The sequence below is a fragment of the Saccharopolyspora sp. NPDC045839 genome (genome assembly GCF_056431645.1).
This window is the reverse complement of the sequence record NZ_JBWKKH010000005.1, coordinates 1-57,671: the sequence shown is the minus strand read 5'-3', so window position 1 is coordinate 57,671 and position 57,671 is coordinate 1. Positions and strand designations below refer to the sequence as shown.

Genomic DNA, 57,671 nt, shown 5'->3' with positions numbered 1-57,671 from the left:
AAGTGCCGCGTCCGGGACAACCGGAACCCGATCGTCTCGTGCATCGGCGAGCCGTTCAGCGGGCACGAGAGTGGGCGCGAGTGCGAAACCGGGCTGGAGGCCGGTTTCGCACTCACGACCCGGCGGGAGGTGCTGGTCGTCGGCGGCGGCCCGGCCGGTCTGGAAGCCGCGCGGGTGCTGGCCGAGGGCGGGCACGAGGTCGAGATCGTCGAGAAGGACGACCGGCTCGGCGGCGCCGCGCTGTGGGCCGCCGAGGTCGGCGGGCGCGGTCGGCTGCGCCGGATCGTCGACTGGCTGGAGGCAGAGGTGCGACGGCTCGGCGTGCGCGTCACGCTCGGCACCGAGGTCACCGAGGCGGACCTGATCGGCACCAGGCGGGACGTGCTGGTGGCGATCGGCTCGGTCCCGGGGCCGCGCGCGTACGAGACCCGCGGCGGCCTGGTCATCGACGTCGCCGACCTGCTCGAACACCACGCCGTGCCGGACGGGCCGGTGGTGGTGTCCGACCCGGTCGGGGACGCCGTCGGCGTCGGGGTCGCCGAGCTGCTGGCCGGGCAGGGGCGGGACGCGGTGATCGTCACGCAGGACCAGGTCGTGGGCACGCAGCTGGCCCTCACCGGCGACCTGGCGGACGCCAACGGCCGGCTGCAGCGCGCCGGGGTGCGGCTGGAGAAGCGTTCGCTGCTGCGGGAAGTGCACCCCGGCCACGTGGTCCTGGAGGACACCTTCACCGCCCAGCGCCGGACCCTGCCCTGCGCCTCTGTCGTCCACTGTGGACACAGGCTGCCCAATCCCGACCTGGCCGGATGGCCGCGGGCGGGCGACTGCGTGGCACCCAGGACGATCCACGAAGCGATCCTCGAAGGCCGCCGCGCGGCGCGCGAGATCACCGCGCTGGTCGGGGGAGGCGCGCGATGACCCGCTACCTGTTCTCCCCGCTGCGGATCGGCCCGGTGACCGTGCGCAACCGCATCGTGTTCTCCGCGCACCTGACGAACTACGCCGAGAACGGCCTGCCCAGCGAGCAGCACGCCGCCTACTACGCCGCCCGGGCCGCCGGCGGCGCGGGCCTGGTGATCACCGAAGAACATTCGACGCACCCGACGGACTGGCCGTACGAGAAGCTGATCCACGGCTTCCACCGGTCGGTCGTGCCCGGGTACCGGCGGATCACCGAGGCGGTCCACGCCCACGGCGTGCCGATCTTCGCCCAGCTCAACCACAACGGCGGGCAGGCGTCGTCGATGTACTCCCGCCTGCCGGTGTGGGCGCCGTCCGCGGTGCCGGACCCGATGTTCCGGGAGGTGCCCAAGGCGATCGACACCCGCGAGATCGCCGAGGTCGTGGCCGGCTACGGCACCGTCGCCGGGCACTGCGCCGAGGGCGGGTTCGACGGCGTCGAGCTGCAGTGCTCGCACTCGTCCATCGTGCGCGGTTTCCTTTCCCCCGCCACGAACAAGCGCACCGACTCCTACGGCGGATCGCTGGCCGGGCGGGCCCGCATCCTGCTGGAGATCATCGACGCGGTGCGCGAGGCGCTCGGCCCGGAGCGGGCGCTGGGCGTGCGGCTGTGCGGCGACGAGCTGATCGAGGGCGGCACCACCATCGACGAGGCGGTCGAGGTCGCGCGGATGGTGGAGGCCACCGGCAAGGTCGACTACATCAACACCTCCATCGGCGTGGCGACCTCGACGCTCTACATGATCGAGGCGTCGATGGCGATCCCGCCGGGCTACGCGCTGTTCATCTCCAACGCGATCCGCCGGGCCGTGCGCCTGCCGGTGGTCGGCGTCGGGCGGATCAAGGACCCGCTGCAGGCCGAACGGGCGCTGGAGGAGGGCCACTGCGACCTCGTCGGCGTCGTGCGCGGCCAGATCGCCGACCCGGACTTCGCGGCCAAGGCCCGCTCCGGGCACGGCGGCGACATCCGGACCTGCCTGTCCTGCAACCAGGAATGCGTCGGCCGGATGGGCCTGAACCGCTGGCTGGGCTGCATCGAGAACCCGCGGACCGGCCGCGAGGCGGTGGCGCTGCCGCTGCCCCGGGCCCGCAAGCGGGTGCTGATCGTCGGCGGCGGCCCGGCGGGCCTGCAAGCGGCGTCGACCGCGGCGGAACGCGGCCACCACGTGACCCTGTTCGAGCGGGAGCAGGCGACCGGCGGGCAGGTCGCGGTCGCCGCCACGGTGCCCAGCCGCGCGGAATTCCTCGACGTGGTCCGGAATCTGCGCGCGGAATGCGAACGCCACGGCGTCGACGTCAAGACCGGCGTCGCGGCGACCGCCGAGATGCTGCGCGACGAGCACCCGGACGTGGTCGTGCTCGCGACCGGAGCCCGGCCCCAGCCGGTGCACTGGGCCGGCGGCCTCGACCGGGTCGTCGACGTCCGCGACGTGCTGGAGGGCCGCGCGGCACCGGAAGGCGACGTGCTGGTCGTCGACGAGCTCGGCTTCCACCAGGCGTCCTCGATCGCCGAACTCCTGGCCGACCGGGGCTGCCGGGTGCGCATCTCCACGCCGGGCATGGTGGTCTGCCAAGACCTCGGCGTGACGCTGGACATGGAGACCTTCAACGTCCGGGCGCACGCGAAGGGCATCGAGCAGGCCACCGACGAGGTCGTGATGTCGGCAGCGGCCGAACCGGACGGCGTCGTGCTGCAGATCCTCAAGCACACCACCGGGGAAATGGCCGAAGCCCGCTTCGACTGGGTCGTGTGCGCGACGCACCAGGCTCCGGAAGACGCGTTGTGGCACGAGCTCAGGGAATCCCCGTTCGCGGTGCACCGGGTCGGCGACTGCATCGCGCCGCGCCGCGCGCACGCCGCGGTCGTCGAAGGACATCGAGTGGCGGTGGGCCTGTGAACGGACGTCCGGAGATGCTCGCGGTCGTCATCGCCCGCGGCGGTGTGCTGCCCGGCGGCGCCGACGAGGCCGCGGCCGAATGCGGCGGCGCGGTCCTCGTCGTGGGCACCGGCACGCGGGAAGCGGCTCGCGCCTTCACCGCGGCCCGGCGCATCTGGGCGGCGGAAGTCCCGGTGATCGCGCCGGGCGCGCTGGCCGCGGTGCTGGCGCCGCTGATCGCCGAGGTCCCCGTCGTGGTGCTACCGGCCTCGCCGGACGGGCGCGACATCGCCGCTCGCCTGGCCTTCCAGAGCGAACGGCCCCTGTTCGCCGGTGCCACCCGGTGCACGCCGGAGCACGCCGATCTGTCCAGGTTGGACGATTCGCTGGAGGTCCGGGTCGCGCTCGGCGAACCGGCCGTGGTCACCTTGATCCCGGGCGTGCGCGGCACGCCGCAGCCGGTGCCCGCACCGGAGCCGGTCGAGCTGACCGTCATCCTGCCCGCGGTGCTCGACGCCGAGGTCGTCGAGATCCTGGAACCGGAACCCGAAACGGTCGAACTCGCCGAAGCCAAGCGGATCCTCGGCGGCGGGGCCGGGCTGGTGCGCCCCGGCGAGGACGGCTCGGCGGTGATGCGGACCCTGACCGGCGTGGCCGCTGCCCTGGGTGCCTCCGCCGGTGCCACCCGGGTGATCACCGACGCCGGCTGGGCGGGTCACGACCGCCAGATCGGCACCACGGGCGTCGTCGTCGACCCCGACCTCTACGTCGCCTTCGGCGTCTCCGGCGCGACGCAGCACGTCGGCGGCCTGGGCCGCCCGGCGCACGTGATCAGCGTGAACACCGACCCGTCCTGCCCGATGACCGCGCTGGCCGACCTGGGCATCGTCGCCGACGCGCCCGAGGTCCTGCGCGAACTGGCGCGCCGACTGAACGGAGCCGCCGATGCCTGAACACTCCGAAGTGGATGCCGTGGTGGTCGGGGCGGGCCCGGCCGGCGCGTCCGCGGCGCTGGAGCTGGCGCGGGCCGGGCGCAGCGTGATCCTCCTGGAGCGGGGGCCGTTCCCCGGCGCGAAGAACGTCTACGGCGGCGTCGTCTACGGCCGGGTGCTCGACGAAGTCCTGCCCCGGTGGTGGGAAGAGGCCCCGGTGCAGCGCTGGGTCACCCGCCGCAGCACCATGATGATGACCCCGACCCAGGCCCTCACCGTCGACTTCCGCACCGAGGACTGGGGGAGCGCGCCGTACAACGGCATGACCACCTACCGCGCGGACTTCGACGCGTGGCTCGCGGGCAAGGCGGTGGCGGCCGGTGCGCAGCTGGTGACCTCCACGGTCGCGACCGAGCTGCTGCGCGACGCCGCCGGGCGCGTGATCGGCGTCCGCACGGACCGGCCCGACGGCGACATCCGGGCGCAACTCGTGATCGCCTGCGACGGCGTCAACTCGTTCCTCGCGAAGCAGGCGGGCCTGCTGCCCCGGACGGACCCCGAGCACCAGACCCTCGGCGTGAAGGAAACCCTCTCCCTGCCGCGCAGGGCGATCGAGGAGCGCTTCGGGCTCAGCGGCGACGAAGGCGCGGACTTCGAGATCCTCGGCTGCACCGGCGACATCCCCGGCGGCGGCTTCCTCTACACCAACCGCGACACGGTCAGCATCGGCGTGGTGCTGTCGCTGACCGGCCTGGCTGCTTCCGGACGGCGTCCCGAGGAGGTCCTCGCGGACCTCAAAGCGCACCCGGCGATCGCGCCCTACCTGCGGGGCGCGGAGCTGAAGGAGTACTCCGCGCACCTGATCCCGGAAGGCGGCTACCGCAGCATGCCGCCGCTGCAGGCCGACGGCCTGCTGGTCGCCGGCGACGCGGCCGCGATGTGCCTGGCGGCCGGGATCTGGCTGGAAGGAGTCAACTTCGCCATCGGCTCCGGCCTGGCGGCGGGCCGCACGGCCGCCGAAGCCATCGCAGCGGGCGACCCCACCCGGCTCGCCGGCTACCGCAAGCGGCTGGAGGGCAACTTCGTGCTGACCGACCACAAGAACCTGCAGGGCGCCCCGCACCTGGTCCTCTCCGACCGGGTCCAGCGCCAGTACCCGCGGCTGCTCTGCGACTTCGCGCAGGAGGTCTTCACCGTCCGCAACCCGGAACCGAAATCCGGCCTCGGCAAGCTGTTCCGGCGCACGGCCGCCAAGCACGGCGTCCGGCTGCGGCAACTCGCCGCGGACGCCTGGGCAGGCCTCCGCGTCTTCGGCTGAAGGAGAGGCGGCCTGGTGTGTGTTTCTTGTTCACTGTTGACTATCATTGGCAATGATGGTCGGGACGTACCCCACTGGCGAATTCGTGCGAACGGTAGGACGCTCGGCTGGCACTGCGCGCCTGCAGGAGCGAAAAGGACGCGTCACCGTTCGGTCTGGCCCTGCCGGACGTTGGTACTTCACCGATGCCGACATGTGGAACGTTCTGCAGCCGAGTTTCAACGAAACGGGACGCAAGACCGTCGGTTGCTACCGGAGGGTCTGGTGAAGGTCACCAGGATCGCATACTCGCAGGATCTCAACGCTGGCAAGTACGCGCAGCTCGCGGAGCAGGCTCTCCGGTTGGGGCGTGTCCGCGGCGAGACGTGGCAGCGCTACGGCTCGGTCAACGGCGCAGGATTGTCTGACCGCAAGATCCGTGACCAGTGGATGGTTGACGGTACGGCCGAGTTGTTCGGTGTGTTGGCGAATGCGTGGAAGGAAACGGTTCGGGACGCGGTCGCCGACATCACCGCGAACCGGGCTGCCGCGAAAGCAGCCGTCCGCAAAGCGATCCGTCGGCGAACCTCGGACCAGGCAGAACAGAAGCGGATGTACACCGCGCTTAAACGCGACGCGTGGGCTGAGGATTCGTTTCTGTCACGGCAGATGCGGAAACATTGGAAGCGTGGCCGCAACCGCACTCACAACCAGATCGTGGTGCGCAGCGACCAGTACCGCACGTTCACCTTGACCGAAGACGGCGATGTCTGGCTCGCTGTGCCGGGTTTGCAGCGCCGCCAGCTAGTGCGTATTCCGCTGAACACCACGGTGGCACCGTTCGGGACGCTGCGGCTGATCCTGCGCGGCGGCCGTGTCGAGGTGCATTACCAGATCGACTCGGACACGATGAAGTCCTCCGCACGCCCGCCCGGTGACCGTGAGATCGGCGTGGACAAGGGCTACACCGAAGTGCTCACTGATTCCGATGGACAGCACCACGGCACAGAGCTGGGTGTGCTCCTGGTGTCCGAGTCGGACCACCGGAAGACGAAGAACGCACGTCGAGCGAAGATCCGGTCAGTAGCGGAGAAGGCTCGCGAAGCAGGTGATCACACCAAAGCCGACCGGATTGTCCGCAACAACCTCGGCATCATCAAGCGGGACCGGCGTTCGTGCCGCTGGCAGCGGACAGTGCGCACCACCACGTTTCGTGCGGTGCATGCTGTTGTAGACAACGCCGTGTTGATCGCGGCTGAAGACCTCACCAAAACGTTCACCGGTCACGCTCGGCGTGGCCGGAATGTCAACCGGCGCTTGGCGGCGTGGACCAAGGGGGTCACCGCTGAGGCGCTCGCGAGCGTGTCGGAGCGCAGAGGTTCTGCGCTCACGCTGGTCAACGCGGCCTACACCTCACAAGTCGCTCCCTGCTGCGGCGTCCTCGGGCACCGTGCCGGGGATCGGCTTCACTGCACGCGGTGCGGGGTGGTGTGGCAGGCAGACCACGCGGCAGCGATCAACGTCCTGCACAGAGTGGGTGACCCCGACATCGCCCCGCACACCGCATATCAGCGGGTGAAGAGCATCGTGCAGCAACGGGCCGATCGCCGACCGGATCAGACTGCCGATCCCGGACTCCAGCCTGCGAGCGGAGAGCGAAGCATCCAACTGGTGATCAACTTTGATCAATAAGTAGGAAGCAGCGACAATGCGCCAGTACCCGGAAGTGTCCTTCGAGGACCGGATGGGCACCGTCGACTTCCAGGTCGGCGAGCGCCCGCACATCACCGTGGACACCGAGATCTGCCGGTCGTGCACCACCAAGGCGTGCGTGCACGCCTGCCCGGCGAAGCTGTTCGTGCCCACCGGCGACGGCGGCATCCTGTTCAACTACGAGCAGTGCTTCGAATGCGGCACCTGCTACCAGATCTGCAACTCCGCCGGCGCCATCACCTGGACCTACCCGGACGGCGGGCACGGCGTGGTCTTCCGGAAGGGCTGACATGGGACCGCAGATCGTCGTGGCGCTGAGCTGGTCCTGGCGGCGGGTCCGGGTGGATCCGCTCACCGGTGAGCTCGACGCCGGAGACCGGGGCGGCAACGCCGCCGAACACGCGGCGCTGGAGCACGGCCTCCGGCTCGCCGAAGAACTCGACGGCCGGGTCCTGGCGGTGACCGTCGGGCCCCCAGCGGCCGAGGAGGGCCTGCGCGCAGCGCTGGCGGCGGGCGCGCACGAGGCGATCCGCGTAGCGCGGGACGACCAGCTGGAGCCCGGCTACCTCGTCCACAATGGAGCGGACACGGCCAAGGCGATCGCGACGGCGGTCGCGGAACCGGATCTCGTGCTGTGCGGCGACAGATCGGACGACGGCGGAACCGGAACGACGCCCGCGTTCCTCGCCGCCCGGCGCGGTGCCGCGCAGGCGCTCGGCGTCGTCAAGCTCGAAACCGACGGCGAATCGCTGCTGGCGCACCGCAGGCTCGACGGCGGCAGCCGGGAGGTCCTGCGGCTGCCCACACCCGCGGTCGTCTCGGTCGAAGCCGCCGGTGTGCGCCTCCGCCGAGCGAGCCTGCCTGCCGTGCTGGCGGCCCAGAAGGCGACGATCCGCACGATCGCGGCCGAGCCGCAGCGGCCACGACGCGTGGTCTCGGCCCGCCCGCTCCGCCCACGAGCGCGGGAGTTGACCGCCCCGGCGGGAACGACGGCGCACGACCGGATGCTCGAACTGACCGGCGCGCTGCAGGACCGCACGCCACCGACGGTCATCGGCCCGCTGCCGGCCGCCGAAGCGGCCGGCGAACTGCTGGGTTACCTGAAGCGCCACGGATACATCACGGGAGAGACGCCATGAGCAGGGTCGCGGTGGTCACGGGCGCAGCACGTGGAATCGGCGCGGCGGTCGTGCGACGGCTCGCCGCGGACGGCTGGCGCGTGGTCGCCGCCGACATCTGCGCGGACATCCCCGGGACCGGATACCCGCTGGGCACCCGGGAACAGCTCCGGGCGCTGGCGGAGGAGTGGCCGGAGTCCGTGCGCGACGTCGTGGCCGACGTCCGCGACGAGGCCGCGGTGCGGCGAGCCGTCGCGGTGGCGGAAGCCGAGTTCGGCGGCCTGGACGCGGCGGTGGCGGCGGCCGCCGTCATGGCAGGCGGGCGGCCGCTGTGGGAGACCTCGAACGACGAGTGGGACGCCCTGTTCGACGTCGGCGTCCGCGGCGTGGCGAACCTGGCCCGCGCCGCGGTCCCGCTGCTGCTGCAACGACCCGAACCCCGATCCGGCCGGTTCGTCGCCCTGGCCTCCTCGGCGGCGCACCGCGGCCTCTACCACCTCGCCGGGTACAACGCGGCCAAGCACGCGGTGGTCGGCCTGATCCGCGGCCTCGCCACCGACCTCCGCGGCACCGGGATCACGGCGACGGCGGTCTCGCCGGGATCGACCCGCACGGACATGCTCACCGCCACCGCGGCCTACTACGACCTGCCGGACGTCGAGGAGTTCAGCCGGCACCAGCTGGTCGAACGCCTGCTGGAGCCGGACGAGGTGGCGGCGGCGGTGTGCTGGCTGTGCGGCGAAGGAGCCTCGGCCGTCACGGGAACCGTCGTGCACGCCGACGGAGGATTCACGGCATGACGCCCAGACTCGCGCCCGACCCCGGTCTGCGCCGCTGGGACAGCGGGCGAACGCTCGCCGGCGGATCGCCGTTCCGGGTGCTGCGGCTGACCGCCGCCGGCGCGGCGATGGTCGACGGCTGGATCGCGGGCGAGCCGGTGACCGCCGGAGCGGCCTTGGCGCAGCGGCTCGTCCGGGCGGGAATGATGTACCCGAGCTACGACCAGGCCCAGCACGGCCCGAGCGATGTGACCGTCGTGATCCCGGTGCGCGACGGCGACGTGTCCGGGCTGATCGCGGCGCTCGACGCGCCCGCCATCGTCGTCGATGACGGCTCCCGGCAGCCGATCCCGGGAGCCGCGATCCGCCACGAAACCGCCCGGGGCCCAGCGGCGGCCCGCAACGCCGGGTGGCGGCTGGCCCGCACGCCGCTCGTGGCGTTCCTGGACGCCGATACGATCCCCGAACCGGGCTGGCTCGAACCGCTGCTCCGCCACTTCGAAGACCCGGCGGTCGCGGCCGTGGCACCGAGAATCCGCAGCACACCGGGAAAAACGGCGCTGGCCCGCTACGAGAGCACCCAGTCGCCGCTCGACCTCGGCGACCAACCTGGCCTGGTCCAACCAGGCAGCAGGATCAGCTACGTCCCCACGGCGGCCCTGGTGGTCCGCACGTCGGCGCTGCACGAGCTCGACGGCTTCGACGAGGAAATGCGCTTCGGCGAGGACGTCGACCTGATCTGGCGCCTGATCGCCGCGGAACACCTGGTCCGCTACGAACCGGCAGCCGTCGTCGAACACGCGCCGCGCCCGCGGTGGACGGCCCTGCTGCGGCAGCGATTCGACTACGGAACCTCGGCGGGCCCCCTGGCGCAGCGGCACGGTGATGCGGTCGCCCCGGTGCGGGCATCGCTGTGGAGCGCGGTGGCCTGGGCGTTGATCCTCGCGGGCAGATCGGGAGCAGGGCTGGCCGTGGTAGGCGCCGCGGCGGCCCTGCTGACCCGAAAGCTCGGCAAGCTGGGAATCCCGACCCACGAGGCAATTCGCCTGGCAGCACGGGGAAATCTCGGCGCCGGCCGAGTCTTCGCCGACGCGATCGGACGAGCCTGGGCGCCGGTGGCGATCCCGCTGCTGCTGCTCAGCCGTCGCGGCCGGGCGGTGCTGGCGCTGGTGCTGCTCAGGAACCTGCTCGACTGGGCGCGCAAGAGGCCCCCGCTCGACCCGATCCGCTGGTGCCTGGCGCGTACGGCGGACGACCTGGCGTACGGCTGCGGTGTCGCGCGCGGCGCCCTGCGCACCCGCAGCCCCGCATCGCTGCTGCCATTCCTGACGGATCGCGGCGGCCGCAGCAGCGTCCAGGTGTCGCGATGACTGCCCTGATGGACCTGACCTGGCCGGAGGTCGCCTCGATCGCCGCGCGGAGCATCCTCGCGGTCCCGGTCGGCGCGACGGAACAACACGGCCCGCACCTGCCGTTCACCGTCGACACCGAGATCGCGGAGGCGCTCTGCGCCCGGCTGGCGGAGCAGAGCCAGGTCGTGGTGGCACCGGCGGTGACCTACGGCTCCAGCGGCGAGCACGCGGGCTTCCCGGGCACGCTGTCGATCGGTCAGGAAGCGGTCGAGCACCTGCTGGTGGAACTGGTCCGTTCAGCGGACGCGTTCGCGGGAGTGGTGCTGGTGTCGGCCCACGGCGGCAATGCCGAACCGGTCCGCAGAGCGGTGGGGACGCTGCGAGCGGAAGGCCGCCGGGTGCTCGCCTGGGCGCCGACGGGAAGGCCGGACGACACCCACGCGGGCCGAACCGAGACCTCGGTGATGCTGGCGCTGCGCCCGCAGGCGGTGCACCTGGCCAGAGCGGAGCGGGGCAACACGACGCCGCTACCGAACCTGATCGACACGCTCCGTGCCGGAGGGCTCCGGGCGGCCACGACCAACGGAGTCCTGGGCGACCCGGCAGGGGCGACGGGGGAGGAGGGAGCCCGGATCCTGGCGGCCTGGACGACGTCGCTCACGGCGGCGGTGACGGCCTGGCGAAGCCCTGAACAGCAAAAACGGCAACCGGAGGGCCCCGATGATCGCCCATCCGGAGGTGCGGTAAGCTAACGACGCACCCCGAGAGGGGCAAAAACAGAAGAACGGGCTGTAGCGCAGCTTGGTAGCGCACTTGACTGGGGGTCAAGGGGTCGCAGGTTCAAATCCTGTCAGCCCGACCGTGAAGAGAGCCCGCTGATCGGCACATAAGTGCAGGTCAGCGGGTCTTTTTGTATTGTGGCGTGGATCTTTTGTTGATCGTCCATTGTGGCTGGTGAACTGGTTTTTGGGAGGATTTTGGGAGTCGCGATGTTGTGCGGGGTGGGAGGGGGTCGCGCCCCGGCGGGCTCAAGTTGACCGGGTGTGAGATCCGTCTTTTGTGGTTTGTGGATCACGAGTTTGCTGTTATCGCAGGTCAGTTCGGGTGTCGCTGGTTGCGGCTGGGTTGGTTGCGCTCGGGTGGGGGCGGGGTTGTGTGACGGCGTTGCCGGCGCTGGTGGTGGTGGGTTTTTACCGCTGGTCAAGGGGTCGCGGTAGGGCGTGCTGATAGCTGGTCGCGCGGTGTTTTCCGGCGTGTTGTGGGGTAAGTGGGGTGGGGGTGTTCGGTGGTGTTGCTGAGGTCTCCCAGCGGTGTTGGAGGGCGTTGAGGAGTTGTGTCTCGATTTCGGGCGCGACGTGGGAGTAGACGTCTCTGACCTTGTCGGCGAGGCGGTGGCCCAGGCGCCGTGCTTGTGCGACTTCGGGTATCCCGTCGGTGATGAGCCTGTGGGGTTCCAGAAATCAGCTCCCTATGCCTGACCTGCGACGTTAAGCTATGCGCTCGTACTCGTTGATCAAACCGCCAAGCACCGGTCGACGTTTGATCCGCTCACTGTCGAGGTCTGCAACTGGGTAACTCGGCCGTGGTGGCCGAAGCTCGCGGGCACGGTGCGGCCGGCGCCCGTTGTAGTGTCGGATGTACTCCGTAAGCACTGCACGCAGGTGCCGTTCACCAAAGATCAACAGGCGGTCGGTGAGTTCGGGTCGGACAGTGCGCACGAACCGTTCAGCAAAACGGTTCGCCCGCGGGCAGCGTGGGGGAGTCTTGACGACGCGGATACCTACATCAGCAAGGACCGCATCGAACGACGTGGTGAACTGGCCGGCTCGGTCCCGGACGAGGAATCGGACGTCGGTGATGTCATCGCCGAGGTCCATCAGCAGGTTGCGGACCTGCTGAGTGGTCCACGCCCCGTCTGGGTTTGTGGTCGTGCCCAGCAGGTGCACACACGGCTGCCGACCTCCATCACGAAGAACACGTAGACCCGTTTGAGGGTGACCGCGCAGTCCACGTGAAAGAAGTCGCTCGTCGGCATGGTCGAGGCCTGCATGCGCAGGAACTGCCGCCAGGTCGTATCAGTGTGTCGGAGTGGCGCTGGAGGGATGCGCAATCGGTTGAGAACGCGGTGGATCGTCGAGGCGCTCACTCGATAGCCGAGCTTGAGTAGCTCACCCTGGATCCTCTGGTATCCCCAGGTGTGATTCTCCTTGGCCATGCGCTCGATCAACACGGCGACATCGTCATCGACGGGCGGGCGGCCGATGCGGTGTGGATATTCCACTTCCTGGCAAGCAGGCGACGATGCCGGCGCAGGACCGTGCCTGGCGTGACCAACGGGTTCGCCCGCAGCACCTTCGGCAATAGCCGTATTGGCGCGGCGAAGACCGTCCGGTCGGCCCAGTCCATCCGGGGTTTCGGGTTGGTTCTGCGCAGCACGGCCACCTCGTGACGCAGCACCAGCAGTTCGACGCCGACGAGCGGCCGAGCAACACCAGCCAGCCCACAAGCCGTATGAAGATCAGATAAACCAGACGCAGGGACACGGTTCGCGATCACGCCCTGCCCGGCGAGCGCAGCGATAGCCGCAGGTCGGACCCGCGTGCCAACTTCTGGAACCCCACAGGTGGCACGGCGCCGTAGCGCCGACGACCTCGACGCGCTGGAGAGGGCATTGGAGGCGATGGCGAACGCGGGGGTGGACGCGGAGGCATCGGCGCACGCCGATCTCGACTTCCACCGCGCTGCTCGCCGCCATCGGCAACGAGATGTTCGTGCGGATCCAGATGTTGATGGAACCCCGGGATGGTCGAGCGCGATCTGCTGGTGCACCGGTACCGCCGGGACGACCCGGTACCGAGCCACCGCGCGGTGTTTCGCGCAGTGGCCGGTCAAGACCCGGAGGCCGCGACACTCGCCATGCAGGAGCTCCTGGCCAAGGCCGAGCGCGATCTCAGGGCAATTCGCGGTAGGGAAAGGTGACCGAGCACGAGTGAAGACCGCAGCCAGCCGCCGGACGCTCGACCGGCGTCGCTCCGCGCGGTTCAGGTCCGCAACCCGCTCAAGGGTCGCGTCGGCCGGCTGCGGGCCGCGGCGTCGAACCGCTCGCAATGGTTGCTTTTGTTGACGTCCACGTTAGACTGCCCCAGGCGGGTGAAGATCAACTGCTCGACTGGGGAGTCGCCGGATGAACGAGGAATCGACACCGGAGGCGGGCAGCGCGGAATCGTCCAGAGGGGATGCATGGTCCGGTCTGCGACCGCGGCTGCGGCAAGATGTCATCTTCGCCGAATCCGACGATGGGATCTACCTGCAACGACCGGGTGACCAGTTCGTCCTCAAGGGCCGCTCGGTGTATCGCTGGATGGCGTTGCTGGCGCCGCGGTTGACCGGTGAGCACACGGTTGAGCAACTGTCGTCCGATCTTCCCGACCGTCACCGGACGACGCTCGTCAACCTGATCAAGGTGCTCGCCGAGCGCGGTTACGTGCACGATGAGCGGGCCGCGGATGCCGCGCAGATATCTCCCGAGGTGCGGGCGGCGTTCGGGCGGCAGATCGACTACGTGGCGCATTTCGCGCACCCGGGGGAAGCGAATTTCAACGCCTTTCGCGAGTCCCGGATCCTCCTCATCGGTGCCGCGGGCCTCGTATCCGCAACGGGTGTGGGCCTGCTGCGCAACGGCGCGGCGCACGTCGACATCGGCCCTTGCGGGCCCAGCACCGGTGCGCTGGGCGAGCTCACCGCAGAGGCCGAGCAGCTGCGAGAGAGCGGATGTTCCTGTGCCGTGCGGGAAAGGTCGCAGGACGAACTCGATCCCGACGAGCTCGCTGAGTACGATCTGATCATCGGTGCCGGGGCTGACGTCCGGGAGCTCCTGCGCATCAACGAGATCGCGCTCGGTGGCGGTCCGATGCTGCTGCCGCTGCTGGTCCTCGGCACTCGAGCCGTGGCCGGTCCCTGGGTGAGGCCAGGCGCGGAGCCGTGTTGGCGGTGCGCGCTCCTGCGGCAGTCCAGTGCACGATCGCCCGCGGACAGTGTTGAGCTATGGCGCGCAGCAGCGCTCGGCGGGCGATGCGGTGCGGAGAGCTGCCCACCCCACCTCGCCCGGATGTTGGGTTCGATGCTGGCCTTCGACGTTTTCCGGCTCCGCACCGGTGTCTTCCGGCCGGAGACCGAGCGCGCGATCACCGTCCAGAACCTGGACACTGCGGAATCCGAGCGCGAAGTCCTGCTGCCGCACCCGCTCTGCCGATCCTGCGATCCGGGACGGGAGGGCAAGGAATCCGTCGAATCGACGGACCCGAACATCGACGCGCTGTTCGGTGAGCACGGCGGAATCCTGAGTTGCTACCGGGACGCGGCGCTGGCGCAGTCGCCCGTGCGGACCGGACGTGTCGTGCTCACGTCCGTGGACGGCCCCAACACTGGGCACCGGGAGATCACGGCGTTCGACCTCGACACGCTGGAAAGCGCACGTGATCGGGCCATCCGGATAGCCGTGAGCTGTTACGCCGAAGAAGTTGCGGGCCGGGGGAGAACGGACTTCGTCCCTTCGGCGGAACAATTCGAATGCATCTCCGCACGCCAATTATCCATCTACAGTGGATTCTCGTCGGAAGGCGACGGCCGACGGGTGCCGGGGCAGTCGATGGTGGACGGCAGATCGTGCTGGCTGCCGGTCGCGGCGGCGTATCCGCTGAGCCGGCGCAATCACGCGATGTCGGTCGAGCGGACATCGGCGGGTGCTGCCTGCGGTGCCTCGTTCGACGAAGCGGCGGCGGCGGGCCTCTTGTCAGCCCTGGGTTTCGCCGGCCTGCGTGCTGCCCTTCGCGGCGAGCAGCCCGCCGGGGAAGTCGAGCTCAGCGGCGACGATGACGACCTGGGTTTCCTGGTGCGCGTTGCTCGCCAGTTCCCGCGTACGATCCGCGTGCTCGACCTGCCGGGTTCCGCCCCAGCCTTCGCATGCGTCGTGGTGGCCGACGACGAGAACGATCGTCCGATGTGGACACTTGACGTCGGGTACTCGCGAATAGACGCCGTCGTTGCGGGGTTGCGCGACGTCGTAGGAACCCTCGGCGAGAAATCCGGCCCGCCTGTCGACCGAGGGAATCCGGTGTTGCCAGATCTCGACATTCGCGACCTGGCCGTCGCTTCGCAAGCCGCTCCGGCCCGCGATTCGACAACGCAGCCGGAGATCCTGGACCGGCTCCGCGTGCAGGGGCTCGACGCCATCGCCGTAGACACCACGCCGCCCGACATCCGGGATGTCGGGTTGGTGACCGTCCGAGTCCTGCTGGGCGATCAAGAGCGCCGATGCTGACCGGACAGGCGCACGATCCCGAACGAGATCGAGCATGGCTGGAGACAGCGTTGCTGGAGGTGCTGTCGTCGAGCGCGGTTCGCCCGCATGTCCGGCTCCTCGGCTATTCCGGTGCGATCCAGGTGATGGTGAAGCCGCCGGACGAAGAGGGAGGCTACACAGCGGTTTCGCTGACACCGGCAGAGGTGTTCGTCGGCCCGGTGGTCCGTCCGCGCGGAACGGGCGGGCCGTGCGGGCAGTGCTTCGCGCTCCGGTGGCAGAGACTCCGCAGCGCCGAGTTCCGCGACGTTCTGGAGGCCGATCGCGAGGTGCACGCCGTCGGACCGAACCCGTACCTCACGCCGTTCCTGGTGGAAACGATCTCCGCAATGTGCGAGCAGCTCGCGCGGTCCGTTGCGAAGAGCCTGCAGATGTCGGAGGTCTACGAGATCAAGGCCGACACGCTCGAGGTCCGGCGGCACGAGCTGCTGGCCGACCCGTCGTGCCCCCGGTGTTCCGCTGCGCCGAAGCCGGGTCCATCGGTTATCGAGCTGCGGAGCAGGCCGAAACCGGCGAACGACGCCGACCGGATCGTGGCGGCCAGCGATCTGCTGCGAAACCGGAACGCGCTGGTCAACCCGGCGTGCGGAATGCTGGGCCGGGCGGTCCGACCGGACCACTCGCACACCACGACCGCGCCTGCCACGGGCCACTTCCTGGTCCGCGACGCGCGGGATCTGTTCCCCGTGCACTGGAGCGGGCACGCCGACAGCTACGAGAACAGTTCTGCCCTCGCCCTGTGCGAAGGGGTGGAGCGGTATGCGGGCTTGGCGTGCGGTGACGTGCCGACCGCGGTGCACGACTGCTACACCAACGTGGCGGACACGGCGATCGACCCGGCGCGGTGCGGCCTGTACGACGAAGATTGGCACCACGGATCGCGGGAGGTTTTCGTCCCGTACCGGCCCGACCTGGAGATCCACTGGGTGTGGGGGTATTCCCTGACCGGCGAACGCCCGGTACTCGTTCCCAAGCAGCTTGCCTACTACCGGGCCGACGGCTCCGACGCCGTCTTCGTCAAGGAGTCCTCGAACGGCTGCGCCAGCGGGAGCTGCCTGGAAGAAGCGATCCTGCATGGCATCTTCGAGGTCGCGGAACGAGATGCCTTCTTGTTGGCCTGGTACGGGGCGGCGCCGCTACCCGAGATCGACCCGGATACCTGCCGGGACGTGGCGACCCGGTGCCTGCTGGAGCGGGTTCGCCGCCGCGGCTACGAAGTTCGCACCTTCGACGCCCGGATCGACCTGGACCTGCCCGTGGTCGTCGCGGTGGCGCGGCATCGAGACCACGCGCGGCTCGGGGCGCTGAGCATCTCGGCTGCCGCGCATCTCGACCCGGAACGCGCCCTGGCCTCGGCGTTGCGCGAGGTCGCCTCGTCCGTCGCGGACCTCTCCGAACGCACCGCGGCCGCGCAGGACCGGATTCGCGCCATGGCGCAGGACTTCTCAGGGGTGACCGGACTGGCGGACCACGCCGCGCTGTTCGGGCTGCCGGAGATGTCGCGGCACGCTGACTTCCTCCTCTCGAACGAGGTGCGGCGGCCGATCGACGAGGTCTACGCCGACTGGCACGCGACGCGGCCGCGGAATTCGGACCTGACCGCCGACATCCGGTTCTGCCTCGACCACCTCGCAGCAGCGGGCTTCGACGTGATCGCCGTCGACCAGACCACACCGGAAGGAGAACGGCTTGGCATCAACACCGTTCGCGTCCTCGTGCCTGGCCTGATCCCCATCGATTTCGGGTGGTCCACGCAGCGCGCGCTCCGGATGCCGCGCATGGTCGAGGCGTTCCGGAAGGCGGGTTGGCGCGACACCGACCTCGATCCGGCGGACCTGCACCGCGTGCCCCACCCCTTCATGTAGTCGAGAGCCTGACAGCGAGGAGGGTTCGTGAGCGTCGTCGCCCAGTACCTGGATGACGTGCTGCACCGCGCGCCGATGTTCCCGGACGGGTTCGAACCGGACTGGGGGGACCATCCGTGGCAGCACAAGGTGTACGACCGCGCTCCACGGTTCGCATTGCCGGCTCCGCGGTCGCACCGGCTCGGCTCGTTGGGCAGGGCGCTCTTCACCGAGCCCTCCGACGTGCCGGGGAGCTGGACCACCGGTCTGCTGTCGACCATGCTGCAGTACTCCTACGGGCTGGTCGGCCGTCGGCTGAGGATCACGGGAAATCCGCAGCAGTACGGGCAAATCCCTTATCCCAGCGCGGTCTGGGCACGCGGCAGCGCGGCAGGTGGTGGGCTGTACCCGTGCGAGATCTACTGGGTCCGCGGGACGAGCGGCTCCGGCCTGCCGGGGATCTACCACTACTCGCCACCGCACCACGCGATGAATCGGATAGCGCTCGGTGACGCGACCCATCAGGTGTGGGAAGCGGTCGCCGACCGTTCCGCGGACGCGGGCGAGTACCTGCTCGTGACTGTCAAGTTGTGGAAGAACTCGTTCAAATACGCCGACTTCTGCTACCACTCCGTCACGATGGACGTGGGCTGCCTGCTGGCGACTTGGCACTCCCTCGCAGCGGCCAACGGGGTGGCGCTGCGACCGCGGATGTGGTTCGCGGAAACAGCACTCGACAAGCTGCTCGGACTGGATCCGGCAGCGGAGAGCGTGTTCGCCGTGGTGCCGATGCCGGTCGAACCCGAGCAACAGGCGCCGAAGAGCGCGCCTGAAGTACGCGCGCCCGAAGTGGAGCGGTCGAAGAGCGTGGTTCGCTGGCCCAGGGTGGAGCGGGTTCATCGCGCGGCCTTGATCGAAGAGCGGGCACCGGAGTCGAAAGTCCTCGACGCAGCTGCGGTGGAGTCAACACCTCAGGCTGCGGCCAGGCTCGCGTTGCCGGGTGTCGACCACGAGCGGCTCGACGTCGATCTGGCGGCCGTGCTCCAAAACAGGAAGTCCAGCTTCGGGCGGTTCGCCGCGAGCCCGCCGTTGCGCCACACCCACCTGGCCGCGCTGCTCGCGGTGGCCGATCGGCATCTGGAGCTGCACCCGGAGCTTCGTTCGCCCGGTTCTCGGATGACTCGGATCGTCACCGTCGCCCAGCACGTGGACACCATCCCACCCGGTGTGTACGACTACATCGCGGCCGACCACTCGCTGTGCGGGCGGGGAGCCGCATCGGGTTTCCAGCAGTACTACGCCTTGTCCAACTACAACCTCGAGCAAGCCGCCGCGTTGCTGGCGATCGTGGCGCGCCCGCACCCGTTCATCGAGGCAGGCGGAGCGCGTGCCTACCGGTTGCTGAACGCCGAAATCGGCGCAGTGGCGCAGAACATCTACCTGGCCGCCGCGGCACTGGGCGTTGGCTGCGGTGCGGTCCTCGGGTTCGACAACGCGGCACTGGCATCCGGCATCGGGCTGTCCGGAACCGACAGCTGGCCGATGTTGCTTCTGATGGTCGGCCACGAACGGGCAGGTGAAGCCGACCTGTCCAGCTCGCTGATCGGCCCCGACCGTGCCAGCGAGGTGAACCTCTGATGCCGGCAAGCTCACCGCCCTACGCGTTCACACCGTCGCCCTACTTCCTCGTCCGGGTAGCCGGATTGTCCACCCAGGACGTCGAACCGCTGAACTCGTCGCGTTCAACCGAATGGCTGGACCACGTCCTCGACTTGGAACAGCGCTTGGAGAGCACCAAGGCTGATTTGGCCGAGGCGCTGGGTTCCGCGGTTGCCGGAGCGGACGGAGCAGGCCGGCGCCGTCGATTGCTGGCCCTGCGACGAGATGTGCACAACCTGCGGCTTCCCGCCCGGGATCGCGTCGTGGACGTGGCTGACATGCTGGAGTCCGGTGTCCGGAACCAGTTGAGCTCCTGGGTTTCGCTTCGCGAGGAATACGAACGTGTGCTGACCGGTGGAACTGATGTGGTGTGCGAGGACCTCCGTAGGGCTCGGCAGCATCTTCGCCGAATCGGTGGTGACCCGCGACTGCGACAAGGGATCCAACTCGGTGCGCCGCTGCTGGAACGTGTGCTCCCGCGGTATCTCGACGCGTCGGTCGACGAGCCGTTGCCCAAGCGGCTGCGCGGCGCCGAACGCTCCCTGGTGAACTACGTGTACCGATCGGCGTTCAAGACGAGCCCGTTCAGCACCTTCACGAGGGTCTGCCTCGGCCGCTTCGTCGACGGAGGCGAGGTCCTCGCCCTGGACGTCGATGCAACGGAATTCCAGAACAGCGTGGCGTTCAACCTCGTGGGACTCGGTTCCGTCACCCAGGCCATGATGCTGTCGGACGAGCTTCGCCGGGCCTTACCGGTGCGGCTCACGCCGGGGTGGCGGGTCGACGGCGCCAGGATTGGTTATGTCCGCCGGCAGTACGGGTACAACTCCGATCCCACTGCCCCCACCGTGGGGCTGCTGGAGGAGGTCGAGTTCTCGGTGCCCCGCGGTGAGGTGCTGGACGAGATCATCGGAATCGTCCCGCAGGAAACCGGGATCACACTGGCGGCGTTGACGGAGCGGTTGCACCTGGCGGATCCGGCGGGACGTCCGCGAGATCGGCTCGCGGCATACGCCGATCGACTGCTCGAACTGGGGCTGCTCGTCTCGGCCGAGCTGCGGCTCGATCCGTGCTCGCCCGACCCCGCCAAGGACTTCGCCCACCGCATCGGGAAGCTGCGTTCGGCACGGGCCGCCGAACTGCGCGAGCGGATCGAGCGCCTCGCGGCGTGCGCCAAGCAGTACGAATCGGCGACCTCGGCGCAGCGCACCGAGCTCGCGGCGGAGGCGAACGACCACGCCCGCCAGGCGCAACGCGAACTGGGCCGGGCGAGACCGGGCGAGCTCCGCACGGTGTTCTACGAGGACAGCGTCTCGACCGAAGTCGCCACCGCCGGAAACGACTGGTGGAAAGCGGAGCTGCTGCCCCAACTCGAACGCCTCACCACCGTGCTACCGGCATTCGATCCGCTGGTCCTGGACCGCGTCCTGGCCAAGGGATATTTTCGCGATCGGCACGGGCGTGGTGGTCGTTGCGACGACATCACGGGGTTCGCCCATGAGTTCCAACGACGGTGTTCGAGCTGGATGGCGTCCTACCGGAAACGCGACGTCGCCGATGCGGATGGCACCAGTCCGTTCTCCCATCACGAGCTGGCCTCCCTGCGGAGCGCACGTGGCGCATTCGCCGCGGAACTGGGTGCGCGGTGCCGGGATCTGTCGGACGGGAACTCCGAGGTGTGCGTCGACGACGATCTGCTGAACCGCGTCCGCGAGTCGCTTGCGGACGTGATGCCCAGCGTGCTGCCGGCGAGCTACTTCCTGCAGCTGGCCCGGCGCGACGATGATTGGCTCGCCGCGCTGAACTTCGCCTACACCGGTTTGGGCATGCCGATCGGCAGGTTCAGCTACCCGCTGGAGCGTGCGACCGGCCACCGGGTGGCCGACCGGTTGCGTGAGCACGCCGAGGGGCTGCAGCCCGATTCGGCGGTGTTCGCGGAGCTCACCGGCGGCTACGACGCGTCCAATTTGAGCTGGCACGCCCCGCTGACGCCGTACCAGGTCGTCGGGCCCGCCGAGATCAGCTTCCGTCCACCCGAGGAGCAGCTGCCGATCGACGACCTGGTCTTGGTCGATGATCCGGATGTCGACGAGCTGCGGCTGCACTCGAGGCGTTTGGGGCTGCGCGTCATCCCCGTGTACCTCGGTTCACTGATGCCGGTGGCGCTCCCGGAGGTGCAGCGCACGTTGCTCGCGCTGTCCTGCACGATGATGCCGAACCTGAACTTCCGGCAATGGACGACGCGCCGCCGAACCGGTGGGCTGGAGGAACACCCTCGGGTTCGTTACCACAACGTCGTCCTGCAACGGCGCGGGTGGTCGGTGCCGCCCGAAGGGCTGCCCGAGTGGGACCGCGAGCTCGCGGACTGGTTGTTGGACTGGCGCCGGTGGTGGCGCGAGCACCGGTTGCCGCCGCAGCTGTTCTACTCCGTGCCGACGCGGGTCGGCGGGTCACGAGCCCGAGTCGCCGAAAAACCCCAGTACGTCAGTGCGGACAGCGTGCTGTCCATGATGTCGTTCGCCCACGACGTCCGCACGGCGACTGACCCGGTGTGGATGACGGAAATGCTTCCGGTGCAGGACGAATCGTGGCTGACCGACGGCGAGAACGGCTACGTCGGAGAGCTGTGCATCGAGGTCACCGGGATGCGGAAGGGAACGGCGTGATGGGCACGACTCCACTGAATTGCGACCGCTGCTCGCCGAGTGAGCTGAAGCCGGGCGACTGGCTCTCGGCGCACATCTACTACGCGTACGATCGCACGCCTTTGTTGACCCAGTGCGTCGCGCAGTTGGCGACGAGGCTGCGCCGGGACGGGCTGATCTCGGGCTACTTCTTCGTGCGCCACTGGCTGGAAGGCTCGCATCTGCGCCTGCGGGTCCGCCCCGACTTCGAAAGGCTGGCCGAGGTGTGCGAGATCGTCGAAACCGAAGTCCGCGGGTTTCTCGACCGCGAGCCGTCGGTCTACGCGCCCGAACGGGACCTGAGTGACGATCAGTACCAACAGCGGTTCCTGCTGGAATTCTCGCCGGAGCAGTGGGTGCGGCGATACGGTGCCGATGGCCGCATGCCGCAGAACGAGTACAACACGCTCGACTACTTCGAGTATGTGCCCGAGGTGGAACGCTACGGCGGACCTCGCGGGTTGGAACTCGCGGAATGGCATGCGGAACGGTCGAGCGACGTGGTTGTGGAGCTGCTCCGATCGAACAACGTGCACGTTCGCAGCGTGCTGCTCGGGCTCGCCACCCAGCTGATGCTGGCGATGGCGTACGCGTTCATGGGCAGCCCGGAGCGCACCGCGAACTTCTTCGCGGACTACCTGAAGTCGTGGGAGGGGATGTTCGGTTCCGAGTACGAGCGGTACGAGCAGGCCTATCAGGACATGTCGGCTCGGCTGAGGTCGCGGGTGTACCTGATCCACGCCGCAGTCGCTGACGGTCAGTCGGGAAACCTGCCGGAGTTCGTGCGGGACTGGTTGCGGCACAGCGCCGATCTGCGGGACCGCCTGGCGTGCGCGGCCGACGACGGGTTGCTGAGCTGCCCGGCAACAGGGCACGGCGTCCAGTCGTCGGCGGGCGGTGACGGGGAGCGCGCGCTCTCGCACCTCGCGCGGAGTTATGTCCACATGACGAACAACCGGCTCGGTGTTTCGGTGGCTTCGGAGAACTACCTGTCGTACGTGTTGCGCCGAGCGATCGAGGAGTGCTTTCCCGGCTGAGCGAGGGCGCGGCCAGGTGTGCACATGGGACGGAGAATCGGGAAGGGGTGGGCGATGACCTCCTACTCGGCGCTTCTGCCGCAGTGGCCGCTGCGCCCGAATCAGGTCCTGCCGTACGCAGCGCTGGCCCAGCGGTCGGGTGGACGCCTGTGGCTGGGGCAAACACCGGTGGGCGACCCGTACCAGGCGTTCGTGTTCGCCGCGGCCAACGGCTTTCGCACTCCGGTGGGGACCGGCGTCTCGGTGATGCCGTACCGGCACCCCTACGAAGCCGCGCTGCAAGCGCAGTCGGCGGCCGTGCTGCTCGGCCACTCGGTCGTGGCGGGGTTTGGGCCGGGGGCGGCGGACGTGCAACGGGCCGTGCTCGGAGCGCCGTACCGGAGCCCGTTGACGGCGACCCGCGAGTACCTGACGATCGTACGGCAGCTGATCCGGACGGGTAGTTCCGACGTTGCCGGCGAGTATTTCCACTGCCGGGCCGTACTCCCTCACGTCGTGCATCCGGAGATCCAACTCGGCCTCGGTGTGCTCCGTCCGAGAATGGCGCGATTGGCCGGTGAACTGGCTGATGTCGCGATCACCTGGCTGACCCCCGCCTCCTACATCCGCGAAGTTCTGCTGCCCGAGCTGCGCGCGGGAGCGGCAGCGGCCGATCGTACGGCACCACGGGTCGTCGCGATGGTGCCGGTGGCGTTGGCAGGCGACGCCCGTGATGCGGTGGAGTTGGCATTAGCGAGCAATGGCGTGCACCTGGCATTGCCGCACTACACCGAGATGCTGCGCCGTGCCGGAATCGACACAGATCCCGATGAACCGCGGAAGGGTGCTGCCGGGCTCGTCGAGGGTGGCGCTTTCGTGTTCGGCGATCGGACCGAAATACTCGACCGTTTGGCGGAATTCGTCATCGCCGGTGTGGACGAGGTGGTGCTGAACGTAACGGGGGTATACCTCCGACTCGGCAACAAGGCCGCGTTGGCCGAGATGGAGGGCCTCCTGCGCATGGTGGCGATGTGACGCCCATGTGTCCAGCGGTTTTTGCTATGCGTTGCGTTGGGTCAATTGCACTTCGCGGGAACATTGACACCCTGATGTGAGGCCCGGTAGCCTAAATAGGAATCCACCATAAATCGATTGGAGATTCCCCATGCTTTCTGACGAGCTGGGCGCACTCGAAGCGGAGTCCTTCGAAGTTGTCGACATTGAGGAACCCGCTCGGCTGTTGGCTGGTACGACGGTTACCAGTCCGTCGACCTGCGCTGTTCCGACGGGTGGCTCCCCGCAGGGAATCGTTGACGCGGGATAGGGAACGACCTGGCGTGTGCTGAGGACGGTCCGATTGGGCCGTCTTCAGCGGCGTCTCGTGGGAATCCATTCGCAAGACATGCGCCGTTGAGCGATTCCTCCGGCGCAGTTCGTCGGGGTGTCAGTTCGGCTGAATCGGCGTGGTGGGCCACGAAGTCCCCGCGCGGACATCCTGTCCACTTCGTCGCGTCCAACCCACCGGGTCCAGCTCCTCGGTACGCGGGTCGTGCTGGGGAGTCGTGGCGACCGGCTGCACGCCGATCGCGGGCCCTGACGGTTCGTTCGGTGACATTACGCGGGAGGGAAGGCGGACGCAGCCTGCGCCCTGCGGCGCCGACGTCCCGATGGGACGGTGGCCGCTTCGGCCGTCGCCGCCGCCGTGCGCCATCGCTTCAGATCCGGTGGCGACCGCGGAGCTCCGGTCGGGTTCGGTGGTGAATACCGGTGTGCGTGCCGAAAACTACGTCCATGCAGTTCAGGCGGCATGTTGGTATTCGTGGATGACCCCCCGCCGAGAGGGTCGCGGTCACGGATGAGGACCCTGACCTGCGCGAGGTTTCCGGCGTCCTCGAGGTCCATGAGCAGGTTGCGGATGGCTTGTGTCACCCAGGCATTTGTGGGTGCGCGGTGGTTCCGAGGATGTGGACGCGTCGGTTGGCGTGATGAAGTCCATGGCCAGGATGGCCTCGGCTTGGGAGCGTAGGAAGCTGGCCCAGGTGATGGTCGTCCGTTGCGGAGACGGATCGACGCCACTGATTTTGAGGATTTCCCAGACCGTCGAGGGAACGATCTTGATACCGAGGAGGGCGAGTTCGCCGTGGATTCGCCTGTATCCCCAGGAGGGTTCTCGGCTGTTAGGTGCAGGACGAGGCATTGGATCGAGGCGAGAGTGCGTGGACGGCCCCGGTCCTCGGTTCATGCTGGCGCGGGCGTGGCGGTGTTTCACCAAGTCACGATGTCACTGCAGCACTGTGGAGGAGCGCTGCGAAGAATGCTCTGTCCTGCCGCAGTCGTGGCGTTGGTCGCCGAGTTGTCGCTGCAGGACGGTGAGTTGATGGCGTAGGGCCAGGATCTCGACGTCCTTCTCGTGGTCAGTCATCGGCAAGAGTCGTAGCGTGGCGAAGGCGTGGGTGACAGCGAGGTAGGCGAAGCGGATCAGCACAAGACGTGATCATGTCGGACGGTGACTGGTCATGTGCCGAAAGCTGTTGACCCGCACGGACGTATTTCTCGGCACGTACAGCTACCGGGAGGCGGCTTCGGGTTCGCCTACTGGGATGCCGCAAGAATAGGTAATCGGCGTTACCCGTTTCCGGCGCCCGCCCTGCCACTTGGGTCGAACGCCGTGAAGAGTCCCATCCCCGTGGCTCGAGTGGTTGAGCGGCATCCGGGTCAGCAATTTGACAAAGTTTCACCCAATATGACCAACGCCAACGGGTAGCCCAAACCGTTCATTGCTTTGGCCGGACGTAAGCCGCACTCTTTGTGTGTTGCGAATAAAACTTGGTGTACTGTGCGCGATCGAGTCGTTCACTGTATCGGTGCACGGTGAACCGATCGTGTCGGTCGTAGCGTTGGAGGGGGACGACGTGTCGGCGGAACCGGAGATCGTCGCTGGCCGGTTTCGGCTGCTTGGGCCCATCGGCAAGGGCAACATGGGCGAGGTTCACCGCGCTGCGGACATCGACAGGGATACCGCCGACACTGACCGCGTCGTCGCGGTGAAGCTGATTCTCCGTTCGCGCACCGGTGCGTGGCTCGATGGTCTGGACGCCAAGCTCGCCGAACGCTTCGGCCGCGAGCTGCAGATTATGCGTCGACTGGACCACCGCAATCTGCCGCGCATCGTCGCCGGCGGTGTGGACGACTCGGGGTTGCCGTATCTGGCGATGGAGTTCCTTGATGGTCGCTCGCTGCATGACCTGGCCTCCGAGATTCCGCAGCTGCCGGTTGCCTGGGTGGCTGGGTTAGGCGCGCAGATCGCCGCCGGGCTGGCCGCCGCGCACGACGTGAAAGTGGTTCACCGGGATCTCAAGCCGTCCAACGTGATGGTGTTGCGCGATGGTGTGGTCAAGGTGCTCGACTTCGGTATGGGGCGGATCGTCGACGACACCGGTCCGCAGATCACAAGCTCCGGCGTCACCGTGGGCACCGCTCGCTATATGGCGCCTGAGCAGTTCGAGGGATCGGCGGTGGGGCCAGCGGCGGATCTGTACGCCCTCGGTTGCGTGTTGTTTGAGCTGCTCGCCGGTGTGCCGCCGTTTCACAGCGAGTCCGCACACGAGCTCGGGCGCAAGCACCGGGATGAGAATCCGCCGCCGCTGCTTAGGTTGCGCTCCGACGTTCCAAAGGACTTGGTGCGGTTGATCGGGGATCTGCTGCGCAAAGATCCGGCCGATCGGCCCGTTGATGCGATCGCGGTCCGCGATGCACTGGTGCCGTTGGCCGAGGGCGCGCAGCCGCTTCCTGGCTGGGAAGCCTTCACACCGGTGGCCGGCCTGGTCGAGCCGGATGACGACTCGGCAGCCATGGACACCACCAGGCCGCCCGCCGCGTCCGGCATGGATGTCTTCAAGGTGCATCACCAGCTTGTCGAGGATTACCGGGCGTTCACCGAGGGCGGGACGACCATCCGCGATGACCGCATCGCGGCGTTCGTCAAGGACGACCTCGATGCGAAGTCGCAGTGGCCGGCCCCTTGGCTGTCGTTGAACCCGTTGTTCGCCTCCGGCGGCACAGTCCTCGAACTGGCCGAGGAAGGCGTGTTGCACGACGAGTGCGCGCACATCTTCCAGACCGGGAAGACAGAGGGCGGCACGGTGTGCGATGGGCGACCGCTGACCTTCCACCGCCACCAGCGTGAGGCGATCGAGGTCGCGCAGTCCGGCGAGTCCTACGTGCTCACCACGGGAACTGGCTCCGGGAAATCGCTATCTTACATCGTGCCGATCGTCGACTCGGTGCTCAAATCCCGTGCCGCGGAAGGTCTGGATCCGGCCAAGCGGGTGCGGGCGATCATCGTATACCCGATGAACGCGCTGGCCAACAGCCAGCTCAACGAGCTCAAGAAATATCTCCAGGATGGCTACGGCGAGGGCCGGGAGAAGGTCACGTTCGCTCGCTACACAGGGCAGGAAAGCGACGAAACCCGCAGGGCGATCCGCAACAATCCGCCGGACATCCTGCTGACCAACTACGTGATGCTGGAGCTGATGCTGACCCGGCCCGGCGACCGGCGTTCGCTGATCCGGATGGCAACAGGGCTGGAGTTCCTTGTTTTCGACGAGTTGCACACGTATCGCGGCAGGCAGGGAGCGGATGTCGCGCTGCTGATCCGCCGGGTCCGCCAGGCGTGTCAGGCCGATGGCCTGCAGTGCGTGGGCACGTCGGCGACGATGTCCAGCGCCGGTTCGTTCGCCGATCAGCGCGAGGTCGTGGCGGATGTGGCGACGACCTTGTTCGGCACGACGGTGCACCCGGAGCATGTCATCGGCGAAACCCTGGTGCGCGCCACCGACCCGGCCCCGGACACGGTGCCCGCTGACCGGCTTCAGGCGGACTCTCCGCGTGGCTACCGGGAGCTGATGGCCGATCCGTTGGCGCAGTGGATCGAAACCCGCTTCGGCCTGGCGACCGAGGAAGGCACCGGACGGCTGATCCGGCAGCGTCCGGCGAAAATCGAGGATGCCGCGGCGGACTTCGCTGATTCCAGCGGCGTTTCCGCGGAAAGATGCGCGGCGGCGATCCGGGGGACGCTCGAAGCCGGTTCGCAAGCGCGGCATCCGGTGACCGGGCGTCCGCTGTTCGCGTTTCGGTTGCACCAGTTCTTGTCCAAAGGTGATACCGTCTACGTCACGCTGGAGGCACCCGAAACTCGTTACCTCACCCGCGTTTATCAGCTCGTGCAGCCGGATTCTGGCGGAAAGCTCTTGCTTCCACTGGCGTTTTGCCGGGAGTGCGGACAGGAGTACCTGACGGTCTGGCGCCGGGACAAGGGCGGTCAGACGGTTTACGAGGCACGACCTGACACCGCCGCGACCGGTGGCAAGCAGGGCGACGGCTACCTCTACATCGGACCGGAGCGCCCCTGGCCGAGCAGTACCGAGGCGGCCATCGCAGACCGCCGATTACCCGAATCCTGGCTGGAACTCGACGGTCACGGCAATGAACAGGTCAAGGACACTTATCGCAGACGACTCCCGGTGGCGATCACTGTCGACCCCCACGGGGTCCAGGGAAGTGGCGAGCTGCAGGCCGCGTTCATTCCTGCCCCGTTCGGGTTCTGCATGCACTGCGGTGTGAGCTACGAACAGATCAGGGGCCGTGACTTCGCGAAACTGGCCACGTTTTCCCAGGAAGGGCGTTCCTCGGCGACCTCACTGGTGTCGTCGTCGATCGTGCGGTCCCTGCGAGCGGAGCCGCCGGAAGCGCTGGGGGAGAAGGCCCGCAAGCTGCTCACTTTTGTCGACAACCGGCAGGACGCCTCCCTGCAAGCTGGGCATTTCAACGATTTCGTGCAGGTCACGCAACTGCGCGCCGCGCTGTACCGGGCGGCGAAACAGGCGGGCTCCGATGGGCTGCGGCACGAGGAGCTCGCTTCGCACGTCACCAACGAACTAGGTATCGGGGTGGCCGATTTCGCCGGCAGCGCGAGCCTTGCCCCATCGCTCGTACGCAACGCTGCCCGGACGCTGCGCGATGTCGTTGCCTTCCGGCTGTATCTGGATCTTCAGCGCGGGTGGCGGGTCACCATGCCCAATCTGGAACAAACCGGCTTGCTTGAGATCCACTATGAGGACTTGGATTGGCTTGCCGAGAACGACGACATGTGGGCTAAGGCGCAGCCGGAGCTTCGGGAGGCCGAACCAGGCCGGCGCCGGGAGATCATGCGGGCGTTGCTAGACGAGATGCGCCGCGCACTGGCCATCGATGTGCAGTACTTCCGGGACGATTTCGACGGTCTGCGCCGGGCTAGTGAGGAACGCTTGGTCGACCCATGGGTTCTTTCGCTGACCGACCGGCCCCAGGTCGGTACGGCGTATCCGCGGCCGTCCCGGCCGGGTATGGACCGGTCCGGGCTGTTTTTGTCCGGCCGGGGCAAGTTCGGAAAATACCTGCGGCGCGTGCATTTCAAGGGGCTCGCAGCCGAGGACACACAGCACATCATCGCGGATCTGCTGACGGTGCTGGCCAAGGCGGGTTTGCTGGCCGAGGTCGAGACGACCCCGCAACATGCCCGAGCCCGGCGTGCGACCGGCCCGGCGATCACTGGATACCGCATCAAGGCGAGCACGCTGATCTGGTGCGCGGGCCGGGGTGAACAGGGCGTGCACGATCCGTTGAGCCGCACCTATGCCAGTGGAGAAGGCCCGCGGGTCAACACGTTTTTCCGCGACCTGTACCGGCGGGAGGCGGAGTCGCTGGCGAGTCTGAGCGCGAGGGAACACACCGCCCAGGTCGACCCGCAGACGCGGGAACAGCGCGAACAGCAGTTCCGCGACGGCGCGCTGAAGCTTCTGTACTGCTCGCCGACGATGGAGCTTGGTGTGGACATCGCCGAGCTCAATGCTGTGATGATGCGCAATGTGCCGCCAACACCGGCAAATTACGCACAACGCAGCGGCCGTGCGGGCCGTTCCGGCCAGCCCGCGTTGGTGACCACCTACTGTGCCACCGGAAACAGCCACGACCAGTACTACTTCCGTCACTCAGACCGGATGGTCGCGGGTGCGGTCACCCCGCCTCGGCTAGATCTGGCCAATGAGGACCTGGTGCGTTCGCACGTGCAGGCCATCTGGCTGGCCGAGTCGGGATTAAAGCTTGGTACGGCGATCCCCGAGATCATCGATGTTTCCTATGACGAAGACGCCCGGCGGCCGGATCCGAAACTGTCGCTGCACAGTCAAGTCTCCGAGGCCATTCAGGACCCTGGCACGCAGCGTCGGTCGGTGCTGGCGGCGCGGGAGGTGTTCGCGGAACTTTTGGATGAGTTCGGTCAGTCGACGTGGTGGCACGACACGTGGATCGAGGACGCGGTGCGAGGTGCCGCCGGCGAGTTCGACCGGGCTTTTGACCGGTGGCGTCAATTGCTGCGCGCGGCCATGGCGGATCAGGCAGAACAGAACCGGCGGCGCCTCGACCATACCATCAGCGACCGGGACCGCAAGGCCGCCGAGAAACGCAGGAAAGAAGCGGAAACACAGCTGGACCTGCTCAAAAATGAAAGTGTGGAAAGCAGATCCGTCCTGTCGGACTTCAACCCGTACCGGTACCTGGCCAGTGAGGGTTTCCTGCCGGGCTATTCGTTCCCCCGGTTGCCCCTCGCCGCGTACGTTTCCACCACCAGGAGCCGCCGCGCCGACGGCGATTATCTGCAGCGGCCCCGGTTTCTGGCGATCCGCGAGTTCGGCCCTGGCGCGCTGATCTACCACGAAGGCGCGCGATATCAGGTCAACCGCATCCAGCTGCCACCGGATTCCGCCGGTGATGTGGTGACCACCAGCGCGAAGCGCTGCGCGGCCTGCGGATATCACCACGATGTGCAGGATCGCGACGACCGCTGCCGGATGTGCGGGGAGCCGCTGCCCGCACCGACCAACAAGCTCCTGCAACTGCACACCGTCTACACCCAGGTGCGAGAACGGATCTCGGCTGATGAGGAGGAGCGCCGCCGGGCCGGCTTCCGGCTGGTGACCTCCTATCGCTTCCACGACCATGGTGCCCGGCCTGGCCGCAGGGACGCGACGGCCACCGACGAGCAGGGCGAGCTGGCCACGGTCAGCTACGGCGATTCGGCGACCGTGCGGATCACCAATGTCGGCAGGTTGCGGGCCGCCGAGGACGAGCCGGAAGGGTTCTGGCTCAATCCCGTCACCGGGGAGTGGATGACCGAGAGCGTCGCGGCCGAGGCATCCGGGGATTCCAGCGAGATGCCCGTAGTCGGCGCGGACGGCACCGAGAAACAGCGGAAGCTACGTGTGACCCCGTATGTGGAGGATCGCCGCAACGTGCTGGTCCTCAAGCTCGCCAGGGCATTACCGGAATCCGTTGCGCTGTCGCTGATGTACGCGCTGGAGCGCGGCATCGAGACTGCCTTCGAACTGGAGGATTCCGAACTGACCAGCGAACTGCTGCCACCGGACGAAGGCGATCGGGATCGGATGCTGTTCACCGAGGCGGCCGAGGGTGGCGCTGGCGTGCTGCGGCGCCTGCAGTCGGACCCCGAGGCGTTGCGTGCGGCCGCCTTGCAGGCGTTGGAGATCTGCCATTTCGCACCCGATGGCACCGACCTCGGTGGCGCGCACCCGGATCGGCCCTGCGCTCGCGGCTGCTACGAATGCCTGCTCACTTACGGCAATCAGCTCAACCACGCCTTGATCGACCGCCATACGGTGAGCGGCCTGCTGGTGAGGCTGTCGGAGGCGACGGTACTGACGGCAGGCAGGGGCGAGACACGGTCCCAGCAACTGGTGCGGCTGACCGAGCAGTCCGACACCGCGCTGGAGGGCAGGCTGATCACGTTCCTGAAGGAACACGGCCTGTGCTTGCCGGATGAGGCCCAGACCTTCATCCCGGAGGCACTGGCTCGTCCCGACTATATCTACCGGCTGCCTGGTGTGAACCTCGCGGTGTTCGTGGACGGTCCGGTGCATGAACACACCGCCGTGGCCCAACGTGATGCACAGGCCGAGGATCGCCTGATCGACGTGGGGTGGGATGTCGTGCGGTTCCCGCATGACGCCGACTGGGCGGCCATCGTGACCGATTTCCAGCGCTACTTCGGGCCCATCGCGGGCGCCTGACGAGGACAAGACGAGGTTCGATGACAATCGCATTCACCGCTGGTTCGCTGGTCGCCGCACGCGGGCGCGACTGGGTGGTATTGCCGGAAAGCGCAGCGGACATGCTGGTGCTGCGCCCGCTGGGCGGTGCGGACGAGGACATCGCCGCCGTGTTTCCGTCCTTTGAGGACGTACAGCCCGCCGAATTCGCCCGCCCCTCGGCCGACGATCTTGGCGACGCGCTGGCCGCCGGGCTGCTGCGCTCCGCGCTGCGGATAGGATTCCGTTCCGGCGCAGGACCGTTCCGTTCGCTGGCCGGAATCGCCGTAGAACCCCGCGCCTACCAGCTGGTGCCGTTGATGATGGCACTGCGGCAACGGGTCGTGCGGATGCTGATTTCCGATGATGTGGGCATCGGCAAGACCGTTGAGGCCGGGCTGATCGCCAGTGAGCTGCTGGCCCAGGGCAGCGCGCGGGGCCTTGCGGTCCTGTGCTCACCGGCACTGGCCGAGCAATGGCAGCAGGAATTGCGCACCAAGTTCGGCATCGACGCGGAACTCGTGCTGTCCTCCACGGTGTCCAAACTAGAGCGCGATCTCAGCCTGGGCCAGTCCTTGTTCGACAAGCACCCGCATGTCGTGGTCTCCACTGATTTCATCAAGTCCACCCTGCACCGCGACGATTTCATCAGACACTGCCCCGACCTGGTGATTGTCGACGAGGCACACACCTGTGTCGCTGCCGGCGGCCGCGCCTCCACCCAGAACCAGCTACGGCACGAACTGCTGGAGCGCATCTCCAGCGACACCGAACGGCACCTGCTCCTGGTGACCGCTACCCCACACAGTGGCAAGGAAAGCTCCTTTCGTGTGCTACTGGGCTTGATTCGCCCTGAGCTGGCGTCGGTGGACCTGGAATCCAACGCGGGACGACGCATGCTTGCCGAGCACTTCGTGCACCGCAAACGCGCCGACGTGCGGCGGTTCCTCAGCAAAGAGGACGGCCTGGCCGACGACAGCCTGCGCGAGGACACCGAATTCCCCGGCGACCGCCATTTCAAGGACGAAACCTACAAACTCTCCCCGGACTACCGGGCCTTACTGGATGACGCGGTGGCGTATGCCGGCGAGCGGGTGGCCGCGGCGAACGGGCGACGAGAGGCCCGGATCGCGTGGTGGTCGGCCATCGCGCTGCTGCGTTCCCTGGTGTCGTCCCCGAAGGCTGCCGCGCAGACCCTGCAGACCCGTTCGGCGTCCGCCGAAGCGACCACCCCGGAGGAAGCCGACCGGCTCGGTGCCCCGCTGAGCAAAGATGCCGCCGACAGCGATGCCCTGGAAGGCCTGGATGTCGCGCCGGGCGCGGAAACCGAACGCACCGGCAGCCGGCTGGCCGAACTCGCCGAGCGTGCGGAGGCGCTGGCCGGTACCGCAGACGACCACAAGCTCACCGCACTGATTAAGCACCTCAAGGCGCTGCTGGCCGACGGCTACCACCCGATTGTCTTCTGCCGCTACATCCCCACCGCCGAATACCTCAAGGAGCAGCTCGACGGCAAACTCGGCAAACGCACTGTCATCAAGGACGTGACCGGCAAACTGTCCCCACAGCAACGGGTACAGCGCATCGAGGAACTGGCCTCCGAAGCGGGCGAGAACCCCGCGGCACGCCGCGTGCTGGTGGCCACCGACTGCCTGTCGGAAGGCGTGAACCTGCAGCACTACTTCGACTCCGTTGTGCACTACGACCTCGCCTGGAACCCTTCCCGCCACGACCAGAGGGAAGGCCGCGTCGACCGGTATGGCCAGAAACGCGACATCGTCCGCGTGATCACGCTGTACGGCAGCGACAACGGCATCGACGGCAAGGTTCTGGAAGTCCTGATCAAAAAACACCGCCAGATCAAGAAAGACCTGGGGATTTCGGTGTCGGTCCCAGACGAGGCCTCCACCGGCGTGACCGACGCGATCGTGGAATGGCTGCTGCTGCGCCAGCGAAACCCCGAGCAGGCCACCCTGTTCGAGGTCGACACAGTGGAGACCAAAGCGGAACAGACGGCGGCGGACTGGAAATCGGCCGCCGAGCGGGAAAAGGTGTCGCAGTCGAAGTTCGCGCAACGCTCGATACACCCAGAGGAGGTGGCCCGCGAGGTCGCCGCGGTGCGGGACACGCTGGGCCGGGCCGCCGAGATCCGCGGCTTCGCCAGACACGCCCTGAACTCACTCAACGCGGTACTGCGCGAGGACGGCACCGGCGATTTCACCGCCGACCTCAGCGGCACCCCGTCCGGCCTGCGTGACGCACTCGCCCCGATCCTCGGCGGCGACTCGGTGGAAGCCGACGGCAAGGTCGCCTTCCGGGACACGGCGGCGGTAGCCCGCGGCGAGGTCGCCCTGGTCCGCACCGATCCGGCTGTCGGGGCACTCGCCGGATATGTCCTCAACGCGGCACTGGACGACAAGGCCCAGGGCCCGCGCCCGGCCTGCCGCTGCGGCGTGATTCGCACCAGCGGGGTCACGACCCGCACGACGTTGTTACTGGTCCGCTACCGCTTCCACCTCACTCTGCCATCCCGCACCGCCCAGCGGCAGCTCGTCGCCGAAGACGCCCGCCTGCTGGCTTTCCAGGGCCCTCCGGCTTCCGCGATGTGGCTCTCACCGGAGGACGCCTTGGCGCTGCTGGATCTGACGGCAGATGCGAACACCGACGCCGCGTTCGGTGAGCGCACCGTGCGGCGCGTGCTGGACGGACTCAACGCCACCACAGCGCGTCTGGAGTCCTACGGCGACGAGCTGGCCGCGGAACTGCTCGCCGCGCATCGTAGGGTCCGACGCTCGGCGGGCGAGATCGTGCGCGGCGTGAGCGTGACCGCCCAGAAACCCGCCGACATCCTCGGCGCCTACGTGTACCTGCCGGTCTCGGGAGGAGCCGCCTGATGTCCGCTGTCACCCACCACCAGGTTTTCTCGGCCGTGCACACCATCGGCGGCCTCCTGCCGGTCGACATGCTGGCGCGCGTCGCCGAAGGCAAAGACGTCAGCGGAGCCAAATCCGCCGAATATAAGATCGTCGGCAGGCGTTCGGTCAGCGACGAGGCCGAACGACACTGGGACTATCTCAAGTCGATCTGGGCGGAGTTACGCGAAAACCTGCCCCGCGCATCGGAATCCGACACCCCGGCCGACCCCACCGGCCTGGCGATCACGCAGTGGCTGCTCCCGCTGTTCACCGAGCTGGGTTTCGGTGAACTCACCGCGGTCGGCGCGGCCGGTATCCCGGCCGATGACGACACGAAGACGTTCCCGGTCAGCCACCGCTGGAACCACGTGCCGATCCACCTCACCGCATGGCAGCACGCGCTGGACAAGCGACCAGGCGGCGCGGGAAGGGTGCCGCCACAGTCACTGGTGCAGGAATGCCTCAACCGCACCGAATCCCACCTGTGGGCGGTGGTCACCAACGGCAGACAGCTGCGACTGCTGCGCGACTCCAGCGCACTGGCCACCGCTTCGTATGTCGAGTTCGACCTGGAAGCGATCTTCGACGGCGAGCTGTTCAGCGAGTTCCTGCTGCTCTACCGACTGTTGCACGTTACCCGGTTTGCCGTCGACGACGGGGAGCCGCCGTCGAAGTGCTGGCTGGAGCGGTGGCGGGTCGAGGCGATCAACTCCGGCACCCGCGCGCTGGACCAGCTGCGGGAAGGCGTGCAGCACGCGATCACCACACTGGGCACGGGTTTCCTCCGGCACCCGGACAACACCGAACTGCGCGCGAACCTCGACGTCAACACGCTGCACAGTGCCCTGCTGCGGCTGGTGTACCGGCTGCTGTTCGTGTTCGTCGCCGAGGACCGCGACGTACTGCACCCGCCTCGGCCGGCGGATGCGGCCGAACGCGAGGCACACGAGCAGGCTCGGGAACGCTACCGGCGGTACTTCTCCACCGCGAAGCTGCGGGAGCATGCCCTGCGACGGCGGGGGAGTTCGCACGATGACCTGTATCGGGCGCTGCGGATCGTGCTGGACGCACTCGGCGACGTGCACGGCCGCCCGGAGCTGGCATTGCCCGGCCTTGGCGGCATCTTCGACGACACCGCCGCCGACGCGCCGCTGCGCGGGTTGTCGCTGTCCAACGAGTACCTACTGGCGGCTATCCGGCACCTGGCGCAGGTCCGCGACGCCGACGCGCGCCGCAACCGTCCGGTGGACTACCGTCACCTGGACGCAGAAGAACTGGGTTCCATCTACGAATCCCTGCTGGAACTGACTCCCCGGTACTGCGCCTCTGACCGGTCGTTCGAGCTGGTCGAACTGGCGGGCAACGACCGAAAGACCACCGGCTCCTACTACACACCGTCGTCGCTGATCGACTGTCTACTGGACACCACTTTGGATCCGGTAATCGATTCCTCGGTCAAACTCGCCGAACAGGCGGCATCGGCCGCAGGGCTGGTAGACCCGACTGAGCCGATCGTCCGGGAGCTGCTGTCCCTGACAGTGTGCGACCCCGCCTGCGGATCCGGACACTTCCTGGTCGCCGCAGCCCGACGCATCGCCAAACGCGTCGCGGCAGTGCGCGAAGGCAACCCGGAACCCACCCTGGGTGCGGTCCGTCACGCCCTACACGAGGTTATTGCACGCTGCATTTACGGCGTGGACATCAACCCGATGGCGGTGGAACTGGCCAAGGTGTCGCTGTGGCTGGAGGCCATGGAATCGGGCAAGCCGCTGAGCTTTCTGGATGCCCACGTCAAGTGCGGCAACGCCCTGATCGGCGCGACCCCGGCGCTCCTGCGGGGCGGCATTCCGGACGCGGCGTTCAAACCGATCGAGGGCGACGACAACAAGTTCGCCAAGGTCCTGGAGAAACAGAACAAACAGGAGCGCGAGGGGCAGTACGGACTGTTCGACCTGAACGACGGGATGAAGCTCTCCAACATGGAATTCGCAGACGGCTTACGCCGAATCACCCTGGTAACGGCGGAGAACTTGGGTGAGGTACGTGTCCAGCAGACGGAGTACCAGGACTTCACCGAGGCACCTGACTACCGGAATGCGGTGCACGTGGCGGATGCGTGGTGTGCTGCGTTCCTGTGGCGCAAGACTTCCGACGCGCCACTGGCCGTGACGGAGAAGGTCTTCCGCGAACTCCAGGACCCGGAAGCCGACGCGGCGACGGGGAACACACACGACGAGATCGCCCGATTGAAGGAGCAGAACGCGTTTTTCCACTGGCATTTGGAGTTTCCCGATGTGTTCGCTGTGCCAGAGACCGGCGCGGACGAGGAGAGCGGCTGGGCGGGTGGCTTCTCCTGCGTGCTCGGCAACCCGCCGTGGGAACGGATTAAGCTGCAGGAACAGGAGTTCTTCGCGCAGCGCGACGAAACCATTGCAACCGCGAGGAATGCGACTGCACGGAAGAGCCTGATCGCGAAGCTAAAGAAGGACCCTGATCGAATTGCTCTGTACAGCGAGTTCGTGCAGGCCAAGCGCAAGGCCGAAGGCGAGAGTCATTTCCTGCGCAACGGTGGCCGCTATCCGCTGACCGGGCGAGGAGACATCAATACCTATGCGCTCTTCACCGAGACTGACCGCGCGTTGATCGGATCGCACGGCCGCATGGGTGTGATTGTTCCGACTGGGATCGCCACCGATGCCACAACACAGTATTTTTTCAAGGATCTGGTCCGGAGCGGTTCCTTGGCGGCCTTGTATGACTTCGAAAACCGGAGCGGGCTATTTCCTGCGGTAGACTCGCGTATGAAGTTCTGCGCGCTGTCTTTAGTTGGCCACGTTGCTCGTGAGTCGGCAGCAACCTTCGCCTTCTTCCTCCACGACCCGGCAGAACTTAACGACGCCGACAAAGCGTTCGCGCTGACGCAAGAGGAGATCCAGCTCCTCAACCCCAACACCGGTACCTGTCCGGTGTTCCGCTCCCGGCGAGACGCCGAGATTACCCTCGGCATCTACGGCCGCGTTCCTGTTCTCATCAAAGAACCCGACGAAAACGGCCAGAGCGACAGAAACCCATGGGGCGTGTCGTTCATGACGATGTTCCACATGTCCAACGACTCGCACCTATTCCACACTCGAGAGGAGTTGGAGGCCGGCGGCTGGCAGCTCGCGGGTAATGTCTTTGCCAAGGGTGACGAGCGAATGCTGCCGCTCTACCAAGGCATGATGGCGAACTTCTTTGACCACCGTGCGGCAGACGTTGTGAAGAGTGCTACTGCTGGGAAGCGGCAGAACCAGCCGAGCTACCTCGGCTTAGAAGAGAAGGATGATCCCTCGCGCATTGGAGTTCCGGCGTATTGGGTTTCAGCCTCAAAAATTCCCAGTCTGGGCTCTGATTGGCTACTTGGTTTCTCGGATGTAACCAGTGTTACAAATGAGAGAACCTTTACGCCGTACCCGATTCCGATGGTGGCGACAGGTCACAAAGTTCCTCTTATTCTTGCTGGCAATAATCGAGATAAGACTCACCTGCTGGCAGTCATGTCGAGCTTCTGTGTCGACTATGTGGCGAGGCAGAAGGTTGGTGGGACATCCATGACGTACTTCTACGTTAAACAGTTTCCGGTGTTGAGTCGGTTTCATCTTAGCCAGCATGACTCCTATATCGCCTCACGGGTCCTCGAACTCACTTACACTGCCCACGATATGGCCCCTTTCGCTCGCGATCTCGGCGACCTCGGCGACCCGTTCCGTTGGGACGAATACCGTCGTGTCGTGATCCGGGCGGAGCTTGACGCGCTGTTCTTTCACCTCTATGGAATCTCCCGCGAAGATACCGACTATATCCTCGACACATTCCCGATCGTCAGACGCAAGGACGAGGCTAAGTACGGCACCTACCGCACCAAGGAACTTATCCTCGCCGAGTACGACCGGATGGCCGAGGCGGGACTCACCCTGGAAAACCCGCTGATCGACGGTGATAACTACACCTCCACCCTCACGCCACCGCCGGGCCACGGCCCCCGCCACCCGGCGAAGGAGAACGCCTGATGCCTGACGAATACCCCGAGTTCCAGATCCGGCTGCCCTACAACGGGCCCATTGCCCGTGGCCGGTTACTCAAGGAGAAGGGCAACAACGGCAGTCAGCTTTTCCAGGTGCTCGCGGGTTCGCCGGTGCGGCGGGAGGTGGTGCCGTCTTTCGCTGCGAACTTACCGTCGGCACAGCGGTTCCGGGAGAATCTCATCGCCGATGGTCGACTCGTCGAGTCGACCACGTATCCAGGTTGCCTGGGAGCAAACCAGGACATCACGTGCAATTCGCCCTCGGAGGCAGCCGTGATCGTCACCGGTAAGAACACCGAGCCCTACACCGCCTGGCAGACCGAGGATGGGCTGACGCTGCGGGAATTCGTGGACTACCCCTGGTACGGCTCGGCCCGGACCTGGCTGGTACGCGGGTCCAATGTGGCCGGTTACGACCTGGTGCAGCGGTTGTGGTTGTCGGACGGTCTGGTGAGCCTGCCCGCAACCCAGTTGCCGGAGGTCGAGCCGAATGTCGCCAAGGTGGATCTGCGGGCGATCGTGGAAGACAGCTACGGCTCGACCTTCACATACAACCAGCGTGTCCAGCTTGTCGATGACTTGCATTCGTTCCTGTGGAAGATGCGCCCCGATGACACAGTGTGCACGATCTCCAACGGTCTGCTCTACGTCGGTCAGGTCACCGGTGATGTCGTGCAGTTGGTCTCTGATGGCGGGCGGTCGAATCTCCGTCGGGCGGTCACCTGGCGTCCCTGCGGCTTCCCGTACGAGGAACTGCCCGAGGAACTGCAGCAGAAGCTCTCGATTCAGCACGACGTCGTCGATCTGACCACCGTCGGGGGAGTGGTGGCAGGGCTCGGCCGGACCGTGGAAGAGCTGGAGGAACAAGTCCGCGAGTCGCCTACGGACAGCAGTGCGGAACAGGCTGTGCTCGCCCGCCGGGAACTCGAACTTTCCGTTCCGACCACGGAACTCACCGAAGAGCTGCTGGTCCACGATCTCGCCTGGTTGCGGGAGGTTCGCGACCTTCTCTGGGACGATCGCCAGCTGATCTTCTACGGCCCGCCCGGAACCGGGAAAACGTATCTGGCGCTGAAGCTCGCCGAGTTTCTCGCCGGCGGCACGGAGCGCGTCAAACTCGTGCAATTCCATCCGTCCTATGCCTATGAGGACTTCTTCGAGGGCTTCCGGCCACAGCCGCACCCGGACACCGGTGAGGTCGCCTTCCGTATCGCCGCCGGTCCGCTGCGCGAACTCGCCGACTTCGCCTCTCGTGAGGGCAACCGGCACGTCCCGTATTTCCTGGTCATCGACGAGATCAACCGGGCGAACCTGGCGAAGGTGTTCGGCGAGCTGTATTTCTTGCTGGAATACCGCAATAGATCGGTGCGGCTGACCTACTCCGGCGAGGATTTCGCGCTGCCGCCCAATCTGTTCGTCATCGGCACTATGAACACCGCCGATCGTTCCATCGCGCTGGTCGACGCGGCGATGCGGCGGCGCTTCTCCTTTATGGAAATGTCCCCGCGGACGGAGCCGACCAGTGGGCTGCTGCGCCGCTGGCTGGCACGAGAAGGCCGTGACTCTGAACCGGCCGACCTGCTGGACGCACTCAATGCCCGCATCGGCGACCCCGACTTCCAGGTCGGCCCCTCATACCTGATGAAGAAAGGCGTTTACCGTGACGGAGGTCTGGAACGGACCTGGCGCACTAAGATCCTGCCGTTGCTTGAGGAACACCACTACGGCGAAAGCCTGAACATCGAGCAACGGTACGGCATCGCCTCCCTACATCGGTCCCGCACGCCAATGGCCGATGACGAATGACTGACATCGAGCTGACCGAAAACGCTCCCGCGCTGTCGATCGAACTGGCCGACACCGCGGGCCGAGCGCTGGCCCGCTCCGGAGTCGTCAGTGCCTCGCCAGATCCGAAGAATACCGGAAAGTGGTTGGTACGGGCGAAATCCAAGGTCGGTGTCGCTGCCGTTCAGGCCGATGATGGTGATCCGATCACGATCCGGATCGCGCCGAAGCTTGCCATCCCCAGGCTGCTGTTCCTCCTCGGTTACCGGCGTAGTCCTCGCGGATGGCGCAACGAACATGTGCAGGTGGACCAGGAACGCGACGTTCTTGCGGCCTTCGCCAGGATTTTCTTGTACGAAGCCGAGCCCGCATTGCAGCAGGGCTTGCTCAAGGGCTATCGGGAAACCGACGAGACCGCAATGGTCGTGCGTGGGCGTGTCCGGCACGCCGAGCAGATCCGAGGACACCACGGCCGACGGCTCCCGCTGGAAATCACCCACGACGAACACACCACCGACATCGCTGAAAACCGGTTGCTGCGGAGCGCCTGCGGGGTGCTGTTACGTCTTCCCGGCGGCATTCCCGAGGATGCACGCCGACGGCTGTCCCGTCTACAACGGCGTCTCGGTGACGTGACACCGATACCTCGAGGTCACCAGCTTCCACGCTGGCAACCGAGCCGACTAAACGTGCGCTACCACCATGCATTGCGGCTCGCTGAACTCACGCTGCGTGGCTCATCGGTCGAGCATCGGCCAGGCGAGATCACCGTGCGCGGATTTCTGTTCAACCTGGCAAGCGTTTTCGAGGATTTCATCACTATCGCCCTGCGCGGTGCACTCGCCGAGCAGGGCGGGTACAGCAAGCTCCAGGCCACACACTACCTGGACGAATCGCAGGCGATCCGCATGATTCCCGACTTCGTGCACTACGCAGCTGACGGCACGCCGCTGGCGGTCGCAGATGCCAAGTACAAAGTGGAGAAGCCTGAAGGCTTCCCCGACGCGGACCTCTACCAAATGTTGGCCTACTGCACGGCGTTGAACTTGCAGCACGGTCATCTTGTCTATGCCAAGGGAAACGCCCCGCATGGTGCGCATCGTGTGAGACACGCGGGAGTCGTGCTTCACCAGCACACGATCGATCTCGACCAGCCACCGTCGGGATTGCTTGCCGATATTCAGACCGTAGCCCGGATCCTTGTGAACAACTAAGGGACGCAGCATGCCTCAACTTGCCTTGGCCCGGAGCTTCCTGGAGAGCTACGCGGAGCTGGAGAAGAAGGTCAGAACCCAGGTGGACAAGGCGATTGAGAAATTCCGCTTGCTGTCCATGGCGGAACTGCGGGCTGACAAGGGTTTACATCTGGAGTCCGTCGACAAGGCACGTGACCGGCGGCTGCGATCCATCCGGATCAGCAACTTCTGGCGCGGCGTCGTCCTCGCCCCGGATGACGGCAGCGACGTTTTCCTACTGGTCCGGGTCGTACCCCACGACGATGCCTACACCTGGGCGGCGAAGCAGCTCTACACGATCAACACCGCGACCCACGCGGTGGAGGTTCGTGACGTCCAGGTGATCGAAGACCTCACCCCGCCACTGGAACAGCACGCTGCGACCGCACCACGTCGTCTCTTCGAGCACCATTCCGATACCGTGCTGCGCGGTCTCGGGATCGACGATCAGGTGTTGCGTGCAGCCAGAGCGATCACTGACGAAACACAGCTGGACGCGTTCGGGAGTTTCCTCCCGGAGGACCAGTTCGAAGTTCTGCAGTTCCTCGCCGAAGGGTTCTCGCCGGAGGAGGTGTACCGGCAGGTCGTCGCCGAACGTCGCCCGGTCGTCCCCGAACCCGGCAGCGGTAGCCTCGCGACGGCGATCGCGAACTCGCGCAACCGTATCGCCCTGGTCGCCAGTAGCGACGAGCTCGCCGATATCCTCGACAAGCCGTTCGCGGCATGGCGGGTTTTCTTGCACCGGTCGCAACGTCGTGTCGCGTACCGGTCGTCGTACAGCGGCCCCGCCCAGGTCACCGGCGGGCCGGGGACGGGAAAGACCGTGGTCGCGCTGCACCGTGTGAAGCACTTGCTGTCCCGGTCGCCGGACACCAGGGTGCTGCTCACCACCTATACGAACGCGCTGGCAGGCATGCTGCGCGACAATCTCGCTTTGCTGCTCGATGATCCGGAACAACTCGACCGGGTGGACGTGACGACCGTGGACTCCTACGCCTACCGGGTCGTACGTGAACGGACCGGCAAAGGGCCTGTTCCGATCAACGACATCGACGAGCGGCAACTCTGGCGCCAGATTCGGGGTCGGCTCGACTTGCCCTGGACCGAACAGTTCCTGGAGCAGGAATTCCGGCATGTCGTGCTTGCCCAGGGGGTCGCAACGGAAGCCAAGTACATTGCGGCCGTACGTCGCGGACGGGGCTCGACGACGATCCGCACAGTTGATCGTAAGCGCTTGTGGGAGGCGTTCGAGGCGTTCCGGGCGGAGCTGCGCGCGGCGGGAAAGACGACGTACCTGCTGATCTGTGATCAGGCGGCTGACTCGTTGATGCGGGCCGAAAAGCGCCCGTATTCCCACGTTGTCGTCGATGAAGCACAGGACCTGCATCCGTCACAGTGGCGCGTGGTTCGTGCCGCGGTCGCCGAGGGCCCGGACGACCTTTTCATCACCGGGGACCCGCACCAGCGGATCTACGATTCGAAAATTTCGCTTCGCTCCCTCGGGATTCCCGTCACCGGACGCAGTAGTCGGTTGCGGATCAACTACCGCAGCACTGCCGAGATTCTTACCTGGGCCACCGGGATCCTCAGTACGGAACGGGTCGACGATCTCGGCGGTGACGGCGTGGACACCCTCGTCGGATACCGCTCGTTGCTCACCGGGAAAGAACCGGACCGCAACGGCTACGACAACGAGCACGCGGAGATCACCGCGGTGGTGGAGCATGTTCAGGAGTGGCTCGACCACGATGTCCTCCCGGAAGAGATCGCGGTATGCGCGCGGTTCAACGTCCTGCTCGACAAGGTGCATGACCGGCTGACGGGCCTGCGTGTGCCTGCGGTGAGGGTGAAGGGCCGCCCCGAAGAGAACGACAAAGGCATCCGTCTGGCCACCATGCACGCAATGAAGGGTCTCGAATTCCGCTGCGTGGCCGTGGTGGGCGCGACCGCAGGGGCGATTCCTTTCGCGAGGGAAGTCACGCCGAGGGAAGTGGACAGCAGGCTGCATGCCGGTGACGTGCTCAAACAACGCTGCCTGTTGTTCGTCGCCTGTACTCGGGCGCGAGAACGCCTTGCTGTGTCGTGGAGCGGCACGCCGAGTCCTTTTCTGCCTGCGCGGAGCTCAACGACTGTGTCGTGACGCGGGTCGCATGATGCCGCGTCTGCCCGAGCAGGTTCGTACGGGGTGACGCAGGGTTCCCTCAGCGTCTTCGCCAGCGTCCGTGCGCACCGCACGCGGTCTATGTCCGGTGCCCACCGTTCTGCGTGCCAGGACGCCACACGCCTCCCAGCCGAGCAGAACTTCCCCTGGTCCCAGCGGGTGGCCATGGGGACACAAAGAAAGCGGGGACATGTCGATTCCGGTAAGTGACGATCATGTGGTCGTTTTGACGGTTGCGGTGGGAGGAAAGCGGGAGGAGCGTGGTGGATGGAACTGCGCTGTACTGCACAGAACGACGTTGAGTTGTACCGTTTGTCCTGCGATTTCTCGGTTTTCGCAGGTCACCGTCGCTTGTGGGCGGCACTGGGGGTCAAGGGGTCGCAGGTTCAAATCCTGTCAGCCCGACGTTTGGCGGAAGCCCGCTGATCGGCACGTAAGTGCAGGTCAGCGGGTTTCTTGTGTTGTGGTGTGGATCTTTTGTTGATCGTCCATTGTGGCTGGTGAACTGGTTTTTGGGAGGATTTTGGGAGTCGTGATGTTGTGCGGGGTGGGAGGGGGTTGTCGTGCAGTTGCCGCGCGACGTGCTTCTTGTCCGTCTTCTGCTGGTGCAGGTCGAACACCAGCCCTTCCAGACCGACTTGGGCCAGCCGTGTGGTCACCGCTTCGATCGCCGCGCGCTTTTCGGACACGAACAGCACGCGCATCCCGCGTGCCGCGGCACCGGCGATGATGTTGGCGATGGTCTGGCTCTTTCCGGTGCCGGGCGGGCCTTCCACCAGGACGTCGTGCCCGGCCAGGGCAATCCCGGCCGCCTCCTGTTGGGAAGAGTCCGCGTCCTGCACCAGGAACTCGTCGGCCGGCTTGATCGCGTCGGCTGCCGGGGCGGAGAAGTGCTGCGAGCGCTCGGAGACCGCCTGCTTCGACGGTTCGTGCCCGGCCAGCGCAGCCACCAGGTCGTGTCCGGCGAGCAGATCACCCGCGCCGTGCAGGTCCTCGACCATCGGCTGCTTCTCGTAGTTGAACAGCCCGCACACCAGCGCCTGTTCCAGCTCGAGGGAGACTCCCTGTGCCTGTGCCACTGCGGCGAGTTCGGCGTGCACGGCTTCCGGCTGGGCCAGCGGATCGTCGGTATCCGACAGCAGACCGGCGGCGCGAGCGGTGAATTTCTGGACGTCGAGGTGGAGTCCGAAGTCCTTGTCCAGCGCGTACAGCAGTACCGGGTTGAGCTCGGCGTCGTCGGCAAGCTCCAGCTCGAACTCGCTGTCGGCGACGGTGCGGGCGTTGATCCGCAGCGTGCGCAGTAGCAGGGGAGCGCGGAGTCGGCCGATAGCGCTGGCGGAGCCGTCGCGCGGTATGGTGCGGACCAGTCCCTGCGCGAGTTTGCCAACGTCGATGCCCTGTTCTTCGGCGAGCGTGCGCATCGCGCGCCGCACGTTCCGCGCGCGGGTGCAGGCGTCTTTGTGCGCTCCAGATTCCTGAAACAGCACGCTTAGCTTCACGGCCTTTCCGCGCAGCAAATCCCGTACCGCAGCGGGATCGCCGCTAGTCAGGTCGAGGCTGGTCGTCTTGGTGTTTTTGAAGTTCAGCAGCGTGTTCCGGGAGCTGAGCTCGATCAGGCTCTTGGCCCACTGATCGGCCTTGGCGCGCACGAGCTGCCGCCGATGTTCGTCCATGTCAGCGGACATGCCGCTTGATCCCCCTGTCGGAGAGAAACTGAAGGTCGTCGCTTCGTGCGGTGGCGCAGAGCTGTCCAAATGCAGGCCAGCAGAACAGACTGCCGCACTTCGCAATCGGACACCATAGACTGAACGGGCGATTCCGCAGTGGCCCGTCGCGCTGATACCGGATCGAACCGGGAACGCCCTGTCCAGGAAACCTGCTGATCGATCTACTGGTGTTCAAGCGCCGACTGCGCGAGGCTGCGCATGGTTCCGGCAACGGGACTACCGGCCAACGGCTCTGCCTCCGCAATTCGAACCGTCGTACCCATGGCAGATGACGCGTAGTACCGTCCGGTGAACCTGATCCTGGTGTATCCAGGGGTTACTCGTGCCAGATCAGCTACGTTGCCGGTGCCCGGCCGGTCGACAAGTTGCCGGAGCAGGTCGGCTTCGTCCGAAGTGGGCATGTCCGTGCGTGATGTCGCGATCAGCACCGAGTTGCCTTCGCCGTCTTCGGCTTTTAGCAGCTTGCGCTGCAAGCCGACGCAGGGGTGCTGCGTGAAGAACTCAGGTACAGCGCCGTAAGAGTTCAGGCCGCAGTCGGTGTCGCGCGAATTGTTGACCTCGTGCACCGTGAAGCCGGCGGCATCCCATGATGCCGCCGGCCCTGGTTCCGTGGTGCTACCCCCCGAAGTGCCGAATGCCCACAGCGCGAGCCCGGCGAGGAGCAGGACTACCAGGCCGCCGATGCCCGCCATGCCTCGTCCGTTCAGCGTGGGAAGTCCACGGATGTGTCCTCGAACCCTGGTGCCGTCCCGCTTGACGTAGGGCTTGACGTAAACCACGTTGCTCCTTCGGCCCAAGTAAGTGCGAAGCAGTGCCGGGCTTCCCGTACAGCTGTTGTGCTTCGCGTTTGTGACCGCCGGACATTAGCCGCACCGCGTACGCGATATCCATGAAAAAGGTGGTCGCGAACCCTCTTTGTCCAGAAACTGTCCACTGGACAGCGGTCATGTCAGGTGTCCGGCTCGGATTCTCCGAAAAGCTCGTCGATCAGCTCCACCAGGTCGCTCCGGTTGGCCTCGTGAGCCAGCGCGCGCAGCTTGCTCGCATTCAGATCCGGAAATTCCAGCTGTTCGCCGAGGTGCCGGAGCGTTGTGGGGCGCTCGTCGGGCCGGTACCGGCAACGGTGCAGCATTGACTCGGCCCGCGCGAGCAACGCACGGCGCCGGACATCGGCGTCCTTACACCGAACCCGCACTACCACGCTTCTCAGATCGATGAACGAGCCCACGCCATTCAACTTGCGCGTACCGATCGGCTCGAATTCCTCGGGCCCGAAGTCGACGTGCCACGATTTGTCGGGTGACAGCATCGGTTCGTATCCGGACATGCCTTTGTTGGTCAACCACCGCCTGATACGCCGTTCTTGCTCAGCGACCGAGAGGGTCTCGCGCTCCAGCACTCCGGCGATCTCCGGGGTGCCGGTGCACAGATCGCTGAGTCCTTCGTCGAGTTCGCCGGAGCCCGCGCCGTAGACCAGGTAGCGGACGTGGCCGCCACGTGCCACCGCCCGCACGACGAGGACCGGAAGAAACACATATTCCGGCCGGACATCCCGCGGATTCTCCACGCTGAGCGGGAGGTTGAACTCCTCGCGATCGGCGCGGCGTGCCAAGTTCTCCAACGCTTCCCGGCGGAATTGGTAGGGGGAGGACAACGGTCGGCGCGGCGGGTCCGCTTTCGCGGCGGCGAATGCCTCTGCCCGGTTCAGGAATGCCGCGGGGTCCCCGTAGTGGCGCCGATGCAGCGGTTCGCACCGATAGGCATCGAAGTAGAGCTTCCGCCGGTCCTGGCGACGGATTTCGTAACAGGTGTTGTCTCGTAGCGATTCCCGGGCGAGATCGGTGAGTTCGAGCGCATTGCTGTGCGCGGGCAGGTGACCGATGCTCCGCAGCACACGGACCGCACGGTCCACCAGCACCGGCTCCAGGCCCAGGAAACCGGCGAGTCCGGGCACCGTCGTGATCCGGCTTTCGGCGATGGCACGTTCCAGGAACTTGTCGATGAGGCCGTAGGGCCTCCCCGTTCTGGTGGTGGCCTGGACCTCGACCTCGTGTACCGGCAACAGCAGCTCGAACAGGCGGTTCGGGTGGAGCCCCTGCCGGAACGCCGCGTCCTCCAGCACACGGATCCCCGTGTAATCGGCTCGCTGTGGCGATTGCGCTTGTGACATCACGATCCCAGTTCGGTAAGCCGCGCGATGATTTCGGGATGGGTGCACAAATCTCCGCTGACTCGCAGTCGGGTGTGCAGTGAGTCCATCAGCTCGCGGAACTGTTGGTCTTCGGCGTCATGCAGAGTCTTGAGGTCTCCGACGAGCACGAGCCGCTGCTTGGCCCTGGTGAAAGCGACGTTCATCCGCCGCAGGTCCTCGAGGAAGCCGATTCGGCCACCGGAATTGCTGCGGGTGAACCCATAGAGCACTACATCGCGCTCTCCGCCCTGGAACGCGTCCACGGTGCCCAGGTTGGTGTCCACGGCCTCCTGGTTCGGTGCCCACTCCAGGGCCATCTCCTTGAGAAGCTCCAGCTGGGCGCGGTACGGCACGATCAGCGCCCATTCCACGTTGTTGCGCTGGTAGTGCTCGGCCAAGCGGTTCAGCAGCCGTGCTTCGGCCCTGTTGAGGTACCCGGCCTCCTCACCCTGGACCCGGCGGTCGCGGCGGTCTTGAACAGGCAGACTTGAGGTGTCCACGAACGCCAGTGGGCTGCGGAAGAGCGCGTCGCCACGCGGCGGCGACACATCGGATCTCAGGGTTGCCCGGTAGAAGTGGTCGGAGACGAATTCCGCGATCACTTCGGGCATACGGCGTTGGGTCCGCAACTGCACGATGTTGTCGGCGGGCAATGCGGCGACCATCGTCTCCAGCAGGCTCTTGCGGGACAGCGCCAGCAGCGCCTCGTCCTCGTCCCGGCCGTTGATCGCGCGCTCCACGTGGGGCTCGGCCACCGGTGGCAGCTGCATGTCATCGCCCACGAGAACGGCGCGTCTGCCACGGATCAGCGGAATCAGCACGTCGGAGGTCTTGACCTGCCCGGCCTCGTCCGCGATCACCAGGTCGAACTCCTCCGCGGCGATCTCCTTGTTCGAGGCCGATCCGATGCAGGTCGCGCCGATGACATCCGCATAGCGGATCAGCTCGGGGTGCAGTTGCCGGGTTGGGCAGGAAGAGACCTTTGCATGCCAGTCGTCCAGTAGCTTTGCTCGGGCGTTCAGGAGATCGAACCGAGTTTGCAACCCGTCGTGCATGTCGTCGAGCCATTGCAGCATCGACTCGTCGTCGGTGTCGCGCACCTCCGGCAGGAGTTCAATAGACAGCAGCGTGTTGCGAAGCGCAGTCATGGCATCCAGCGATTGGCCCCGCAGCCGGGCGCAGTTGTTGTCGGCCTCATCCATTTTCCGCTGCGCCGCTTGCACCTGGGGGACATTGCCGACAAAGGCTTCGAGCTCGTCGGCGGCAATCCGCAAGGCGTCCCGTGCTTGCTCGAGAACGCGAGAGTACTTGCCAACCTTCTCTCGCCGGTTGGCAAGTTGATAGTCGCGCAGGCGCCCGAATACGCTCGGCAAGAGGCGAATTCCGATGTGCTCCCCGCGGCGGGTGAGCCGGTCCAGCCGTGCCTGGGCGCGGGCCGAGCGCTTGTCCAGCCGGCGAACCTGTTCGGACAACTCGTCGACGCGGTCCTGCGCAGGCCCACCGGCCGCGCGGCGGCACCGGTCGAGCTCGGCGGCGCACGATTCCCGTTCGGTGCGGGCCGATCGCCACCACTTGATGCGGGCGCCGAGCTCGGTATGCCAGCGGTATGCCGTCGGCAGGACGGTGTACTGCTCTGCCTTGCGCTTGCTGCGCTTGACGACTTCGCCACGCAGATCAGCCGCGTAGACCTCCAGCAGGTTCGAGCGGACATCGGGACTGACGTCGATCTCGTTCCCAATTCGAAGCATGACGACTTCGGAGGGCATCCTGGCCAGGACGTTGTCCACTGCCTTGTGAGAATGCGAGGTGATCAGAATCTTGCCCCGCTCGGATCGTCCGAGCGCACCGGCCAGCTCGGTGATCACCCGCGTCTTGCCTGTTCCCGGCGGACCGAGGACCACCATCATGTCCTCGACACGCAGCATCTTACGGAACGCGGTCAGCTGCTCGGGGTCCAGCGGCTGTGCGCTTTGGGCCTGCGTCGGTGAGATCGGCGAAACCTGTCCACTGACCAGCACGTCGAGCACCGAGCGGTGCTGGGTCCGGCGCGAGCGCAGCGCTTCGACGGCCTCTCTGCGCTTGACGTGCACGGCATCGATGCGGGCGGGTATCAGCTCACCCTGCTGCGGCAGACGTTCGTAATCCAACGGCTTGTCGAATCGCACGGTCGCCGCACCATCGGCGACCCGCAGCACCTGCCCGCGCCGTTCGCCGTCACCGCCGATCTGCACGTATGAGCGCCGCTCGGGACTACGGTCGACGATGTGAAAGGCGTATGTACTTGCAGAGGTGAAGCCGGGCTCGCCGACCGGGGTCACCTTCTGGTAGGCGAATCCACTCCGTCGCGGCTGATTCTGCTCAGCGGCGCATGCGATCTCGTTGAACGTCGTGAGTAGATCGAGATATCGCGCGTGTTCCGGCTTCAGGCGCGCCACCGCGGCTAGGTCGGCCAGCTCTTGCTCGAGGCGGGTCCATTCCTTGTACAGCTTGTCCCAGCGCACGGAGGCATCCTGCGGAACCTCCCGCGGCCGTGCCGCTACCCGCCACCGGCAGCGCAACAACAGGAAGCAACGGGTAAGCGCGGCGTGATGGCCAAAACCGAACGGATCGGCCTTGTTGACCCATAAGAAATCCCGTTTCTTGCTCGGGGTGAGGCTTACAACGTAGTCGTAGGTGTGCAGCCGGAGACCTGGCCGGTCTTGCCCCTGGGTCACGATCGCTGCCGCACCGTCAGGTCTGGCGCCGAGATCGCGGACGATCTGGTCGACTCCGGCGGGCAGCCCGTTTCGCTCGTCGCGCCTGCGGACCAGCCCCTCGTTGAAGCAGTCCCCGGGGACCAGGTGGATTGCGCCGGGCAGGTGCACTTCTCTAAGCATGCGGTGTCACATCCGGAGTTCGGCGGCCAGTTCGTGGATCGCGGGGCGTCGGGCGGGGTCGGGATGAAGCGCGGCGTCGATCGCTGCGGCCGCGCGGTCCGGCACTACGGGGCAGACCGCGCGGACCGGCAGCGGCATGGCCTCGTCCGGAAGCCGACCGCTGATCAGGTGGTAGGCGACCGCGGCCAGCCGGAAGACGTCGGTCCAGGGGCCGATCCCTGCGCGGCCGCGGAGAGTCTGCTCTGGTGCTTGGTAACCGGACTTATCGCTGCCTGGGCGGGCCGGTCGTCCAGCGGCTCCCAGGTCTCGCAGTGCGAGATGGTCTTCGTCGATCCGGACGACCGTGTGTGGGGCAAGCTCGCGATGAGTGCACTGCTGCCGGTGCAGGGCGTCCAACAGCTGACACAGCCCGGCCAGTGCCTCCAATCCCCGGCGCACGACGGTGGAATCCAGCTCGGTGGGGTGTGGAATGTAGTCGGCGAGCGTCTCGAAGTCCTCGGGCGGGACGTCCCGGCGTGGCCATTCGAGCACCAGAGTCCGTGTCCGGCCTTCGCCGACGAGCGCCGCTGGACGGGGCATGGTGGCGTGCTCGGTCCTGATCTTGTCCAGCAGTTCGGATTCCTTTTCCAACGCCGCAAAGGTTTCGTCGACATCTCGTGCATCGGCCTTGCGCTCTACCTGCCGCAACCACACGCGCTCATTCGGGTCACCGATCAGCAACGCTCGCGCCTGCCGGAGGGTCACCGGACCACCCTCGCCGCCAGGGGATTCGACTTCGCCGTGCACGAGGTACATGCGCCCGTCCAGGACGACAGTCGCGCCGTCACGAAGGATCACGTCCGCAGGGTCCTCCGCCTGCACGGCATCCGGTTGCCACAATTCCGAGGCAAGCGGATACGGGCCGCCCAGCGGCGGCTCGGTGTGCTGCGGCACCTCGCGCAACACGTGCAGCAGGTTGCGGACGTCTTTGTCGTCCATGTCGAAGTCGCGGATCTGGTAGAAGCTCGTGGAGTACGACCGCAGCATTCTCGGAATGTCCTCCACAGTCGCATCGGGCAGCACGACGGGAAGCATCCTCTTGAGTTCATCCGGGAGGTTTCCGGCGAGCCTGTCCCGCGCCAGGGCCGCACCGACGTGGGTGGTGTCGCCGACGGGCCCCTGCTCGGTGCTGTCCATCAGGCGTCGCATCTCCGGTGAGGCCACTACCAGAATGAAGTCCGCGCGCTCGAACCGTGCGATCTCGTCGGCGACCTCATCGGAACGCTGCGCGTCACGCCATTCTTCGATTTTCGCGTCGATGCCGACGCTGCGCAGCATCGTTGCGAAGGCACGCACGAGTTCAACATGGTCAGCGGATTGCTGTGCCCGGAAGACATACACATGCGGCGTCTGCCCGGTTTGTTCCGGATTCGGCACGATCACCCGCCCTTCGTTCCATGATCGGCGCCGGGCTGGAACGCTGCCACATCCATTCTGAATAGAACAACGGAAGGGGCGATCTGTCCAGCATTTGTCCAGTGGTAGTGGTTCAGGTGTCCACCAGGGTGTGGTTTCATTGGCGCCTTGTGAGCCCGAGGACCCAAGAAGGGGAAACCGTGCAGGACCCGAGCACCTTCATCTCGTACACCCAAGACAGTGATCAGCACTGCGCGCAGGTGCTTGAGTTCGCGAAATTGCTGAGGAAGTACGCGATCGATGTGAAAGCCGATTTCTGGGCTGGGGTACAGCGCCGCGACTGGTATCCGTGGGCGACCGACTATACTTACGAGTGCGATTACACGCTGGTGATCGCGTCGCCGGGGTACCGGAAGATGGGTGACGGGCGTGGCCCCAACGATGAGAACCTGGGGGGCCGGTCCGAGGCCGCACTGCTGCGGGACCTGATCCAGCGTGATCGCAGGCGCTGGATCGAACGTATCCTCCCGGTGGTGTTGCCGGGGCGTCGCATCGAGGAGATTCCCGATTTCCTCCAGCCCTACGCTGCAACGCACTTCGTAGTCACCGAACTGAGCCTGCGGGGAATCGACGAGTTGTACCGCACGCTGACCGACCAGCCGCGGCACTCGACCCCGGAGTTGGGGACACCGGTCCGGCTGCTGCCCGAGTCTGGGCCGGGGTCTCCGGGCTGGTCGGCCGAAGAAGCTTCCTAGCCGGCGCGGCACGTCACCATTCCCAGCGGACACCGTAAGCGAACCCCGGGTCGAGGTGCCGGAAGTGCACCCGTACCTCACCTGCGGCATCGGGGGCCAGGCGCTTGCCGGTCACGGATTCGTCCAGGACATCGTTCTGGAACACCTTGCCCAGCCTCCCGACCATTCGGGGTAGGCGGGCGCCGAACCGCACGGTGAGATCGAACTCCTCGCACGGGCTCTTCGGCACGCACACGTAATGCGGCAGCATCTCGGCCACGCGGAACCGCATCGCGACCTCGTGCTTGTCGCCGTGCTGCAAAGGTTTCGGCAGACGCAGCGCAAGGCCGACCCGCTCGCTGGACTCCTTCTTCCGGTGCACCAACGTGCCGCCCGAGAACACGTCGACGGAGAAATCGTTTTCTCGGGACGTCGGAGACCGGTTGGAGGCGGTCAGTGTGACCGCTAGGTCGAGCTCGTCGATCTCCTGGACGTCGGCGACTACCCGCCGGAACACGAATGCCTCCGGTTGTTCCCGGTCGAGCGCTAGCAAGACTCGCAGTCGTTCGGTGTGCCATGCGCCACCCGGGGTGGCGGCAGCCGGCGTCTTCGCGGCGGTGAGAAGTGACGCCAGTTCCGCGAAGCCCTCGTCGATGCGCCGCCGGACGGTGCGGAAGTCGCGATCCAGTTCCTGAGACAGCCACTCCTGCCGAGCTCGCAGAAACCGCGTGCTGGGTCCGTGGAGCCCCAACGCCGCGAGCGTGGCCAGACGCTGTTCACCGCCCAATGCCGCGGCATACCGACGCACCGCGTCGGTGACCTTGTCTACCGTCCTGGCTGGAGTGTCCTCGTCGGTTACGCCGCATGCCTCGCGCAGCGCGGCACCGATCTGGTCCGTGCGTGCCAGGCACAGGCCCCGGTTCTTGCGGAGCTCCTTGAGATCTTCCTCGCAGTCCTTGGCTCGGCCGCCCACTGCACCTCCCGATGATCATCGACCGGATTCAATATTGGCCAATTTGGTTTCTGCTGTCCAGTCCTGCTGTCCGGGAAGTTGTCGCATCGTTTCCTGTTTCGTTGGAAACGGGAAACTCATTGTCGGTGATGGCGGGCCGAGCTCATGATGAATCGCGTCGGGTCGAAAGGTTGATGTCGGATTTCGGGTTTGTTGGGAACCCGGTGATTCGCGTTGTTCTGGAGGGGTCGAAATGCAGGTGCGATGCTCCTTTTTGAGGCTCGTCAGGTTGTCGCTCTGGCTGGTCGTTGTCGCCTTCCTCGCGGGTGCGGTGCTGGCGGGTGGGGGCTCGGTGCCCTAGTCGGCGGATTCGCCGACTAGGGCACGCGAGACCACAAATAAGTTGAGAGGGGGTGCGCTGAGGGATGCAGATCCACTTCATCGAATTGATCGCATTGATCCCGCACGTCATTTTCGGCTGAGCGTCGAATTGCGACAGCAAGGAGAAAGCGGCGCCCGGAATTCGTCCGGCCGCCGGAATAAATGAAGAGTATAGCCGGATCGGCTCTATTATCTGGCACACTGCATGAATCGCGAAGGAGGAGAGCACGTGGGTAGGAGTCCGAATTTCGGTGCCGAACTGCGGCAGCTGCGCCGGCGGGCGGGGTTGTCACTTTCCGAACTGGCTGGACGCATGCATTACAGCAAGGGATTCCTCAGCAAAGTCGAGACCGGCGCTGCCCCGCCTAGCCCCGCGCTGGCCGCGCTGTGCGAAGCGGAACTGGGCGCGATCGGTGAGCTCACCGAGTTGCTGCCCGATGACCAGGCGCGACGTCGTACCCGGCCGTCCACCCGGCCTTCCGGCTTGCCCGCGTTGTCCGCGCATTTCGTCGGGCGAGTGGCCGAGCAACGATCGACCAGGGCTGCGCTTGAGACCGACGGAGGCGTGTGCGTTGTCTCCGGAATGGGCGGTGTCGGCAAGACCGAGCTCGCGGTGCGGTGCGCGCATCGGCTGGAGTCCACATTCGCCGACGGCTGCTTGTACGTCGACCTGCACGGAAGCACTCCGGGCAGGGGGCCGGCCGATCCTGCGGACGTGCTGGAACGACTTCTGCGGATGCTGGACGTTCCGGGCGATGAGATCCCGGCGGACGTCGACGATCGCGCGGCGTTGTACCGGTCCCGATTGCATGGGCGTAGCGTGCTGCTGGTTTTCGACAACGCGGCCAGTGCCGCCCAGGTTCACCCGCTGCTGCCTGCCGAGCCGAAATGCCGAGTGCTGGTGACGAGTCGGAACCGTCTGCCCTCGCTCGACGGGGCCGCGCATGTTTCACTCGATCCGTTGTCCGACGTGGATGCCGCACGGCTGTTCGCCTCGATCGCGAACGTCGATGCGGAGGACACCGCGGTGCACTCGATTGTCGAGCGTTGCGGGTACCTGACGCTGGCAGTGCGGATCGCTGCGGCGAGGCTGCGGGACCATGCGTCCTGGGACCTTGCCGAGTTATACCGGAGGCTGACCGATGAGGCCGACTGGCTCGCCCAGCTCGATGACGGCGAGCGCAGTCTGACCGCGACTCTGGAACTGTCAGTGCGGGACCTCGGTGCCGAGGCGTCCCGGATGCTTGGCCTGCTGTCGCTGCACCCGGGCGCTGATTTCGACGTGCATGCCGTCGCAGCCCTAGCCGGGGTGGCGCTGCGCGAGGCGGATCGTTTCGCCGAGCGCTTGCACGGCGTGTTCCTGCTGAACCAGCCGGTAAAAGGCCGGTATGCGCTGCACGACCTCGTCCGGGCCTTCGCCGGGGAAACCGTGCTGGCCGGAACGGCGGAACAGCAGAAGGCCGACGGTATTCGCCGGCTGCTCGACGCGATGCTGGCCGCCGCGGCGCTGGCGGATCGGCTGCTGATCCCCGGGCGCTTCCAGCCCGAATGGGCGCGCCACCTGGAGCCGCCGGAGCCAATGCGATTCACCGACCGCGAGCAGGCATTGGCCTGGATCCGCGTGGAGTGGCCGAACCTGGTGGAGTTGTGCCGGGTGGCCCTGCGGCTCGGGGAATACGAGCATTGTTGGCATCTGGCGTTCGTCCTGCGCGGATTCTTTTTCGAGGAAAAGTTGTGGGACCCGTGGATCTCGGTTCATCGCGGTGCGCGAGAGGCTGCAGTGGCCCTGGGAGATCGATGGGCGCTGGCCGGCACGACCTCGCACCTCGGCGTTGCACTGGCCGATCGCGGTGATCTTGCCGGGGCCGCAGAGTGCTACCGAGAGGCGTTGGACCTCTACCGGGAGATGGGTGATGTGGATGGTGAGATCACAGTGCTAGCTAACAGCGGCTGGGTCGAGCACTACCGCGGAGATCACGTCGCCGCGGTGGAGAATCTGAGCGTCGTGCTCGGGCATTACGAACGAGTCGGCAACGGTCGCAACACAGCGATCACGAGGCGGGGAATTGCATTGGCCCGCACCGCACTCCGGCAGTTTCCGGAAGCCGCCGAAGCTGCCGAGCAGGCACTCGCGGAGGCAGAGACACTCGGGCTCGAAGCCGATGTGGTGCGTGCGCTGAACTGCCTCGGCTGGGTCTGCTTCGAAGCCGGCGACGACGCAGTGGCTGCAGCGTCCTACCAACGTGCCGCTGATCGGGCTGGCTTGAACGCAATGCCCTACGAGCAAGCGCGCGCCTACACCGGTCTGGGCAACGTGGCGGCGACCGGTGAGCGCAGTACGGAAGCGGTGGCGCTTTGGCGACGCGCCGACGAGACTCACCGTGGGCTCGACCCGGCAATGGTCGCCGAAGCCCGCGCCCGATTCCGTTTCCGCGCCAACACATCCGGTCTTGCAGCACCGGCCGACCACGAATCCGACTGATCCACGAATCGTACTGATGACCCTGGCCAACACGCCCCGTTTCCGGCTCGCTGGACGGCCGAAACGGGTACCAGAACTCGTCCGACGGTGTCGGCGGGTCTAGGGTCAGGTGGCAAGCGCGTAAGCCGCGAGGTGCTGGCGCCATTCTCCGGGTATGTGCGCCTCACCTCGCGCTGTCGTCAGCACAAGTTCGCAATCATTGCCGGATCCAGGCAGGAGATCAGGTAGTAAGCGCGGTGTCCTAGGTCGATTGCGTCGTGTTGGGTTGGATAGGTGTATGGGGAGACTCCGGCCAGCGTCTTGAACACCCGCTGGGAAGGCATTCGGAAAGCGGTTTTGACGCTAGCGGTGGGAGCGGAATGGGAGGCTGGTGCTGTCCTGAACCGCGTTGTACTGCACTGAACGGCAGCGTACGGTACCAGGATTTGCTGCGGTTTCCCGGTTTCCGCTGGTCACTGTCTCTTGTGGACTACACTGGGGGTCAAGGGGTCGCAGGTTCAAATCCTGTCAGCCCGACGGTGGAAGAGCCCGCTGACATGGCACATAAGTGCAGGTCAGCGGGCTTTTTTATACCCCGGTGTGGATCTTGAGTGATCGTCCCGAAGGGTGCCGTCTCGATTTTCCGGCATTTTTGGGCTCTTGTGACGTTTCCGTGGGTGGTGTGAGTGGCTGGTTTGGCCATGGAGTTGGGGGCACGCCGTTGCTGCGTCTAGGTTTCTGGCTTGTCGAAGGTCAGGAACCAAGGAAACGGACAACGGCGTGCCGAAGGCCAGTTTATGGCGTGCTCTGGTGGGCGTCGACAGGCGCACGGTGATCGAGGATGTGGAGTTCGATGAGGCCGCTGAGCGGGTGGTGGTGCACGTGCGCCCACGCAAGGGCGGTCGGGGTCGTTGCGGCCGGTGTGGGCGGTCTCGGGGCTGGTATGACCGTGGGGACGGGCGGCGCCGGTGGCGGGCGCTGGATTTGGGCACGGTCCAGGTGTGGCTGGAGTCCGAAGCGCCGCGGGTGAACTGCCGCGAGCACGGGCCCACGGTGGCGCGG

Annotated in this window: 37 protein-coding genes and 1 tRNA gene (1 of these 38 running past the window's edge); 28 read left to right on the top strand and 10 right to left on the bottom strand. The window is 66.5% G+C overall.

Going from position 1 to position 57,671, the window contains the following annotated elements; genetic code table 11:
• The 11 genes from AC07EQ_RS09155 to AC07EQ_RS09105 all read left to right on the top strand — a co-directional run.
• A protein-coding gene (locus AC07EQ_RS09155) for a mycofactocin system FadH/OYE family oxidoreductase 1 (RefSeq protein WP_478387496.1) crosses the window boundary here: on the top strand, positions 1–918 show its 3' portion. Its footprint begins 1,032 nt before the window's first position; only the last 918 of its 1,950 coding nucleotides appear in the window; its start codon lies beyond the left edge, outside the window; the stop codon is at positions 916–918.
• Positions 915–2,858, top strand: a complete 1,944-nt coding sequence (locus AC07EQ_RS09150) for a mycofactocin system FadH/OYE family oxidoreductase 2 (RefSeq protein WP_478387495.1) — start codon at positions 915–917, stop codon at positions 2,856–2,858. The genes AC07EQ_RS09155 and AC07EQ_RS09150 overlap by 4 nt, the downstream gene beginning before the upstream one ends.
• Positions 2,855–3,790 carry a mycofactocin-associated electron transfer flavoprotein alpha subunit gene (locus AC07EQ_RS09145; RefSeq protein ID WP_478387494.1) on the top strand — a complete coding sequence of 312 codons (936 nt, stop codon included), beginning with the start codon at positions 2,855–2,857 and terminating at the stop codon, positions 3,788–3,790. Before AC07EQ_RS09150 ends, AC07EQ_RS09145 begins: the two co-directional genes overlap by 4 nt.
• Entirely contained in the window at positions 3,783–5,087 is a 1,305-nt protein-coding gene (locus AC07EQ_RS09140; RefSeq protein ID WP_478387493.1) for an FAD-dependent oxidoreductase, read from the top strand. The genes AC07EQ_RS09145 and AC07EQ_RS09140 overlap by 8 nt, the downstream gene beginning before the upstream one ends.
• A gap of 264 nt (positions 5,088–5,351) precedes the next feature.
• Positions 5,352–6,758, top strand: a complete 1,407-nt coding sequence (locus AC07EQ_RS09135) for a zinc ribbon domain-containing protein (protein WP_478387492.1) — start codon at positions 5,352–5,354, stop codon at positions 6,756–6,758.
• A 16-nt stretch (positions 6,759–6,774) separates the two neighbouring features.
• The gene (locus AC07EQ_RS09130; protein WP_478387491.1) at positions 6,775–7,068 is read left to right on the top strand and encodes a ferredoxin family protein; all 294 of its coding nucleotides are present in this window, start codon (positions 6,775–6,777) and stop codon (positions 7,066–7,068) included.
• Between the two features lies 1 nt (position 7,069).
• Positions 7,070–7,918, top strand: a complete 849-nt coding sequence (locus tag AC07EQ_RS09125; RefSeq protein WP_478387490.1) for a mycofactocin-associated electron transfer flavoprotein beta subunit — start codon at positions 7,070–7,072, stop codon at positions 7,916–7,918.
• Complete coding sequence (locus AC07EQ_RS09120; protein ID WP_478387489.1) at positions 7,915–8,697, top strand: mycofactocin-coupled SDR family oxidoreductase; 783 nt, start codon at positions 7,915–7,917, stop codon at positions 8,695–8,697. Before AC07EQ_RS09125 ends, AC07EQ_RS09120 begins: the two co-directional genes overlap by 4 nt.
• A complete protein-coding gene (mftF, locus tag AC07EQ_RS09115) occupies positions 8,694–10,046 on the top strand; it encodes a mycofactocin biosynthesis glycosyltransferase MftF (RefSeq protein ID WP_478387488.1) in 1,353 nt (450 codons plus the stop codon). Before AC07EQ_RS09120 ends, mftF begins: the two co-directional genes overlap by 4 nt.
• Positions 10,043–10,780, top strand: coding sequence for a mycofactocin biosynthesis peptidyl-dipeptidase MftE (gene mftE, locus AC07EQ_RS09110; protein ID WP_478387487.1), 738 nt, complete (start codon positions 10,043–10,045; stop codon positions 10,778–10,780). The genes mftF and mftE overlap by 4 nt, the downstream gene beginning before the upstream one ends.
• A 33-nt stretch (positions 10,781–10,813) precedes the next feature.
• A tRNA-Pro gene (locus tag AC07EQ_RS09105) sits at positions 10,814–10,887 on the top strand.
• A 628-nt stretch (positions 10,888–11,515) separates the two neighbouring features.
• Here the strand turns inward: AC07EQ_RS09105 and AC07EQ_RS09100 are convergent.
• Positions 11,516–11,806 (bottom strand): integrase core domain-containing protein, encoded by a 291-nt coding sequence (locus AC07EQ_RS09100; protein WP_478387728.1) that lies wholly within the window; start codon positions 11,804–11,806, stop codon positions 11,516–11,518.
• On the opposite strand from AC07EQ_RS09100, the gene AC07EQ_RS09095 reads away from it, so the two are divergent.
• Positions 11,690–12,010 carry a hypothetical protein gene (locus AC07EQ_RS09095; protein WP_478387742.1) on the top strand — a complete coding sequence of 107 codons (321 nt, stop codon included), beginning with the start codon at positions 11,690–11,692 and terminating at the stop codon, positions 12,008–12,010. The genes AC07EQ_RS09100 and AC07EQ_RS09095 overlap by 117 nt on opposite strands.
• Here AC07EQ_RS09095 and AC07EQ_RS09090 read toward each other — a convergent pair.
• Both AC07EQ_RS09090 and AC07EQ_RS09085 read right to left on the bottom strand, forming a co-directional pair.
• Positions 11,905–12,243 carry a hypothetical protein gene (locus tag AC07EQ_RS09090; protein ID WP_478387727.1) on the bottom strand — a complete coding sequence of 113 codons (339 nt, stop codon included), beginning with the start codon at positions 12,241–12,243 and terminating at the stop codon, positions 11,905–11,907. The two genes, AC07EQ_RS09095 and AC07EQ_RS09090, sit on opposite strands and share 106 nt — an antisense overlap.
• 8 nt (positions 12,244–12,251) lie before the next feature.
• Positions 12,252–12,584: a hypothetical protein gene (locus AC07EQ_RS09085; RefSeq protein WP_478387486.1), complete on the bottom strand. Its 333-nt coding sequence runs from the start codon at positions 12,582–12,584 to the stop codon at positions 12,252–12,254.
• 246 nt (positions 12,585–12,830) lie between these two features.
• Between AC07EQ_RS09085 and AC07EQ_RS09080 the strand changes: the two genes are divergently transcribed.
• The 7 genes from AC07EQ_RS09080 (at position 12,831) to AC07EQ_RS09050 (ending at position 23,625) form a co-directional block, all read left to right on the top strand.
• Complete coding sequence (locus AC07EQ_RS09080) at positions 12,831–13,007, top strand: hypothetical protein (RefSeq protein WP_478387485.1); 177 nt, start codon at positions 12,831–12,833, stop codon at positions 13,005–13,007.
• Positions 13,008–13,212: 205 nt separating this feature from the next.
• On the top strand, positions 13,213–15,348 hold the full coding sequence (locus tag AC07EQ_RS09075; protein ID WP_478387484.1) for a TOMM precursor leader peptide-binding protein: 2,136 nt from the start codon (positions 13,213–13,215) through the stop codon (positions 15,346–15,348).
• Positions 15,342–17,252 carry a TOMM precursor leader peptide-binding protein gene (locus tag AC07EQ_RS09070; RefSeq protein WP_478387483.1) on the top strand — a complete coding sequence of 637 codons (1,911 nt, stop codon included), beginning with the start codon at positions 15,342–15,344 and terminating at the stop codon, positions 17,250–17,252. The genes AC07EQ_RS09075 and AC07EQ_RS09070 overlap by 7 nt, the downstream gene beginning before the upstream one ends.
• A 27-nt stretch (positions 17,253–17,279) precedes the next feature.
• Complete coding sequence (locus AC07EQ_RS09065) at positions 17,280–18,869, top strand: nitroreductase family protein (RefSeq protein WP_478387482.1); 1,590 nt, start codon at positions 17,280–17,282, stop codon at positions 18,867–18,869.
• Positions 18,869–21,556 carry a lantibiotic dehydratase gene (locus AC07EQ_RS09060; protein ID WP_478387481.1) on the top strand — a complete coding sequence of 896 codons (2,688 nt, stop codon included), beginning with the start codon at positions 18,869–18,871 and terminating at the stop codon, positions 21,554–21,556. The genes AC07EQ_RS09065 and AC07EQ_RS09060 overlap by 1 nt, the downstream gene beginning before the upstream one ends.
• Positions 21,556–22,611 carry a lantibiotic dehydratase C-terminal domain-containing protein gene (locus tag AC07EQ_RS09055; protein WP_478387480.1) on the top strand — a complete coding sequence of 352 codons (1,056 nt, stop codon included), beginning with the start codon at positions 21,556–21,558 and terminating at the stop codon, positions 22,609–22,611. Before AC07EQ_RS09060 ends, AC07EQ_RS09055 begins: the two co-directional genes overlap by 1 nt.
• A gap of 54 nt (positions 22,612–22,665) precedes the next feature.
• A complete protein-coding gene (locus tag AC07EQ_RS09050) occupies positions 22,666–23,625 on the top strand; it encodes an LLM class flavin-dependent oxidoreductase (RefSeq protein ID WP_478387479.1) in 960 nt (319 codons plus the stop codon).
• Between the two features lie 1,246 nt (positions 23,626–24,871).
• Here AC07EQ_RS09050 and AC07EQ_RS09045 read toward each other — a convergent pair.
• Entirely contained in the window at positions 24,872–25,012 is a 141-nt protein-coding gene (locus AC07EQ_RS09045; RefSeq protein ID WP_478387478.1) for a hypothetical protein, read from the bottom strand.
• Between the two features lie 442 nt (positions 25,013–25,454).
• On the opposite strand from AC07EQ_RS09045, the gene AC07EQ_RS09040 reads away from it, so the two are divergent.
• From AC07EQ_RS09040 to AC07EQ_RS09015, 6 genes are read left to right on the top strand one after another with little or no spacing between them, the layout of a single operon-like run.
• Positions 25,455–31,715 carry a protein kinase domain-containing protein gene (locus AC07EQ_RS09040; RefSeq protein WP_478387477.1) on the top strand — a complete coding sequence of 2,087 codons (6,261 nt, stop codon included), beginning with the start codon at positions 25,455–25,457 and terminating at the stop codon, positions 31,713–31,715.
• Positions 31,716–31,735: 20 nt separating this feature from the next.
• A complete protein-coding gene (locus tag AC07EQ_RS09035; RefSeq protein WP_478387476.1) occupies positions 31,736–34,627 on the top strand; it encodes a helicase-related protein in 2,892 nt (963 codons plus the stop codon).
• Complete coding sequence (locus AC07EQ_RS09030; RefSeq protein WP_478387475.1) at positions 34,627–38,697, top strand: Eco57I restriction-modification methylase domain-containing protein; 4,071 nt, start codon at positions 34,627–34,629, stop codon at positions 38,695–38,697. The genes AC07EQ_RS09035 and AC07EQ_RS09030 overlap by 1 nt, the downstream gene beginning before the upstream one ends.
• Complete coding sequence (locus tag AC07EQ_RS09025; RefSeq protein WP_478387474.1) at positions 38,697–40,517, top strand: DUF4357 domain-containing protein; 1,821 nt, start codon at positions 38,697–38,699, stop codon at positions 40,515–40,517. Before AC07EQ_RS09030 ends, AC07EQ_RS09025 begins: the two co-directional genes overlap by 1 nt.
• Positions 40,514–41,710, top strand: a complete 1,197-nt coding sequence (locus tag AC07EQ_RS09020) for an McrC family protein (RefSeq protein ID WP_478387473.1) — start codon at positions 40,514–40,516, stop codon at positions 41,708–41,710. The genes AC07EQ_RS09025 and AC07EQ_RS09020 overlap by 4 nt, the downstream gene beginning before the upstream one ends.
• Before the next feature lie 10 nt (positions 41,711–41,720).
• Positions 41,721–43,871 carry a UvrD-helicase domain-containing protein gene (locus AC07EQ_RS09015; RefSeq protein ID WP_478387472.1) on the top strand — a complete coding sequence of 717 codons (2,151 nt, stop codon included), beginning with the start codon at positions 41,721–41,723 and terminating at the stop codon, positions 43,869–43,871.
• Between the two features lie 407 nt (positions 43,872–44,278).
• On the opposite strand, the gene AC07EQ_RS09010 is transcribed toward AC07EQ_RS09015, so the two are convergent.
• From AC07EQ_RS09010 to AC07EQ_RS08990, 5 genes are all read right to left on the bottom strand, one after another.
• Entirely contained in the window at positions 44,279–45,577 is a 1,299-nt protein-coding gene (locus tag AC07EQ_RS09010) for a DUF4011 domain-containing protein (RefSeq protein WP_478387471.1), read from the bottom strand.
• 203 nt (positions 45,578–45,780) lie between these two features.
• Positions 45,781–46,398, bottom strand: a complete 618-nt coding sequence (locus AC07EQ_RS09005; protein ID WP_478387470.1) for a hypothetical protein — start codon at positions 46,396–46,398, stop codon at positions 45,781–45,783.
• 170 nt (positions 46,399–46,568) lie between these two features.
• Positions 46,569–47,741 carry a hypothetical protein gene (locus tag AC07EQ_RS09000; RefSeq protein WP_478387469.1) on the bottom strand — a complete coding sequence of 391 codons (1,173 nt, stop codon included), beginning with the start codon at positions 47,739–47,741 and terminating at the stop codon, positions 46,569–46,571.
• 47 nt (positions 47,742–47,788) lie between these two features.
• Positions 47,789–50,674 carry a DEAD/DEAH box helicase gene (locus tag AC07EQ_RS08995; RefSeq protein WP_478387468.1) on the bottom strand — a complete coding sequence of 962 codons (2,886 nt, stop codon included), beginning with the start codon at positions 50,672–50,674 and terminating at the stop codon, positions 47,789–47,791.
• A gap of 18 nt (positions 50,675–50,692) precedes the next feature.
• Entirely contained in the window at positions 50,693–52,108 is a 1,416-nt protein-coding gene (locus AC07EQ_RS08990; RefSeq protein ID WP_478387467.1) for an SEFIR domain-containing protein, read from the bottom strand.
• A gap of 173 nt (positions 52,109–52,281) precedes the next feature.
• On the opposite strand from AC07EQ_RS08990, the gene AC07EQ_RS08985 reads away from it, so the two are divergent.
• Positions 52,282–52,836, top strand: coding sequence for an SEFIR domain-containing protein (locus AC07EQ_RS08985; RefSeq protein WP_478387466.1), 555 nt, complete (start codon positions 52,282–52,284; stop codon positions 52,834–52,836).
• Positions 52,837–52,849: 13 nt separating this feature from the next.
• Here AC07EQ_RS08985 and AC07EQ_RS08980 read toward each other — a convergent pair whose 3' ends face one another.
• Positions 52,850–53,788: a hypothetical protein gene (locus AC07EQ_RS08980; RefSeq protein WP_478387465.1), complete on the bottom strand. Its 939-nt coding sequence runs from the start codon at positions 53,786–53,788 to the stop codon at positions 52,850–52,852.
• Between the two features lie 589 nt (positions 53,789–54,377).
• On the opposite strand from AC07EQ_RS08980, the gene AC07EQ_RS08975 reads away from it, so the two are divergent.
• The gene (locus AC07EQ_RS08975) at positions 54,378–56,630 is read left to right on the top strand and encodes a helix-turn-helix domain-containing protein (RefSeq protein ID WP_478387464.1); all 2,253 of its coding nucleotides are present in this window, start codon (positions 54,378–54,380) and stop codon (positions 56,628–56,630) included.
• 759 nt (positions 56,631–57,389) lie between these two features.
• A partial coding sequence (locus AC07EQ_RS08970; protein WP_478387463.1) for a transposase family protein occupies positions 57,390–57,671 on the top strand: 282 nt, incomplete at its 3' end.

Coding starts and splice junctions, on each gene's coding strand:
- AC07EQ_RS09140 (WP_478387493.1), top strand. CDS start 3,783: ATGCCTGAACACTCCGAAGTGGATGCCGTGGTGGTCGGGGCGGGCCCG.
- AC07EQ_RS09075 (WP_478387484.1), top strand. CDS start 13,213: ATGAACGAGGAATCGACACCGGAGGCGGGCAGCGCGGAATCGTCCAGA.
- AC07EQ_RS09030 (WP_478387475.1), top strand. CDS start 34,627: ATGTCCGCTGTCACCCACCACCAGGTTTTCTCGGCCGTGCACACCATC.
- AC07EQ_RS09125 (WP_478387490.1), top strand. CDS start 7,070: ATGGGACCGCAGATCGTCGTGGCGCTGAGCTGGTCCTGGCGGCGGGTC.
- AC07EQ_RS09090 (WP_478387727.1), bottom strand. CDS start 12,243: ATGGCCAAGGAGAATCACACCTGGGGATACCAGAGGATCCAGGGTGAG.
- AC07EQ_RS09050 (WP_478387479.1), top strand. CDS start 22,666: ATGACCTCCTACTCGGCGCTTCTGCCGCAGTGGCCGCTGCGCCCGAAT.
- mftF (WP_478387488.1), top strand. CDS start 8,694: ATGACGCCCAGACTCGCGCCCGACCCCGGTCTGCGCCGCTGGGACAGC.
- AC07EQ_RS09045 (WP_478387478.1), bottom strand. CDS start 25,012: ATGACTGACCACGAGAAGGACGTCGAGATCCTGGCCCTACGCCATCAA.
- AC07EQ_RS09020 (WP_478387473.1), top strand. CDS start 40,514: ATGACTGACATCGAGCTGACCGAAAACGCTCCCGCGCTGTCGATCGAA.
- mftE (WP_478387487.1), top strand. CDS start 10,043: ATGACTGCCCTGATGGACCTGACCTGGCCGGAGGTCGCCTCGATCGCC.
- AC07EQ_RS09150 (WP_478387495.1), top strand. CDS start 915: ATGACCCGCTACCTGTTCTCCCCGCTGCGGATCGGCCCGGTGACCGTG.
- AC07EQ_RS09080 (WP_478387485.1), top strand. CDS start 12,831: ATGGTCGAGCGCGATCTGCTGGTGCACCGGTACCGCCGGGACGACCCG.
- AC07EQ_RS09120 (WP_478387489.1), top strand. CDS start 7,915: ATGAGCAGGGTCGCGGTGGTCACGGGCGCAGCACGTGGAATCGGCGCG.
- AC07EQ_RS09025 (WP_478387474.1), top strand. CDS start 38,697: ATGCCTGACGAATACCCCGAGTTCCAGATCCGGCTGCCCTACAACGGG.
- AC07EQ_RS09055 (WP_478387480.1), top strand. CDS start 21,556: ATGGGCACGACTCCACTGAATTGCGACCGCTGCTCGCCGAGTGAGCTG.
- AC07EQ_RS09060 (WP_478387481.1), top strand. CDS start 18,869: ATGCCGGCAAGCTCACCGCCCTACGCGTTCACACCGTCGCCCTACTTC.
- AC07EQ_RS09035 (WP_478387476.1), top strand. CDS start 31,736: ATGACAATCGCATTCACCGCTGGTTCGCTGGTCGCCGCACGCGGGCGC.
- AC07EQ_RS09015 (WP_478387472.1), top strand. CDS start 41,721: ATGCCTCAACTTGCCTTGGCCCGGAGCTTCCTGGAGAGCTACGCGGAG.
- AC07EQ_RS09010 (WP_478387471.1), bottom strand. CDS start 45,577: ATGTCCGCTGACATGGACGAACATCGGCGGCAGCTCGTGCGCGCCAAG.
- AC07EQ_RS09130 (WP_478387491.1), top strand. CDS start 6,775: ATGCGCCAGTACCCGGAAGTGTCCTTCGAGGACCGGATGGGCACCGTC.
- AC07EQ_RS09070 (WP_478387483.1), top strand. CDS start 15,342: ATGCTGACCGGACAGGCGCACGATCCCGAACGAGATCGAGCATGGCTG.